Genomic DNA, 57,671 nt, shown 5'->3' with positions numbered 1-57,671 from the left:
TCCCCCGTTCCGGGGAAGCGCCGGGCCCGTCGGCACCGGCTCCGGGCCCGGCCTGGGACGCTGCCCCCATGGGGCAATCGGCACAACTCACCCCCCGCCTGGACACAGTGGACGCGGCCCTCGCCCGGATGCGGGAGCTGGACGCGGCACTGCCGGAGCGGGACGGGATCGCGGTGTTCAACCGGGTCTACCTCGCCGTCACCGAGGCGGTCGACCGGCGTCTGGCGGCCGGGCGGTTCGCGGACCCGAGGGCCGCGGCCACACTGGACGTGCGGTTCGCCGAGCGGTATCTGGCGGCCGTGGACACGGCGACGGAAGGCCGGCGCGCGCCGGCCTGCTGGCGGCCGCTGCTCCAGTTCCGCCGCCATCCCGGCGTGCGCCCGCTGCAGTTCGCGCTCGCGGGCATCAACGCGCACATCGGGCACGACCTGGCGCTGGCCGTCGTCGACGCGTGCGCCGCGCTGGGGTGCGAGCCCGCCGATCTGGAGGGCGACTTCGACCGTGTGGGCGACCTGCTCGTCGCACTGGAGGAGCGGGTCAGGGAAGACCTGATGCCCGGTCCGGACCTGCTCCAGATCGCCGACCCGCTCACCCATCTGCTGGGCGCGTGGAGCCTGGAACGGGCCCGGGACGCCGCCTGGTCGGCCGCGCGGGCACTGTGGGCGCTGCGCCGACTGCCCGACGTGGCCGAGGAGTTCGCCCAGCGGCTGGACGCGGCGGTCGGCTTCGCCGGACGCATGATGCTCACTCCGCTGCCGGACTGACACCCGACCGGAGCACCGGGACCGGACGGGGTCACGCCGGCCGAAGACCTGCGGAGGAATGGGCCGGGGAACTCCCGCGTGATCACTGTACGTTGACCGAGGGACACGGAAGATCACGAAGGAGCACACCGCCATGGCGATCCGTCTGGGACTCGGCCTTCCCCAGAACCGGCAGTACCACCTCGGCAAAGACGTGCCCGACGTGGCGCGCGCCGCGGAACACATCGGCTACGAGAGCCTCTGGGTGTACGAGCGGGCCCTGTTCCCGGAGCCCGCCACCCAGGGGCTGTACGGCATCGAGGGCATGCCCTGGCCCGACTCCTACCGTCATGTGGCGGACCCGCTGATCACGCTCACCCTGGCCGCGGCGGCCACCGAGCGGGCGCGGCTGGGCACCAGCGTGCTGGTCGCGCCGCTGCACGCGCCCTTCCAGCTCGCCAAGGCCCTCGCCTCGCTGGACGCGGCCGGCGGCGGCCGGGTGATCGCCGGCTTCGGCACCGGCTGGTCCCTCGACGAGTACGCGGCCACGGGCATCCGGCCGATCAAGGAGCGCGGCCGGGTGCTGGACGAGGTGATCGACGTCTGCCGGGCGGTGTGGGGGCCCGACCCCGTGCGCCACCACGGCCGGATCACGGAGATCGACTCGGCCGCGGTCGGCCCCAAGCCCGCCCGGCCCATCCCGATCCTGCTGGCCGCGAGCACCCGCAAGGCGCGGGAGCGGCTGGTCGAGCACGCCGACGGCTGGCTGCCGACCGCCATGGGCGTCGAGCAGGTCGCCGGCCAGTGGCACGCGCTGCAGGACCTGGCCGCCGAGCGCGGCCGGCAGCAGCCGATCCAGACGGTGCTCCGGGTGAACGCGCGCTACTCGGCCAAGGCGCACGAGGGCGCGGACCGGCGCCCGTTCCACGGCAGCCCGGACCAGCTCGTCGAGGACCTCTTCCCGTACGCGGAGATCGGCCTGGAGGAGGTCCTGGTCGACCTGCAGAGCAGCGTGCGGGACGCCGAGGAGCTCAAGGACGTGGCCGCGGAGGTGTACGAGAAGGCCCGGGCGGCCGGGCTGTGATCCGGGCCGCCCGGGGATTCGGAGGCTGGTCGGCCGAGGGGTTGCGTACAGCCGGTGCTCGTCCCCCGGGGTGCCGGTCAGTGCGTGAAGCGCCGCCCGGGGCCGGCTGGGCCGAACGACCGGTTCAGTCCTCGGGGAGTTCCACGGGCGCGATCTCCTCGTAGACGTCGCCGGGGCCGGGGTTGGCCGCGTCGGTCGCCCCGCCCAGGTGGTGCATGACGCCCCAGACCGCGTTGAGCGCGGTCTGGACGGCGCCCTCGGCCCAGCCGGCGGTCCAGGAGATGTCGTCGCCGGCGAGGAAGATGCCGCGCTTGTCCTCCGGCAGCCGGTCCTGCACGAAGTGGGTGAACAGACGCCGCTGGTAGCGGTAGTGGCCGGGCAGGTTGGCCTTGAACGCGCCCATGAAGTAGGGCTCGTTCTCCCAGGAGACCGTCACCGGGTTGCCGATGATGTGCTTCCGGATGTCGACCTTCGGGTAGATCTCGCCCAGCGACTTCAGCATGACCTCCATCCGCTCGTTCGCGGACAGCGGCAGCCACTTCAGGCTGTCGTCGCACCAGGTGTAGGACAGGCAGATGACGGCGGGCCGGTCCGGGCCGTCGTCGAGGAGGTACGTGCCGCGGGTCATGCGGTCGGTCAGCGTCATCGACATGACGTCCCGGCCCGTCGGATTTCCCCTGTCGTCGACGGCCTTGTCCAGCCAGAACGGCCGGTCGACGGGCACGAAGAGCTTGCTGGACTCCATGTAGTGGGTGCGCTCGATGGCGGTCCAGTGGTCGATCGGGAACAGCTCGTCGTCGCACTGGATCTTGGAGAGCAGCATCCAGGACTGGGCGGTGAAGATCGCCGCCCGGTAGGTGCGGATGTCGCCGTCGGCGTCGGTCACGGTGATCTGGTTGCCCGCGGTGCGGTGCAGCCGGGTCACGGCGGGGCGCGGCTCGCCGTTCACGTGCAGGGCCTTCAGCGAGGTGCCGTACGGCCAGTGCACGATCTTCTCCGGCTCGCGCTCCCAGAGCCTGAGAGGCAGCTGCTGCGAACCGCCGACGATGCCGCGGTGGTGGTCGTCGGCCTCGGTGTAGACGACGCGCAGGATCTCCAGGATGGAGTTGGGGAAGTCGGTGTCCCAGCCGCCGGTGCCGAAGCCGACCTGGCCGAAGATCTCCCGGTGCCGGAAGGACTTGAATGCCTCGGAGTCGCACAGGAAGCCGTAGAAGGTCTGGTTGTCGAGCTTCTCGACGAGCTGCGACCAGATCTCGCGGATGCGCTTGACGTCCCGCTCCCGCATGGCGCGGTTCATGTCGGAGAAGTCGGCCCCCTCTTCGAGGCACCTGTTCCAGGCGTCGGCCACGTCCCGGTAGACCTGCGGCAGGTCGTCGATGGTCTCGGCGTAGTGCGACTCGCCCTTGAGGTCGACGACGGTCGACGGCGTCGCCTCCGCGAGCGGGTTCGGGAAGGGCCTGGTCTCCAGGCCGACCAGGTCGATGTAGTGCTGGAGCGCCGTGGAGGACGGCGGGAAGCGCATCGCGCCCATCTCGGCGGTCAGGGACTCGTCGCAGCCCTCGAAACCGACGGTGCGCAGCCGGCCGCCGATCCGGTCGGCCTCGTAGACGACGGGCTTGAGGCCCATCTTCATCAGCTCGTAGGCGGCCACGATGCCGGACAGGCCGCCGCCGATGACCGCGACCTCCGTGCCGTGCTCGGTGGCGGGTATCTGGCCGAGGCCCGCCGGGTGGGCGAGGAAGTCGTCGTACGCGTACGGGAAGTCCGGGCCGAACATGGTGATCGGCGGCTGCTGCTCGTCTGCGTGCTCGACGGCGTTGGGCACCGTGGACGTCATGGGGTGCGGACTCCTTGCGCGGGGAAGAGCGGGAGGAACTGCGGGGGGTGGATGCCGGGACGGGTCAGGAGAGGGCCCCGTAGAGGGCGGGGCGCCGGTCCCGGAGATACGGGTTCGCCTCGCGGGAGGCGGCGAGCAGGGACGGGTCCACGTCGGCGAGGACCAGTTCCTCGCTCTGCCCGGCCCGGGTGCGGGCGACTCCGTCGGGGCCGGCGAGGGTGGAGAGCCCGGCGAACTCGAATTCGCCCTCGCGGCCGGCCCGGTTGGCGTACGCGACGTACATCTGGTTCTCGAAGGCGCGCACGGGCACCAGGGACTCCGCGACGAACTGGAACGGGTGCATCAACGCCGTCGGGACGAGCAGAAGGTCGGTGCCGGCCAGGGCGTGGCCGCGGGTGTTCTCCGGGAACTCCACGTCGTAGCAGATCAGCAGGCCGACGGTCAGGCCGTTCAGCCGGGCCTGGACGACCGGCCGCTCGCCCGGGGCGAAGTGGTCGCGTTCGAAGCCGCCGAAGAGGTGGGTCTTGCGGTAGTTGGCCAGGCGCACGCCGTCGGCGGAGATCAGCTGGGCGGAGTTGAAGACGGCCTCGCCGTCCCGCTCGGGGTAGCCGTAGGCGATCGCCAGACCGTGCCGGCCGGCCAGCTCCGCGATCGCGTCGGCGGACTCGCCGTCGGCGGACTCGGCCAGTCGGCCGATGTCGTCGCCGATCGCGTACCCGGTCAGGAACATCTCCGGGGCGAGGAGCAGCGCGGCGCCCGCGGCGGCGGCGCGGCCCGCGGCCGCGTCGAGAACTCTCAGGTTCTCGGCGACGGCGCCGGGGTGGCCGGAGCTCTGGAGCAGGGCGGTGCGCATGCGGGATCCTCGCCGGTCAAGGGGGATGTCGGGGGTCGGTTAGACGGTACGGCCGCTCGGCTCCGGCGGACAAGCGGGAGCCGTTGCGCGCCGACGGCCGGATCGTTGCGTGGAGGGCGGGGTGGGCGGTGATTCGTTGCGCGACTCCGCCGGGACCCGGGGTTCGTCCACCCGGCCGCTCGACGCGGTCATCGCGGAGAGGAGCCGTCCGGGCAGCTGGGCCGGCTACGTCGGCGAGCCCGAGGAGAAGCGGCGGAGCAGTGGCGACAGGACCAGGACGGACTTGGTGCGTTCCACGAAGGGCTCGCCGGCGATGCGCTCCAGGACGCGTTCGAAGTGGCGCATGTCGGCGGCGAAGACCTGGGCGATCGCGTCCGCGTCACCGGTGACGGTGGACGCGGACACGACCTCCTGGTAGCGCTCCAGGCCACGCTGGATGGTCTCCGGCGAGGTGTTGCGCCGGCAGTAGATCTCGACGTACCCCTCGGTCTTCCAGCCGAGGGCGGCCGGGTCGACGCGGACGGTGAAGCCGGTGATGGCTCCGGTGGCGCGCAGCCTGTCCACGCGCCGCTTCACCGCGGGCGCGGACAGGCCGACGAGCTGCCCGATGTCCGCGTAGGAGCGGCGGGCGTCCTCGGCGAGGGCGTGCACGATGCGTTCGTCGAGATCGTTCAGCACGGGGTGTGGGTCACTTCTTCGGGATCGGGCTCTCGGTCACTTCTTCGCCGTCGCGGGGCTCGGCTCGGCCGCGAGACGGGAACGGCGGTAGCCGTACACGAAGTAGAACACGAGCCCGACCGCCATCCAGACTCCGAAGACCACCCAGGTGACGGCGGACAGGCTGCCCGTCATCCACACGCAGAAGGCGAAGCCCACCGCGGGCAGCAGCGGCGACAGCGGCACCCGGAAGGTGCGGTGCATGGTGGGACGGGTCCGGCGCAGCACCACCACGGCCACGTTGACCAGGGCGAACGCGAAGAGGGTGCCGATGCTGGTGGCGTCGGCGAGCTGACCCAGCGGGACGGCCGCCGCCAGAACGCCGCAGAACAGGGAGACGATCACCGTGTTGGCGCGGGGCGCCCCGGACCTCGGGTGGACCCGGGAGAACACCTTGGGCACGAGGCCGTCGCGGGACATCGCGAACAGGATGCGGGTCTGGCCGTACAGCACGGTCAGGACCACACTGGCGATGGCGATGACCGCGCAGAACGCCAGCAGGGTGCCCCAGGGCGGCGTCAGCGCCGCGGGCGCGGTCGAGCACGCGCGGCTCCTTCGTCGCTGCGGGGTCTTCGAGCGGCCGGGACCGGCGGCCCCGTCCCGCGGGGACCCACCGAGCGGGGTCCTGGCCACGCCGACGTACAGCGCAGAACCTTACGAGCCGGGGCGTTGCCCCTGTAATGCAGCAACCTTGCGCATCGCCGCAAGATCGTTGCGTTCGCGGGGGGCCGTGCGGGCGTTCGTTGCGCAGGGGCTTTCGTCCGTTGCGCACGAGACGGGTGGGAGTGTCCGGGGTTTTCGGGCACGCCGGGCGCGCCGGACCCGCCAAGGCGTCCCGAACCCGCCGAGGCGCCCAGACCCACTGGACACCCGGACCCGCTGGAGACGCCGACGGCCCCCGCTGTCCCGGCGAGGGAGAGCGGGGGCCGTGAGGAGACGGGAGAGCGGGCCGTGGGCCGGGACCGGTCCACGGCCGTACGGGCGCGGCCCTGCTCAGGTCCAGCTGGCGTGCAGCGGCTGGCCCTCGGCGTAGCCTGCCGCGCTCTGGATGCCGACGATGGCCTTGTCGGCGAACTCCTCCAGGGAGGCGGCGCCGGCGTAGGTGCAGGAGGAGCGGACGCCCGCGATGATCGAGTCGATCAGGTCCTCGACGCCCGGGCGGGCCGGGTCGAGGAACATGCGGGAGGTGGAGATCCCCTCCTCGAACAGCGCCTTGCGGGCGCGGTCGTACGCCGACTCCTCCGAGGTCCGGTTGCGCACCGCGCGCGCGGAGGCCATGCCGAACGACTCCTTGTAGGCGCGCCCGCTCGCGTCGTGCTGGAGGTCGCCCGGAGACTCGTAGGTGCCCGCGAACCAGGAGCCGATCATCACGTTGGACGCGCCGGCCGCGAGGGCCATGGCCACGTCGCGGGGGTGGCGGACACCGCCGTCGGCCCACACGTGCTTGCCGTACTTCTTCGCCTCGGCGGCGCACTCCAGGACCGCGGAGAACTGCGGCCGGCCCACGCCGGTCATCATGCGGGTGGTGCACATGGCGCCGGGGCCCACACCGACCTTGATGATGTCCGCGCCCGCGTCGACGAGGTCCTTGACGCCCTCGGCGGAGACGATGTTGCCCGCGACGATCGGCACCTGCGGGTCGAGGGCGCGCACCAGCTTGATCGCGGAGATCATCGACTCCTGGTGACCGTGCGCGGTGTCGATGACGAGCGTGTCCACGCCCGCGTCGAGCAGTTGCTTGGCCTTGCCCGCCACGTCGCCGTTGATGCCGACGGCCGCGGCGATGCGCAGCCTGCCGTTCCTGTCGACGGCCGGCGTGTACAGCGTGGCGCGCAGCGCGCCCTTGCGGGTGAGGATGCCGGCCAGCCTGCCGTCCTTGTCGACGGCGGGGACGTAGCGCCGGTTGTGCGCGTCCAGCGTGTTGAAGGCCTCGCGCGGGTCGATGTCGGCGTCGAGCAGGAGCAGGTCCTTGGACATGACCACTTCGAGTTGGGTGAAGCGGTCCACTCCGGTCAGGTCGGCGTCGGTGACGACGCCGACGGGCCGCCGCTGCTCGTCGACGACCACGCCCGCGTTGTGCGACCGCTTGGGCAGCAGGGCGATGGCGTCGGCGACGGTCTGGTGCGGGGCCAGCACGATCGGGGTGTCCAGCACCAGGTGGCGGCTCTTCACCCAGGAGACGACCTCGGTGACCACGTCGATCGGGATGTCCTGCGGGATGATCACCAGACCACCGCGCCTGGCCACGGTCTCGGCCATGCGGCGGCCGGCGATGGCGGTCATGTTGGCGACGACGAGCGGGATGGTGGTGCCCGTGCCGTCCGGCGAGCTGAGGTCCACGCCCTGACGCGAACCGACCGCGGAGCGGCTCGGCACCATGAACACGTCGTCGTACGTCAGGTCGTACGCGGGCTGGATGTCATTGAGGAAACGCACGTGCTGCACATCCCAGTCGATCAGAGGTGACCCCCGGACAGGTGTGCCAGGGGGAAAAGAGCACGTACTTCATTGTCCCATGGCGCAAGCGTTCTCAGGGCCTGTCACAACGCCCAGGCTCCCGCGCGGGCGTTAGGAGGATCCTCCAGGAGCGGGCGGTCCTGTGGGAGCCGGCGAACCTTGGAGGGTGACGGCGACGGTGAGCGTGGGAGTGCGGTCCACCGCCTCGGCGAACACCTCCCGCGCCGTGTGCCACTCGTCCGGGTCCGCCTCCGCGTACGCACGCCGGCCCCGTACGACGAGCCGCAGCCCCCGCCGGAGGCCAGACGGTGCGGTCGGGGAGGGAGTCGGCGAGCGCGTCCCGGTTGCGGCCGAACCAGTCGGGCAGCGCCAGGGCGCGGGCGGCGCGGTCCATCAGGGCCGCCTTGTCCGTGACACCGTCGAGGTCCAGGGTGACCAGGTGCCGGGCCGCCAGGTCTTCGCTCACCCGGTGTCAGCTCCCGTCCGGGTCCGCGCGGTTCAGGGCGGGCTTCGGGGCGGGGCCGGCCGTCATCAGGCTGTCGGCGGCCGAGGTGTCCGTGACCAGACTGGTCACCAGGCCGGAGCGCAGCACCGCGTCGATCGCCGGCGCCTTGCGCTGCCCGCCGGCGATCGCGACGACCTCGGGGATACGGCGGAGCTGCTCGGCCTTGACGGTGATGCACCGCTCCCCCAGGTCCCGGCCGATCCGGCGGCCCTGGGCGTCGAAGAGGTGCGCGGACATCTCGGCGGCGACGCCGAGCGAGGCGTAGTGGGCGCGCTCCTCGTCGCTGAGCATGTCGTGCACCGTGGAGATGCCCGGCTCCCAGGAGCCGATGGACACGCAGGCCACCGTGACCTTGTCGAAGTACTCGAAGGCACGGGCGATCCCGGTCTGGTTGCGCAGCGCCGCCGCGGTCGCCGCGTCGGGCAGCAGCATCGGCGCGTAGATCGGGTGGGCGTCTCCGCCGGAGACCTGGGCGGCGCGGCGGACGGCCTCCACCGAGCCGCGCTCGGCGGTCCCGGCGTCGTACACGCCGGTCAGCTGCACCACCGTGCACGGGGGCAGCCGGTCGAGCGCCGCCGCCATGTGGATGGTGGACCGGCCCCAGGCCAGGCCCAGCACATCGCCCTCGTTGACCAGCTCGCCGAGCAGGTCCGCGGCGACTTCGCCGAGGTTCTCCGGGTCGGGGGTCTCCTCGGCGTCCGCCGGGGACTCGACCACGACGGCGTGCCTGAGGCCGTAGCGGGCGCGGAGCGCGTCGGAGCGCTCGGCGTCCAGCTCGGCCGGGACGCGGATCTCGATGCGCACGAGATCCCGTTCGAGGGCGGTCTCCAGGACCCGGGCCACCTTGAAGCGGCTGACGCCGAACTCCTCGGCGATCTGGATCTTGGACTTGCCCTCGAGGTAGAAACGGCGGGCCATGGCCGCCGCCTGCACCAGCTCAGCGGGTCCCATCCGCACTGATGACCGGCCCGCCGACATACCCGACACGGCGATCTCCTCACTGCTGTTCACACTCTGGATTCGCCGTTCATCCTTGCAGATCCGGCGCTCTTGATCAGCCCTGCTGAGAGCCGTTCACGTACCTGATGCCCAGTGGTTGCACGCCCTCGACATGCGCGGGCCTCCATTCCATGATGGCCTCGGTGGGCGCACCCGTGTGCCCGGTGGCCGTGAATTCAGTGGCTGCACGCCCACGAGGCGCCGGAGGTGGCCGCCTCCGCCTGCGCCCGCAGTGCGCGCACGGCGTCCGCCGGGTCCTGCGCCCCGTAGACGGCCGAGCCGGCGACGAAGACGTCGGCGCCTGCCTCCGCGCAGCGCTCGATCGTGGCGGCCGACACCCCGCCGTCGACCTGGAGCCACAGCTGGAGGCCGTGCTTGCTGATCAGCTCCCGGGTGCGGCGGATCTTGGGCAGCATGATGTCGAGGAACGCCTGGCCGCCGAAGCCCGGCTCCACCGTCATGATCAGCAGCATGTCGAGCTCGGGGAGCAGGTCCTCGTAGGGCTCGACGGGTGTGGCGGGCTTGAGCGCCATCGAGGCCCTGGCGCCCATGGCGCGGATCTCGCGGGCCAGCCGCACCGGGGCGCCGGCCGCCTCGACGTGGAAGGTGACCGAGGAGGCGCCCGCCTCGACGTACTGCGGGGCCCACCGGTCGGCGTCCTCGATCATCAGATGGCAGTCCAGCGGGGTGTCCGTCGCCCGCGCCAGGGATTCCACGACCGGAACGCCGAGCGTGAGATTCGGGACGAAGTGGTTGTCCATCACGTCGACGTGGAGCCAGTCGGCCCCCTCGACCGCCTTCGCCTCCTCGGCGAGGCGCGCGAAGTCGGCGGACAGGATGCTGGGGTTGATCTGCACGGCCATGACCCAAGCCTGCCATGCCGACGCGCCCCGCCGTGACGGCGGTCCTCCGGGCTCCTGTTCTGTCCGCGGGCCGGCGGGGACCGCTCGCGCCCGCACGGCCGAGCCGCGTGCGCACACGCCTCCGCTTCGCCGCGGGCGGCGCCCCGCCGGTGCTCAGCCGGTTCTGCGGATCAGGGCGAGGTACATGGCGTCGGTGCCGTGCAGGTGGGGCCAGAGTTGGACGTCGGGGCCGTCGCCGAGCGCCGGCACGCCGGAAAGGAGGGGGCGTGCGTCGATCAGGTCCGCCTCGGGGAACTGCTTGAGCACGTCGACGACGACCGCGCGGGTCTCGGCGAGGTGGGGCGAGCAGGTGGCGTAACCGACGATTCCGCCGACGCGCACGGACTGAAGAGCCGTGCGCAGCAGGCCGCGCTGGAGCGGCGCGAAGCCGTCCAGGTCCGCGGGGCGACGGCGCCACCGTGCCTCGGGGCGGCGCCGCAGGGCGCCCAGGCCGGTGCACGGCACGTCGACGAGGACCCGGTCGAAGCTGCCGGGACGCCAGGCGGGGCGTGTTCCGTCGGCGGCGACGACCTGGTACGGGCCCGGGTTCCCGGCGAGCGCCCTGGCGACCAGTCCGGCCCGGTGCGGCTGCTTCTCGGAGGCGAGCAGCACGGCTCCGCGCTCGGCGGCGAGGGCGGCGAGCAGCGCCGCCTTGCCGCCGGGTCCGGCGCAGCCGTCGAGCCATCGCGCGTCGGGACCGTCGAGGGGCGCGTTCGCCAGGGCGAGCGCCACGAGCTGGCTGCCCTCGTCCTGAACGCCCGCGCGGCCTTCCCGTACGGCGTCCACGGCGCCCGGCTCGCCGCCCTCGGTGAGCCGCACGGCGTACGGCGACCAGCGGCCCGGCACCGCGGCCTCCTCACGCAGCAGTTCCTCGGTGGTGGCGCGTCCCGGCCGGGCGACGAGGGTCACCTCGGGCCGCTCGTTGTCCGCGTCGAGGAGGTCCTCGATGCCGGCCCGGGGTCCGCCGAGGGAGTCCCACAGGGCGGAGACGACCCAGCGGGGGTGGGAGTGGACGACGGCGAGGTGGTCCTCGGGGTCGTCCTCGTAGGGCGGGGCGACCTTCTCCAGCCACCCGTCGAGGTCGTCCCGGGCGACCTTGCGCAGCACGGCGTTGACGAACTTGGCCCGCCCGTCGCCGAGCACCACCCGGGCCAGCTCGACCGTGGCGGACACGGCGGCGTGGCTCGGGATGCGGGTGCCGAGCAGCTGGTGGACGCCGAGACCGAGCACGTCCAGGACGGGCGGGTCGACCTCCCTGAGCGGCCGGTCCACGCAGGCGGCGAGGATCGCGTCGTAGGTCCCCTGCCGGCGCAGCGTGCCGTACACCAGCTCGGTGGCGAGCGCGGCGTCCCGCCCGTCGAACTTCTCGGGTCCCTCCTTCTCCCGCGCCTTGCGCAGCAGGGGCGGCAGAACGAGGTTGGCGTAGGCGTCCCGCTCGTCCACGGCGCGCAGCGCCTCGAAGGCGAGGATGCGGACGGGGTCCTTCTGCGGCCTGCGGTAGGGCTTGGCGGGCCTGCGGGGCCGACGGGGGGTGTCACTCACGGAAAAGGTGCTCCGGATGTCTGGGGCGCCGCGCACGGATGCGCTGCGCACGAATGTGCTGGGCGTGGGTGCGCGTGGCCCGGGTGTGCTCTTCGACCAGGCTACGTCCGGCGGCGGACGGCTGGTCCGCGGCGGCCCATGGGGCGGCGCCGTCACGGGCAGCCGACGATCCCGGCCCGGGCCGCGGCCGGCACGGCCGCATGGCCTACGGCCGGCGAGCTCGTCCGGCGGGCTGCCGCCCGAGAAGCCGGGCCCGGGCGGACGGGACTCGCCGGGACCTGCCCGGGCCGCGGCCCGCGAGGCGGTCGGCGGTCAGTTCCCGAGGGTCTCGCCCTCGGCGATGCGCACGCCGCGTGCCCAGTCCGCCGCGCGCATCGGTTTCTTGCCCTGGGCCTGCACCCACAGCAGCTCGACGGCGTGTGAGCCGGTGCCGACGTGAACGCTGTTCTTGCCGACGGCGAGCGCGCCCGGGGTGAGGTCGGTCCGCTGCGGCGCGAGGGCGACCTGGATCAGCTTCAGCCGCTCGCCGCGGAACGTGGTCCAGGCGCCGGGGGCCGGCGTGCAACCACGCACCACCCGGTCGACGCGCAGGGCGGGGGCGCTCCAGTCGATCCTGGCGTCCTCGACGGTGATCTTCGGCGCGAGGGTGACGCCCTCGGCCGGCTGCGGTACGGCCTTCAGGGTGCCGTCCTCGATGCCGTCCATGGTCGCGACGAGCAGTCCGGCACCGGCGAAGGCCAGCCGGGTGAGCAGGTCGCCGCTGGTGTCGGTGGGCCGGATCCGCTCCGTGACGGTGCCGTAGACCGGGCCCGAGTCCAGGCCCTCCTCGATGAGGAAGGTGGAGGCGCCGGTGATCTCGTCGCCCGCCATGAGGCTGTGCTGCACGGGCGCCGCGCCGCGCCAGGCGGGCAGCAGGGAGAAGTGCAGATTGACCCAGCCGTGCGCGGGAATGTCCAGGGCGGCCCGGGGCAGCAGGGCGCCGTAGGCGACGACGGGGCAGCAGTCCGGGGCGATCCGCGTCAGCCGCTCCAGGAACTCGGGGTCACGCGGCCGCTCCGGCTTGAGCACCTCGACGCCGGCCTCCTCGGCCCGCTCGGCGACCGGGCTCGCGACCAGCCGGCGCCCACGTCCGGCCGGTGCGTCGGGGCGGGTGACGACGGCGGCCACCTCGTGCCGCCCGGAGGCGAGCAGAGCGTCCAGAGCGGGAACGGCGACCTCGGGGGTACCGGCGAAGACGAGCTTCATGGGCGGGTGCGGCCTCTCGGTCGGGGGCTGGGCGGGCAGCACACCAGTCTATGACCATGCACGGACAGCCGAGGCCGACGAGCGGCGCGGCGCACGCCCGTGGGGGGCGTACGCATATGCCCTTACGCCCCCACACCGTGACCAGCGGAGCGAAAGCGCGTTGGTCAAGACAGAGTTGACCGCCAGGGGCCGCGCTCGCGCGGCTCGATTCCTTTCAACGCCGGTTCGAGAGGCTTGTTCATGGCCGACCACGCAACCCACGACGCCCAGGCCCGGGCGAGCCTGCACTTGCTGGTGCGGGACATCGAGCGGGTCCGTCGGCAGGTGGACGCGCTGCGCACGCTCACCGCCCAGTTGGGCAACGTCTACCGTCCGCGCCGCTCCGGTCCCTCCACGGGCTTCGTCGTCTACGGACGCGCCCCGGCCCCTACCGTCCGCCTCGCGCAGGAGTTGCGGGACAGCGTCGAGACGCTGGTCACGGCCGCCGTGGACTTCGACCGTTCGCTCGGCTTCTCGTGGGACGCCGTGGGTTCGGCGCTCGGCGTCACCAAGCAGGCGGTCCACCGTCGTTACGGCGCGCGCCGTGCCGCCGCGCAGGCGGCCGCGGAGACCGAGCGGGGCGCGGAGCCCTCGGGCACCCGCACGGTCAACGTCGGCACCGGTCTCTCCGCGATGCCGACGGTGCCCGCGGCCCGCTCCATGCCGACCCAGCCGACGGCGGGCAGCCCGTCGCTGCGCGAGGACGCGCGGCCCACGGCGTTTCCCGTGCCGCGCAACGGCTGAGGGCGGGGCAGGACCCGCCCGCTGACGATCCTTCACCGATGCCCTCCCCGGAGTTCCGGGAGGGCATCGCGCATCCGCGACACCCCTGGCCGTTCGTGACGACCTGTCACCGCCCGCCGGTCCCGGACCGTCGTCGCCTCCCGTCGGTCACGTCTCCCGGACATGCGTCACCTCACCGCTCGTCGGTCACGTCCCCCGGTCCTCCGTCGCCTCACCCGATGTCCGGCGGGTCGATCCGCACCCACACCGGCTCACCGCTCCCCCGGGCCGTGCGCGCCGCCTGGGCGGCCTTCAGGGCGGCGGCGAGCGCCGCTCCGCTGCCGGGCGGGACACGGATCAGCGCCCGGTCCCACTGCTCGCCGGGCGGCGGCGCGCCCGACCGCCGGGGCCGTCCGGGCGGGGTGACGGAAAGCGGCACCGGGCCCAGGATCTCCGCGTCGGGCGGCAGTTCGACCGCGCGGAGGAAGTCGGCCACCGTCTCCGGCGGACCCGATACGGCGGCCATCCGGGAGACCGGCGGGAATCCCAGTTCGGCCCGCTCGGCGCGCTCCCGGACCGCGTGCCCGACGGGGTCCCAGCGCACCAGTGCCTGCACGGGCCGCAGGGTCGGCTCGGCGACGACGACCACCGTGCCGCCCGCCTCCTGCGGCCGGACGAGCGCGGCGGCCCCGATCCACCGGCGCAGCGCGTCCTCGCCCGCCCGCAGGTCGGGGCGGCTCAGCATGGCCCAGCCGTCCAGCAGCAGCGCCGCCGCGTATCCGCCCTCGGCGACCGGCTCGGCGCCCGGTGTGCTCACGACCAGCGCGGGCGCCGCAGGGACCGTGTCCAGCACGTGCTCGCGCCCCGAGGTGCGCACCGGCACGGCGGGGAAGGCCCGCCCGAGCTCCTCGGCGGTCCGGCGGGCCCCGACGACCTGGGCCCGCAGCCGGAGGGATCCGCACTCCGGGCAGTGCCAGGAGGTCTCCTCGCGCCCGCACCAGCCGCAGCGGAGCGAGTCCGCGTCCTGCCCCTGGAGGGGGCCGGCGCAGTGCCGGCAACGGGCGGGCGCCCGGCACTGGGCGCAGGCCATCCGTGGGACGTACCCCCGCCGGGGCACCTGCACCAGAACCGGACCGTGTCGCAGGCCCTCACGGGCGGCCTGCCAGGCGAGCGTGGGCAGCCGCGCGGCCCGGGCCGCCTCGTCCCGCGCGAGGTCGTCGTCGCCCACGGTGCGCACGAGCGGGGCCGCCCGGCGCACCTGTTCGCGCGCCGCGACCAGGGGCCGCGCCCAGCCGCTCTCGACGAGCTGGGCGGCCTCGACGGTGCAGTTCCAGCCGCCGAGCAGAAAGCCGCACCGGTCGAGTGCGGCGCGCAGCAGCAGCACCTCGCGCGCGTGCGGCTGCGGTGCGTGCTGCTCGCTCAGGCTGTCGTCGCCGTCGTCCCAGAGGGCGACCAGTCCCAGGTCGCGCACCGGCGCGAACATGGCGGCTCGGGTCCCGACGACGGCCCGTACGGAGCCCCTGCTGACCGCCAGCCACTGCCGGTACCGCTGCTCGGGGCCGGCGTCGGCGGTGAGCAGGGCGTGCCGCCCCCCGCCGAGGAGGGAGGTCAGCGCGGCGTCCACCCGGGCGGCGACCCGGCCGTCCGGTACGACGACGAGCGCGCCCCGTCCCGAGGCGAGCGTCGCGGCGACCGCGCGGGCCAGTTCCTCGCTCCACTCCGGCCCCGGCAGGGCGTTCCAGACGGCCCTGGGGCCGCCGCCGGAGGCCAGTGCGGCGAGGAAGGCGCCCCCGTGCTCGTACCGGGCCCACGAGCCGGCGTCCGGGACGGGAGGCGGGGGCAGCGCGGGAGGCGAGGGCTGCCGCTCGGCGCGGGCACTGCGCGGCGGCACGGCGAGTTGCAGCACGTCGGCGACGCTGCCCGCGTACCGGTCGGCGACGGCTCTGGCCAGCCCGAGCAGTTCTTCGCTCAGCACGGGTTCGGGCGACACGACCTGGGCGAGCGCGGCCAGCGGCCCCGCGTAGTCGGACTCGGCCCGGCGCTCGATCAGGAACCCGTCGATGAGCCCGCCGCCCTCGCGCCGGCCCTCCCGGACCCGGTGCCGTCCGGCACCGAACCGCACCCGTACCCGCACGCCCGGCTGGGCGTCGGCGTCCAGCTCGGCGGGCACGGCGTAGTCGAAGTACCGGTCGAGGTGGAGCACGCCCTTGTCGACGAGCACCCGCGCGACGGGCAGTCGCTCCGCGAGCGCCGCCCCCCGCCAGGTGCGCGGCTTGGCACGTGGCTCCTTCGCCTTGCGTACGGTCTCCCGGATGAGCGCGAGCTGCTCCGGCGGCGCCCCCTCGGCTCCGCCTTCGTCCGGTCCGTTCTCGCTGCTCACGCTTGCATTCTTACCAAACGACACCGACAACGGCGCCGGCCCGAGATCCTGCACGGCACCGACACGGATTCAGCTTCACGGGGCGGCGCGGCCGGGCCGGTCCGGGAACCACCCGGCCACGCCCGCCGTCCGGCCCGGCAACCGGGCGGTGGAGCGGGTCAGGATCTGCGAGATCGACCGCCCGCGGCGGCGGACCCGCCCCGTGCCCGGCCGCTGAGCGACGACGGGTACGCGTCGAGGCCCGGCTCCCGTGACCGGGAACCGGGCCTCGACGAACGGACGGCTCGCGGGCCGAAGGGCCGCTTACAGGCCCGCGGCCTGGCGCAGGGCGTCCACGCGGTCGGTGCGCTCCCACGTGAAGTCGGCCAGCTCGCGGCCGAAGTGGCCGTAGGCGGCGGTCTGGGCGTAGATCGGGCGCAGCAGGTCGAGGTCGCGGATGATCGCGGCCGGACGCAGGTCGAAGACCTGGTCGATGGCCTTCTCGATCTTCTCCGGGTCGATCTTGTGGGTGCCGAAGGTCTCCACGAACAGACCGACCGGCTCGGCCTTGCCGATCGCGTAGGCGATCTGCACCTCGCAGCGGGAGGCGAGGCCCGCGGCCACCACGTTCTTCGCCACCCAGCGCATGGCGTACGCGGCCGAGCGGTCCACCTTGGACGGGTCCTTGCCGGAGAACGCGCCGCCGCCGTGGCGGGCCATGCCGCCGTAGGTGTCGATGATGATCTTCCGGCCGGTCAGGCCCGCGTCACCCATCGGGCCGCCGATCTCGAACCGGCCGGTGGGGTTGACCAGCAGGCGGTAGCCCTCGGTGTCCAGCTTGATGCCGTCGTCCAGCAGAGCCTTCAGCTCGGGCTCGACGACGAACTCGCGGATGTCGGGGGCCAGCAGGGACTCCAGGTCGATGTCGCTGGCGTGCTGCGAGGAGACCACGACGGTGTCCAGGCGGACCGCCTTGTCGCCGTCGTACTCGATGGTGACCTGGGTCTTGCCGTCCGGGCGCAGGTAGGGGATCGTCCCGTTCTTGCGCACGTCCGACAGGCGCTTGGACAGCCGGTGGGCCAGAAAGATCGGCAGCGGCATCAGCGTCGGCGTCTCGTCCGAGGCGTAGCCGAACATCAGGCCCTGGTCGCCGGCGCCCTGCCGGTCCAGTTCGTCGTCGTCGCCCTCGACCCGGGTCTCGTACGCCGCGTCGACGCCCTGCGCGATGTCCGGGGACTGCGCGCCGATCGACACGGACACGCCGCAGGAAGCGCCGTCGAAGCCCTTCTTCGAGGAGTCGTAACCGATCTCGAGGATCTTGCTGCGGACCAGGGTCGCGATGTCCGCGTAGGCCTTGGTGGTGACCTCACCGGCCACGTGGACCAGGCCGGTGGTGATCAAGGTCTCCACCGCGACCCGGGAGGTCGGGTCCTCGCGCAGCAGTGCGTCGAGAATGGTGTCGCTGATCTGATCAGCGATCTTGTCGGGGTGACCCTCGGTCACGGACTCCGAGGTGAACAGGCGACGGGACACAACGCTCCCTGGGGTTGCAGCGGCTGCTGGCTGATCATTGGTGGACGGCACGGGGGCTGCGCCCTGCGCCGTCCGGAAGACAGTTTATCGGTCGCACTCGGCCACGGGCCCACCCGTCTCGCCTCTCGGGCCCACTGCGACCTGCGGCACGGGCATTGTGCCCAATGCCCGGCGACCTTGGCCAGGGTGCCGCCGCCCCCGTACGGGATCCGGGTGAACCGGCCGGGGACGGGTTTCAACGCAGCCGGGCGGCCACGAGGTCCCACACGGTGTCGGCCAGGGCCTCCTTCGGGCCGTGCGGTACGGGGGTCTCGCCGCCGTCGGCGGCCAGCACCACGGCCTCGTTCTCCTCCGCGCCGAAGGTCTTGCGCTCCCCCACCTCGTTGACCACGAGGAGGTCGCAGCCCTTGCGCGCCAGCTTCTTGCGGCCGTTGGCGAGGACGTCGTCGGTCTCGGCGGCGAAGCCCACGATCACCTGTCCGGGGCGCGCCCGGTCGGCCGAAATCTCCGCGAGGACGTCCGGATTGCGGACCAGGGCGAGAGCCTCCGGTTCCTGGTCGTCCTTCTTCTTGATCTTCCCGGTCGCGTAGGCCGCGGGCCGGAAGTCGGCGACGGCGGCGGCCATGACCACCGCGTCGGCGTCCCTGCTCGCCTTGAGCACCGCCTCACGCAGCTCCACGGCCGTCCCCACCGGGACGACGTCCACGCCCGCCGGGTCGGGCAGGCCGGTGGTGTTGGCTGCGACCAGGGTCACCCGGGCGCCCCTGGCCGCGGCCGTACGGGCCAGGGCGTAGCCCTGCTTGCCGGAGGAGCGGTTGCCGAGGAAGCGAACCGGGTCCAGAGGTTCCCGGGTGCCGCCGGCGCTGATGACGACGTGCCGGCCGGCCAGGTCCGGCTCGGTCACGCCGCGGGCCAGGACGCGACGGCAGACCTCGAAGATCTCCGCCGGGTCGGGCAGCCGGCCCTTGCCGGTGTCGACGCCGGTGAGCCGGCCGACGGCCGGTTCGACGACGACGCAGCCGCGCCGGCGCAGCGTCGCCACGTTCTCCCGCGTGGCCGGGTGCTCCCACATCTCGGTGTGCATGGCCGGGGCGAAGACCACCGGGCAGTGGGCGGTGAGCAGGGTGTTGGTCAGCAGGTCGTCGGCGAGGCCGTGAGCGGCCTTGGCGAGCATGTCCGCCGTGGCGGGGGCCACGACGACCAGGTCGGCGTGCCGGCCGATGCGGACGTGCGGCACCTCGTGCACGTCGTCCCAGACCTCGGTGGCGACGGGGTGGCCGGACAGGGCGGACCAGGTCGCGGCGCCGACGAAGTGCAGCGCGGAGGCGGTGGGCACGACACGGACGTCGTGTCCGGACTCGGTCAGCCGGCGCAGCAGTTCGCACGCCTTGTAGGCGGCGATGCCGCCGCTGACCCCCAGAACGACCTTGGGCTTGCTCACCGGGCCTCCCGCACTCGGCACACACGACACGCACGCCTCGGCTCATCGGCGTACGCGTCCATGCTGCATCATCGCCGTTCGAGCGCGGGACGAACCCCGCGTTCCCGGGCACACCACAGGCCCGACAGCCGCGCTGCCGGGCCTGTGGGAAAAAACACCTACTGCCCCGGGCCCTCGACGGCCTCGGAGGTCAGCAACCCCGCGTTGATCTCGCGCAGGGCGATGGAGAGCGGCTTCTCGTGGACGTGGGTGTCGACGAGCGGACCGACGTACTCCAGGAGACCCTCGCCGAGCTGCGAGTAGTACGCGTTGATCTGGCGGGCCCGCTTGGCCGCGTAGATCACGAGGCTGTACTTCGAGTCGGTGGCCTCGAGGAGCTCGTCGATCGGCGGGTTGATGATGCCCTCGGGCGCGGAGATGGAAGAGGACACGCTCTACCTTCCGATGGATGGGAAAGATTCAGTCGTGTGGATCACCCGGTGCGACCACCGCGGTGACCGTCACGATCACACAACGTCCATCAAGGCTAGCAGCTCCCGCGCCACGTCCTCGACGGAGGTGTTGACCAGGGTCGTATCGAACTCCGGCTCGGCCGCCAGCTCGACCTTCGCCGCCCGCAGCCGGCGCTCGATCACCTCGGGCGGTTCGGTCCCCCGGCCGGCGAGGCGGCGCACCAGCTCCTCCCAGGAGGGCGGAGCGAGAAACACCAACTGGGCCTCGGGCATGGACTCGCGGACCTGCCGGGCGCCCTGGAGGTCGATCTCCAGCAGGACCGGCTCGCCCGCCTCCAGGCGGTCCAGCACGGCGGCGCGCGGCGTGCCGTAGCGGTTGCCGGCGAACTCGGCCCACTCCAGCAGCTCGCCGTTGGCGATCAGCTTGTCCATCTCGTCGTCGGTGACGAAGAAATAGTGGACCCCGTGCTGTTCGCCGGGGCGGGGCTTCCGGGTCGTCGCCGACACCGAGAGCCAGACCTCGGGGTGCTTCTTGCGCATATGGGCGACGACCGTGCTCTTGCCGACCCCGGAGGGGCCGGAGAGCACGGTCAGCCGCGGACGTGCGTCCGGGGGGACGGGGGACGTCCCCCGGGGTGTTACAGCCATGCAGCGATTATTCCAGCAATCCCGGAGTGCCCGGGACTCCCTTCCCGACGAGCCGGGGTTCAGGAGCCGGTGCTGCCGAACTCACGCTCCAGGGAAGCGATCTGGTTGGAGCCGAGGCCGCGGACCCGACGGCTCTCGGAGATGCCGAGTCGCTCCATGATCTGCTTGGCGCGGACCTTGCCCACGCCCGGCAGGGACTCAAGAAGGGCGGACACCTTCATCTTGCCGATGACGTCGTTCTCCTGGCCCTGCTTGATGACCTCGTGCAGGGAGGCGCCTGAGTGCTTGAGTCGATTCTTGACCTCGGCCCGCTCCCGGCGAGCCGCGGCGGCCTTTTCGAGCGCGGCTGCGCGCTGTTCAGGGGTAAGGGGCGGAAGAGCCACGCCTACGTCACCTCGGATGTCGAACTGTCGGATACGGACCGGTGAGGAACCTAGTCGCCCCACACCTGGGGAGCCACGAGCAACACGCTTGCCCGTTCTCCCCCACTGCCTCGAGGGCGTGGGAGGTGGCCCCACTCGACGGAGACTAGCGGTCAAGGACGCCAGAGTCAGCGAGAACAGCGGAAAAGTCCTGGTCAGCCTCAGTGAGGGCAGACATTTAAGACATATTGCCTCTGATTTGAGAATGTATCCAGCCTCGCGCGCCGCCGGATCACGCCCGCGACCTCAGCCGACGGCCACCGCGACCCGGATCTCGTCGGCGAAGCGTCCCGCCGCGTCACGCAGCGCGACGACGTCGGGACCGTGACGAAGAACACCCCGGCTGACGTTCGGGACGACCGTGCGCACCGCGGGACCGAAGACCGCGGGGAGATCGGCCGGGGTCGCCCCCTGGGCCCCGATCCCGGGCGCCAGCAGCGGTCCGTTGATGTCCAGGTCGTACGACGACAGGTCGCCGAGCGTGGCCCCCACCACCGCGCCGAAGGAGCCCATCGGGCTCTCTCCGGCGTTCTCCCGCGCCAGGTGCGCGAGCATCGTCGCACCGACGTTCCGGCCGTCGGGCCGAACGGCGTGCTGCACCTCGCCGCCCTCCGGGTTGGAGGTCAGCGCCAGCACGAACAGGCCGGCGCCGCTCTCCCGCGCCAGTTCGACCGCGGGCTCGAGCGAGCCGTACCCGAGGTACGGCGAGACGGTCAGCGCGTCCGAGAACAGCGGCGCGTCCTTGTGCAGGAAGGACTCGGCGTAGGCGGCCATGGTGGAGCCGATGTCTCCGCGCTTGGCGTCCATGACGACCAGTGCCCCGGCCGCCCGCGCCTCCTGGACCGTCTTCTCCAGCACGGCCACGCCCCGGGAGCCGAAGCGTTCGAAGAAGGCGCTCTGCGGCTTCAGGACGGCCACCCGGCCGGCCACCGCCTCGACGACCGTGCGGCTGAACCGCTCCAGGCCGGCCACGTCGTCGTTCAGGCCCCACTCGGCGAGCAGGGACGCGTGCGGGTCGATGCCGACGCACAGCGGGCCTCGCTCGTCCATGGCGCGGCGCAGTCGGGCGCCGAAGGGTTCCATCAGGCTCATGCGGTCTTCCCTGCCTTCCTCACATCGGCGTTCTTCGCATCGGCCGGCGTCACGCCGGCCTTCTTCACATCGGCGCCGACCGCGTCGGCGAGGGTGGCGTACGGGCTGGCGCGCAGGCGCGCGGCGAGCCCCTTGTGGATCGCGCGGGCCCAGAACGGCCCCTGGTAGATGAACGCGCTGTAGCCCTGGACCAGCGTGGCGCCGGCCAGGACGCGCTGCCAGGCGTCCTCGGCGTTCTCGACGCCGCCCACGCCGACGAGGGTGATGCGGTCGCCCACGCGCGCGTAGAGGCGGCGCAGCACCTGCAGGGAGCGTTCCTTGAGCGGGGCGCCGGACAGCCCGCCGGTCTCGGCGACCAGGGCCGGGTCGGAGCGCAGCCCGAGTCCCTCGCGGGCGATCGTGGTGTTCGTGGCGATGATGCCGTCCAGGCCGAGTTCCGCGGCGAGGTCGGCGACGGCGTCGACGTCCTCGTCGGCGAGGTCGGGGGCGATCTTCACCAGCAGCGGCACCCGGCGCCCCGGCACGACGCGGTCGGCGGTCTCGCGCACGGCGCTCAGCAGCGGGCGCAGCGCCTCCGTGGCCTGGAGGTTGCGCAGGCCGGGCGTGTTCGGCGAGGAGACGTTGACGACCAGGTAGTCGGCGTGGGGGGCGAGGCGCTCGGCGGACTTCACGTAGTCACCGACGGCCTCCTCCTCGGGGACGACCTTGGTCTTGCCGATGTTGACGCCCACGACCGTCCTGAAGACGGGGGTGCGCGAGGCCAGGCGCGCGGCCACGGCCAGCGAGCCGTCGTTGTTGAAGCCCATGCGGTTGATGAGCGCGCGGTCCGCGACGAGCCGGAACAGCCGCTTCCTGGGGTTCCCGGGCTGCGGTTCGCCGGTGACGGTGCCGATCTCGACGTGGTCGAAGCCCAGCATGGTCATCCCGTCGATGGCGACGGCGTTCTTGTCGAAGCCGGCCGCGAGCCCGAAGGGGCCGTGCATGCGCAGCCCCAGGGCCTCGGTGCGCAGCTCCTCGTGGCGGGGAGCCAGGGCGGCGGCGAGGAACGTGCGCAGCACGGGAATGCGCACGGCCAGACGGATCCAGCGGAAGGCCAGGTGGTGGGCCTGCTCGGGATCCATGCGCCGGAAGACCAGATTGAAGAAGATCTTGTACATGGTGTCCTCATGAAGAGGGGGACACCGTTTCCGGTGTCCCCCTCGGGGCTGCTAGTCGCGGGCCGCGGTCAGGAATTCGGCGTGTTCCTGGAGGGAACGCACGCCCACGTCGCCGTGGTTGAGGGCGTCGATGCCCTGGACCGCCGCGGCGAGGGCCTGGACCGTCGTCAGGCACGGCACGGACCGTGCCACGGCCGCCGTACGGATGTCGTAGCCGTCGAGACGGCCGCCGGTGCCGTACGGGGTGTTGACGATGAGGTCGACCTCGCCGTCGTGGATGAGCTGGACGATGGTCCGCTCGCCGTTCGGGCCGGTGCCCTCGGACTGCTTGCGCACGACGGTGGCGTTGATGCCGTTGCGCTTGAGCACCTCGGCGGTGCCGGAGGTGGCGAGCAGCTCGAAGCCGTGGGCGACCAGCTCCCGGGCCGGGAAGATCATCGAGCGCTTGTCCCGGTTGGCGACCGAGATGAACGCGCGGCCCTTGGTGGGCAGCGGACCGTAGGCGCCCGACTGCGACTTGGCGTAGGCCGTGCCGAAGACGGAGTCGATGCCCATGACCTCCCCGGTGGAGCGCATCTCCGGGCCGAGGACGGTGTCGACGCCGCGGCCCTGGATGTCGCGGAACCGCGTCCACGGCATGACCGCCTCCTTGACGGAGATCGGCGCGTCCAGCGGCATGGTGCCGCCGTCGCCGTTCTTCGGCAGCAGGCCCTCCGCGCGCAGCTCGGCGACGGTCGCGCCCAGGGAGATGCGGGCGGCGGCCTTGGCCAGCGGCACGGCGGTCGCCTTGGAGGTGAAGGGGACCGTGCGGGAGGCGCGCGGGTTGGCCTCCAGGACATAGAGGATGTCGCCGGCCAGCGCGAACTGGATGTTGATCAGTCCGCGCACACCGACACCGCGCGCGATGGCCTCCGTGGAGGCGCGCAGGCGCTTGATGTCGAAGCCGCCGAGCGTGATCGGCGGCAGGGCGCACGCCGAGTCGCCGGAGTGGATGCCGGCCTCCTCGATGTGCTCCATGACGCCGCCCAGGTACAGCTCCTCGCCGTCGTAGAGGGCGTCGACGTCGATCTCTATGGCGTCGTCCAGGAAGCGGTCGACCAGGACCGGCCGGGAGGGGCTGATCTCGGTGGACTCGGCGATGTACGCCTCCAGGCGCGCCTCGTCGTAGACGATCTCCATGCCGCGTCCGCCGAGGACGTAGGACGGCCTCACGAGGACCGGGTAGCCGATCTCGTCGGCGATCGTCTTGGCCTGGGCGAAGGTGGTGGCGGTGCCGTGCTTGGGGGCGGGCAGGCCCGCCTCGGCCAGGACCCGCCCGAAGGCGCCCCGGTCCTCGGCGGCGTGGATCGCCTCGGGGGACGTGCCCACGATCGGCACGCCGTTGTCCTTGAGCGCCTGGGCGAGGCCCAGCGGGGTCTGGCCGCCGAGCTGGACGACGACACCGGCGACCGGGCCGGCCTGCCGCTCCGCGTGGACGATCTCCAGGACGTCCTCCAGGGTGAGCGGCTCGAAGTACAGCCGGTCGGAGGTGTCGTAGTCGGTGGAGACGGTCTCCGGGTTGCAGTTGACCATCACGGTCTCGTACCCGGCGTCGGACAGCGCGAAGGAGGCGTGGACGCAGGAGTAGTCGAACTCGATGCCCTGGCCGATGCGGTTGGGCCCGGAGCCCAGGATGATCACCGCGGGCTTCTCGCGCGGGGCGACCTCGCTCTCCTCGTCGTAGGAGGAGTAGAAGTACGGCGTCCGCGCGGCGAACTCGGCGGCGCAGGTGTCGACCGTCTTGTAGACCGGGCGGATGCCGAGCGCGTGCCGTACCTCGCGGACGACGTCCTCGCGCAGGCCGCGGATCTCGGCGATCTGCTGGTCGGAGAAGCCGTGCCGCTTCGCCTCGGCCAGCAGGCCGGGGGTGAGCTCGGGGGCCTCGGTCAGCTCGTCCGCGGTCTCCTTGATCAGGAAGAGCTGGTCGACGAACCAGGGGTCGATCTTCGTGTGCTCGAAGACCTCCTCGGGGGTGGCGCCCGCCCGGATGGCCTGCATGACCGTGTTGATCCGGCCGTCGGTGGGGCGTACGGCCTCGCGCAGCAGCGCGTCCTTGTCGCCGGTCTCGCCGACGAACGTGAACTGGCTGCCCTTCTTCTCCAGCGAGCGCAGCGCCTTCTGGAAGGCCTCGGTGAAGTTGCGGCCGATGGCCATGGCCTCGCCGACCGACTTCATGGTGGTGGTCAGCGTGGAGTCGGCCTGCGGGAACTTCTCGAAGGCGAACCGGGGCGCCTTGACGACGACGTAGTCCAGGGTCGGCTCGAAGGAGGCCGGGGTCTCCTGGGTGATGTCGTTGGGGATCTCGTCGAGGGTGTAGCCGACGGCGAGCTTGGCGGCGATCTTGGCGATCGGGAAGCCGGTCGCCTTGGAGGCCAGGGCCGAGGAGCGGGAGACGCGCGGGTTCATCTCGATGACGATCACGCGACCGTCCTCGGGGTTCACCGCGAACTGGATGTTGCAGCCGCCGGTGTCGACGCCGACCTCGCGGATGACGGCGATGCCGATGTCGCGCAGGACCTGGTACTCGCGGTCGGTGAGCGTCATCGCCGGGGCGACGGTGATCGAGTCGCCGGTGTGCACGCCCATCGGGTCGAAGTTCTCGATGGAGCAGACGACCACGACGTTGTCGTGCTTGTCGCGCATCAGCTCCAGCTCGTACTCCTTCCAGCCGAGGATGGACTCCTCCAGGAGCACCTCGGTGGTCGGGGAGAGCGCGAGGCCGGTGCCGGCGATGCGGCGCAGTTCGTCCTCGTCGTGGGCGAAGCCGGAGCCGGCGCCGCCCATGGTGAAGGAGGGGCGGACGACGACCGGGTAGCCGCCGAGCTCGTCGACGCCGGCGAGCACCTCGTCCATGGTGTGGCAGATCACCGAGCGGGCGGACTCGCCGTGGCCGGTCCTGCGGCGGACGGCCTCCACGACGTCCTTGAACTGGTCGCGGTCCTCGCCCTTGTGGATGGCCTCGACGTTGGCGCCGATCAGCTCGACGCCGTACTTGTCCAGGACGCCGTTCTCGTGCAGCTTGATGGCCGTGTTGAGGGCCGTCTGGCCGCCCAGGGTGGGCAGCAGCGCGTCGGGGCGCTCCTTGGCGATGATCTTCTCGACGAACTCGGGGGTGATCGGCTCGACGTAGGTGGCGTCGGCGATCTCCGGGTCGGTCATGATCGTCGCCGGGTTGGAGTTCACCAGGACGACCCGCAGGCCCTCGGACCTCAGGACGCGGCACGCCTGGGTGCCGGAGTAGTCGAACTCGGCGGCCTGGCCGATGACGATCGGGCCGGAGCCGATGACCAGGACGGACTGGATATCGGTGCGCTTAGGCACGCTGGCCCTCCATCAGGGAGACGAAGCGGTCGAACAGGTAGGCGGCGTCGTGCGGGCCCGCTGCCGCTTCGGGGTGGTACTGGACGGAGAAGGCCGGCTGGTCGAGCAGCCGCAGCCCCTCCACGACGTCGTCGTTCAGACAGACGTGGGAGACCTCGGCGCGCCCGAACTTCGTGTCGCTGACCTTGTCGAGCGGCGCGTCCACGGCGAAGCCGTGGTTGTGCGCGGTGACCTCGACCTTGCCGGTCGTACGGTCCTGGACCGGCTGGTTGATGCCCCGGTGGCCGTACTTGAGCTTGTAGGTGCCGAAGCCGAGGGCGCGGCCGAGGATCTGGTTGCCGAAGCAGATGCCGAACAGGGGCGTCCTCCGCTCCAGAACGGCGGTCATCAGCGCCACCGGGCCGTCGGCGGTGGCCGGGTCGCCGGGGCCGTTGGAGAAGAACACCCCGTCGGGGTTGACGGCGTAGACGTCGTCGGCCGTCGCGGTCGCGGGCAGCACGTGCACCTCGATGCCGCGCTCGGCCATGCGGTTCGGGGTCATGCCCTTGATGCCGAGGTCGATGGCGGCGACGGTGAAGCGCTTCTCGCCGATCGCGGGGACGACGTACGCCTCCCGCGTCGCGACCTCCTCGTACAGGCTCGCGCCCTTCATGTGGGGCTGGGCCTGCACCCGCGCGAGGAGTTCGGAGTCGGCGGCGACGGCCTCTCCCGAGAAGATCCCGGCGCGCATGGCGCCGCGCTCGCGCAGGTGGCGGGTGAGGGCGCGGGTGTCGATGCCGGAGATGCCGACCACGCCCTGCCGCTCCAGCTCGTCGTCCAGGGAGCGCTTGGCGCGCCAGTTGGACGGCACGCGCGCGGGGTCGCGCACGACGTAGCCGGAGACCCAGATCCGCGCCGACTCGTCGTCCTCGTCGTTCCAGCCGGTGTTGCCGATCTGCGGGGCGGTCGCGACGACGATCTGGCGGTCGTACGACGGATCGGTGAGGGTCTCCTGGTAGCCGGTCATACCGGTGGAGAACACGGCTTCGCCGAAGGTCTCCCCCACGGCCCCGAAGGCGCGGCCGCGGAAGGTGCGGCCGTCCTCCAGGACGAGTACGGCGGGAAGCGCCTTGTTCCTCGGTGAGGAGCTTCCCCTTGTGGAGGTCGTCATCGTGCGCCTTCCGTGTCGTTGATCATCTGGTTCAGGGTGTCGACCCACTCGGTGTGTTCGGCCGCGTGCTCGGAGCGGAAGCCGGAGTCGATCAGCTTGTCGCCGTGTGCCCAGGTCACCACCAGCAGTCCGCCCTCGGTGAGGACCTTGCCGGCGATGCCCTTGTCGAGCCGGGCGCCGCGCAGCGCGTCGGCGGGGATGAAGAAGTCGGCCGCCCCGGGGCGTACGACGTCCAGGCCCGCGTCGGTCAGGGTGAGCTCGGCCAGGCTGCGGGTGCCCAGGCCGTGGGCCACGATCCGGTCCAGCCACTGCCCGGCGGTGGTGGAGCCGTGGTAGCGGCCGCTCATCGTCAGTCTCGCCTCGCCGGTCTCCTCGGGCACGCCGGGCAGCGGGGGCAGGTCGCTCTGGAGCGTGCCGCGCCACTTCCAGCCCTCGCGCATCAGCCAGTAGACGAGCGCGATGAAGAGCAGGAGTCCGACGAGCCAGCCGATGCGGGCCGGCCAGTCGGTGACGTCGGCCGACTTCTGGGCCTCGGCCAGCAGGATTACAGGTGTCACGTGAGCTTCCCGTCGACGAGCGTGGCCTTGCCCCGGAGCCAGGTGTGGGTGACACGGCCCGGCAGCTCACGTCCCTCGTACGGGGTGTTGCGGCTGCGCGAGGCGAAGCCCGCGGGGTCCACCTGCCCACGGTATGCCGTGTCGACGAGGGTGAGGTTGGCGGGCTCACCAGCCGAGACGGGGCGGCCGTGGCCGCCGGCCCGCCCGATCCGGGCCGGCGTGAAGGACATGCGGTCGGCGACGCCCGCCCAGTCCAGCAGCCCGGTGTCGACCATGGTCTCCTGGACCACCGACAGGGCGGTCTCCAGGCCGACCATGCCCATGGCGGCCGCGGCCCACTCGCAGTCCTTGTCCTCGTGCGGGTGCGGGGCGTGGTCGGTGGCGACGATGTCGATGGTCCCGTCGGCGAGGGCCTCGCGCAGGGCCATGACGTCGCGCTCGGTGCGCAGCGGCGGGTTGACCTTGTAGACCGGGTTGTAGGTGCGCACCAGCTCGTCGGTGAGCAGGAGGTGGTGCGGGGTGACCTCGGCGGTGACGTCGATGCCGCGGGACTTGGCCCAGCGCACGATCTCGACGCTGCCGGAGGTCGACAGGTGGCAGATGTGCACACGGGAGCCGACGTGCTCGGCGAGCAGGACGTCCCGGGCGATGATCGACTCCTCGGCGACCGCGGGCCAGCCGCCCAGGCCCAGTTCGGCGGAGACGACGCCCTCGTTCATCTGGGCGCCCTCGGTCAGCCGCGGCTCCTGCGCGTGCTGGGCGACGACCCCGCCGAAGGCCTTCACGTACTCCAGCGCCCGGCGCATGATCACGGCGTCGTCGACACACTTGCCGTCGTCGGAGAAGACGGTGACCCCGGCGGCCGACTCGTGCATCGCGCCCAGTTCGGCCAGCTTCCTGCCCTCCAGGCCCACGGTGACGGCGCCGATGGGCCGCACGTCGCAGTAGCCGTGTTCCCGGCCGAGCCGCCAGACCTGCTCGACGACGCCGGCGGTGTCGGCGACGGGGAAGGTGTTGGCCATGGCGAACACGGCCGTGTAGCCGCCGGAGGCGGCGGCCCGGGTGCCGGTGAGGACCGTCTCGGAGTCCTCGCGGCCCGGCTCGCGCAGATGGGTGTGGAGGTCGACCAGGCCCGGCAGGAGCACCTTGCCGTCGGCCTCGACGACCTCGGCGCCCTCCGCGCTCAGGCCGGTGCCCACCTCGGCGATGGTCTCGCCCTCGATCAGCACGTCCTGCGGCTCGCCGCCGAGCACCTTCGCACCACGGATCAGGATCTTGCTCATCAGGGTTACTTCTCCTCGGTGGTCCGGGTGGGGGTGACGGCGGGCTCGTTGCCGCCGAGCAGCAGGTACAGGACGGCCATCCGGATGGACACGCCGTTGGCGACCTGCTCGACGACGGTGCAGCGCTCGGAGTCGGCGACCTCGGCGGTGATCTCCATGCCGCGGACCATGGGCCCGGGGTGCATCACGATGGCGTGCTCCGGCATCCGCGCCATGCGGTCGGCGTCCAGGCCGTAGCGCCGGGAGTACTCGCGCTCGGTCGGGAAGAAGGCGGCGTTCATGCGCTCGCGCTGGACGCGGAGCATCATCACCGCGTCCGACTTGGGCAGGGTCGCGTCGAGGTCGTAGGAGACCTCGCAGGGCCAGGACTCGACGCCGACCGGCAGCAGGGTGGGCGGGGCGACGAGGGTGACCTCGGCGCCGAGGGTGTGCAGCAGGTCGACGTTGGAGCGGGCGACCCGGCTGTGCAGGACGTCGCCGACCACGGTGATCCGCCGACCGCCCAGGTCCTTGCCGAGGCCGGCGTCCCGGCCGATCAGCCGGCGGCGCATCGTGAAGGCGTCGAGCAGCGCCTGCGTGGGGTGCTGGTGGGTGCCGTCACCGGCGTTGATGACCACGGCGTCGATCCAGCCGGAGGTGGCCAGGCGGTACGGCGCCCCCGACGCGCTGTGCCGGATGACCACCGCGTCGACGCCCATGGCCTCCAGGGTCTGGGCGGTGTCCTTCAGGGACTCGCCCTTGGACACCGACGATCCCTTGGCGCTGAAGTTGATGACGTCCGCGGACAGGCGCTTCTCGGCGGCCTCGAAGGAGATCCGGGTGCGCGTGGAGTCCTCGAAGAAGAGGTTGACGACGGTACGGCCGCGCAGGGTCGGCAGTTTCTTGATCGGCCGGTCGGCGACCCGGGCCATCTCCTCGGCGGTGTCGAGGATCAGGACGGCGTCGTCGCGGGTGAGGTCGGCGGCCGAGATGAGATGACGCTGCATCTGTCAGGCTCCGTAAGGCAGTTCAGGAAAGGGAGATTCCGGGCAGGCGTGGGCGCGACGCACCGGCGCGAGGGCGCACGGCGGGCCGTACGCGCACGTGCGCTAGTGCTGCTGCCGGCCCTGGGCGGTCGGCTGGGCGCCGAGCAGCACGGTGTCGCGTCCGTCCTCCTCGGCGAGGTGGACCTTGACCGTCTCCCGCAGCGACGTGGGGAGGTTCTTGCCGACGTAGTCGGCGCGGATGGGCAGTTCGCGGTGGCCCCGGTCGACGAGGACGGCGAGCTGCACGGCGCGGGGGCGCCCGATGTCGTTCAGGGCGTCGAGGGCGGCGCGGATGGTGCGGCCGGAGAAGAGCACGTCGTCCACGAGGACGACCAGCTTGCCGTCGATGCCGTCACCGGGGATCTCGGTGCGGGCCAGCGCCCGCGGCGGCTGCATGCGCAGGTCGTCGCGGTACATGGTGATGTCGAGCGAGCCGTGGGGGACCCCGCGCTCGGTGATCTGCTCCAGCTTGGCGGCGAGCCGCTGGGCGAGGAAGACGCCCCGGGTGGGGATGCCGAGGAGCACCACGTCGTCGGCGCCCTTGGCGCGCTCGACGATCTCGTGGGCGATGCGGGTCAGCACCCGCGCGATGTCGGGACCTTCCAGCACGGGCCGCGCGGCGGACGCCTGCGCGTTCGCATGCGTGTCCTGCTTGTCCATACGAAACGGACCTCCTTCTCCGCCTCACGGGACGGACCTTAAAGGACGTCGGATTTGCGCCATCAACGGTAGCAGGTGCCGCGGACCGCCCCGCTCGCGCCCCCCGTGCCGCCCCCCCCCCCCCCACCGCCCCGCTCGCCCCCCGTCCGTCACCCCTGTGTTCCCCGCACATCACCCCTTCGGAGTAATCGAGTGCCGGTACCACGGAAGCGGTGCGGCGGACCATTCGGCTTGACGCGGCAGAGTAACGCTGCGTAACCTCACAGTGAGTTACCAGCCGCGCGGACGGAACCACTGCCGGCCGCGTCGACACAGTGTCCGGGGAGCCATATGTCCAGCGAATACGCCAAACAGCTCGGGGCCAAGCTCCGGGCGATCCGCACCCAGCAGGGCCTTTCCCTCCACGGTGTCGAGGAGAAGAGCCAGGGACGCTGGAAGGCGGTCGTGGTCGGCTCGTACGAGCGCGGCGACCGTGCCGTGACCGTGCAGCGCCTCGCCGAGCTGGCGGATTTCTACGGGGTCCCCGTGCAGGAACTGCTGCCGGGCACCACCCCCGGCGGTGCCGCCGAGCCCCCACCGAAGCTGGTTCTGGACCTGGAGCGGCTGGCCACGGTGCCGGCCGAGAAGGCGGGCCCGCTCCAGCGGTACGCCGCCACGATCCAGTCGCAGCGCGGTGACTACAACGGCAAGGTGCTCTCGATCCGCCAGGACGACCTGCGCACACTCGCCGTCATCTACGACCAGTCGCCCTCCGTCCTCACCGAGCAGCTGATCAGCTGGGGTGTGCTGGACGCGGACGCCCGCCGCGCGGTCGCGTCCCACGAGGAGGCCTGAGCCCCGCCGGTCTCGGCAGGCTCGGGGACTTCAGCAGAAACGTACCGTCGGGGTGGCCGGAACAGCTTCGTTCCGGCCACCCCGGCGGCGTTCTGCGGGCCTGGAGGGGCTCAGGACGACCGGAGTGCCACGCACACGCCGGAGGGCCCGCAGCGGTGTCGCTGCGGGCCCTCCGGCGTGTCTGCGCCTGTCGCGCTCGTCCCCGGCTACGCCTCGCTGCTCGTGTCGCGGCGCAGCGAGGGTTTGAGGTCCTTCAGCCGGCCGAGCAGGCCGTTGACGAACGAGGGCGACTCGTCCGTGGAGAACTCCTTCGCCAGCTGCACCATCTCGTCCAGCACGACGGCGTCCGGGGTCTCGTCGACCCAGATCAGCTCGTAGGCGCCGAGTCGCAGGATGTTGCGGTCGACGACCGGCATGCGGTCCAGCGTCCAGCCGACCGCGTACTGCGCGATCAGCTCGTCGATGCGGGTCGCGTGCGCGGAGTAGCCTTCGACCAGCTGCATCGTGTACTCGCTCACCGGCGGCTGCCGGGTGTCGCTGCGGGCGTGCCGTATCCAGTCCGCGAGCACGGTCAGAACGTCGGCGCCGCGCTGGTCGCCCTCGAAGAGGATCTGGAAGGCACGCTTGCGGGCCGTGTTGCGGGCAGCCACGGTTAGCTGTTCACCCGGCCGAGGTAGTCGCTCGTACGGGTGTCGACCTTGATCTTCTCGCCGGTCGTGATGAAGAGCGGGACCTGGATCTGGTGGCCGGTCTCCAGCGTGGCGGGCTTGGTGCCGCCGGTGGAGCGGTCGCCCTGGACGCCCGGCTCGGTCTCGGCGACGGTCAGCTCGACGGCCGCGGGCAGCTCGACGAAGAGCACCTCGCCCTCGTGCTGGGCGACGGTGGCCTCGAAGCCCTCGACCAGGAAGTTGGCGGCGTCGCCGACGACCTTGCGGTCGATGTGCAGCTGGTCGTAGGTCTCCATGTCCATGAAGACGAAGTAGTCGCCGTCCATGTAGGAGAACTGCATGTCGCGCTTGTCGACGGTGGCCGTCTCGACCTTGACGCCGGCGTTGAAGGTCTTGTCGACGACCTTGCCGGAGAGCACGTTCTTGAGCTTGGTGCGCACGAAGGCAGGGCCCTTGCCGGGCTTGACGTGCTGGAACTCGACGACGGACCACAGCTGGCCGCCATCGAGCTTGAGCACCATGCCGTTCTTGAGGTCGTTCGTGGAAGCCACGGTTGCTTCAATCTCCTGGACTTACGTGGACGACCCCGGGGCACGCACCTACAGCGCGAGCAGCTCCTTGGTCGTGATGGTGAGTAGCTCGGGTCCGCCGTCCGCCTCGGGGCGTACGACGAGCGTGTCATCGATCCGGACACCGCCCCGGCCCGGGAGGTGGACCCCCGGTTCGACGGTGACCGGCACGCAAGCGTCCAGTTTACCCATGACCGCGGGGGCCAACTGCGGGTCCTCGTCGATTTCGAGTCCGACACCGTGCCCGGTGAGCGGCTGAAGACCCTCCGCGTACCCGGCGGAGTCCAGGACCTGACGTGCCGCGCGGTCCACGTCCCGGTAGGCGGCGCCCGGTGCCAGCGCCTCCCGGCCGGCCCGCTGAGCGGCGAAGACCAGGTCGTACAGCTGGATCTGCCAGTCCGCCGGGGAGGTGCCGATCACGAACGTACGGCCGATCTCGCAGCGGTAGCCCCGGTAGGCCGCACCCAGGCACACGGAGAGGAAGTCGCCCTCCTCCACCCGGCGGTCCGTGGGACGGTGACCGCGGCGGCCCGAGTTCGGTCCCGTGGCCACGGACGTGGGGAAGGCCGGGCCGTCAGCACCGTGGTCGACCAGCCGCCGCTCCAGCTCCAGTGCGAGATGCCGCTCCGTGCGGCCCACGAGGATGGACTCCAGCAGTTCACCGAGGGCCTGGTCGGCGATCTCGGCTCCGATTCTCAGACAGGAGATCTCCTCCTCGTCCTTGACGACTCTGAGCTGCTCCACCGCGCTGCCCAGGTCGGCGAGGCGGATCCGGGGGGCCACCGAGGCGAGGGCCCGGTGGCGGGCCACCGTGAGGTGGTGCTCCTCGACGGCGAGCGACTCGGCGCCCTGGGACTGGGCGACGTCGGCGGCGGCGACGGCCGGGTCGCCGCCGGGCTGGGGCAGGACCTGGACGCCCAGCGCCTCGTCGGGACGTCCCTCGTGGGGCCGGTCGTCGGGTGGGGTCTGGCACAGCAGGAGGTCCTCGCGCTTTCCGAGGAGCAGGACGGCACCGTGCGGGGCCGCGCCCGCGAGGTACCGCACATTGGCGGGTCGAGTCACCAGCGCCGCCGCGCTGCCGCCCGCGTTGCAGCGCTCCCGTAGCCGGGTTCGGCGGGCCGCGTACACCTCTGACATGAACCGAGCGTAAGAGTCGTGGCCGGATATCGCCGTTCGAGAGGGGCCGAGTGGGGGTGCGCGTACTCCGGGGCGCCGCTCGGATGCGGAGCGCACCCGCGCTCGAGGCGCTGCCGTGCCGGCCAGCCGCCCGCCGCGACGACGGCCCGGCTACCAGGCCGGGGGGCTCGCTATGGCTCTGGCCAGGACCTCGTCCAGGAGGTGGGCGGTGGTCGGGATGTCGAGCTGGGAGTTGTCGATGATGGGGAGGCCGGAGCCGTACCAGCCGGCCATGCGGCCGTGGATGCGGGCGACCTCCTCGTCGGTGAGGCGGCGGTTGCCGGAGCGCTCGGCGTTGCGCTCCAGGACGACGTCGAGGCCGGGCAGCAGGACGACCGGGAGCAGACCGGGCCCGACATGCCGCTTCCAGCCGCCGAGGCCGACGACCGGGCGGTCGGGGAACACGGCGTCGTCGAGAATGCACGAGATGCCGTTGGCGAGGAAGTTGCGCGCGGCGAACCCGCACGTACGGCGGGCGAGACGATACTGCGCCTCGGAGTTGTCGTTCCACCCCGACTGCGGGTTGGCGAAGCCGGAGCGGACCCACTCGCGGACGTCGTCGAGGCTGATGTGCGCGGTGGGGACCCGGCGGTGCTCGGCCCAGTGCTTGGCGACGCTCGTCTTGCCGGCGCCGGCGGGTCCGATCAGCAGCACCGCGAGGGTGGTGGTGGTCGGGTCGGGCGCGGTGTGGGCGGGTGGCGCGGGAGGGAAGGCGACCGGGCCGCCGGGCGGCAGCCGGACGTGGCCGGTGGCGTCCGGTGAGGGTGGCGCGGCCTGGGTCGGTGGCCCGGGCGGAACCGGTGGCTGCGGTGCCGTCTGCGCTCCGGGGCGCCCCGGAGCCGACGGCGGCGGAACGGGGGCCGAGCCCTGGGGCGGGCCCGGAAGGTGCGCACCGGTGTGGTACGGACCCGGGAGGTGTGCGGCCGGCGGCCGGCCCGCGGCCGACCCCTGCCCCGGCTGATGGGGCGGCGGCAGCGGCGAACCCACTGCGTGCTGCATCCGGTGCCACTCCGTCTCGTACAAGGCAATGGGCGCTGGCAGCGGGCCCGTCCCGCTTCCCTACCGAACGGTACCGTCCCCGGCCGCCGTTTGGTGAACGGCCGGGGACGGCCCGAAGTGCCCGCCGGGGCACGGCGTATCGGACGGACCGCCCTTCGGGGGACCTACTCCCCCACCTCGCCGTAGGCGGCGAGCAGCACGGCCGGGTCCGGGCCCTCCAGGACGGTGGGCTTGGCAAGGCCGTCCAGGACGATGAAGCGCAGCAGGTCGCCCCGCGACTTCTTGTCGACCTTCATCGTCTCCACCAGCTTGGGCCACTGGTCGTAGCGGTAGTGCAGGGGCAGGCCGACGGACTCGAGGACCGTACGGTGACGGTCCGCCGTCGCGTCGTCCAACCGGCCCGCCAGGCGGCCGAGTTCGGCGGCGAAGTGCATGCCCACCGACACCGCCGCGCCGTGCCGCCACGTGTACCGCTCGTTCTTCTCGATGGCGTGGCCGAGGGTGTGGCCGTAGTTGAGGATCTCCCGCAGACCCGATTCCTTCAGGTCGCTCGACACGACGTCGGCCTTCACCCGGATGGAGCGCTCGATCAGCTCGGCGGTGTGCGGGCCGGCCGGGGTGCGGGCGGCCTCCGGGTCGGACTCCACGAGGTCCAGGATCACCGGGTCGGCGATGAAGCCGGCCTTGATGACCTCGGCCAGCCCGGACACGTAGTCGTTGACCGGGAGGGAGTCCAGCGCCGCCAGGTCACACAGCACGCCCGCGGGCGGGTGGAACGCGCCGACGAGGTTCTTGCCCTCGGCGGTGTTGATGCCGGTCTTGCCGCCGACGGCCGCGTCGACCATGGCGAGCACGGTGGTCGGGACGGCGATCCAGCGCACTCCGCGCAGCCAAGTGGCGGCCACGAAGCCGGCGAGGTCCGTGGTGGCGCCGCCGCCGACGCCCACGATGACGTCGGAGCGGGTGAACCCGGACTGGCCGAGCGCCTTCCAGCAGTAGGCGGCGACCTCGGCGGTCTTGGCCTCCTCCGCGTTCGGCACCTGGATGGCGACGGCCTCGAAGCCCTGCTCGGCCAGGTCGGCGCGGAGCGCGTCACCGGTCTCGGCGAGCGCCTCGGGGTGGATCACGGCGACCCGCTTGGCCTTTTCGCCGATCAGAGCGGCCAGTTCGCCGAGGAGTTGACGTCCGACGAGGACGTCGTAGGGGTCGGTGCCCGCGGTACCGCCGACGTGGATCCGGGTGACTGCCTCGCTCATGCCTGCTTCAACTCCACTGCGTCCAGGACGGCTTGGGTGACTTCCTCGGGCGTCCGGCCGTCGGTGGCCACCACGGCCGTGGCGACCTCCTCGTACAGGTGCCGGCGGGCCTGCATCAGCTCGCGCCACTGCTTGCGCGGATTGACCGCGAGCAGCGGGCGGGCCACGTTCAGCCCGGTGCGCCTGACCGCCTCCTCGACGTCCATCGACAGGTAGACCACGCGCACTTGGGCGAGCAGCGCGCGCGTGTCCGGGTCGAGGATCGCGCCGCCGCCCAGCGCCAGCACACCGTCGTGCTCGGCCAGCGCCCGGCGCACCGCCTCCTTCTCGATCGCCCGGAAGGCGGGCTCGCCGTCGTCGACGAAGATCTCGGCGATGGTCCGGCCCTGCTCGGTCACAATGTCGTCGTCGGTGTCCCGGTAGCGGAGCCCGAGCCGGCCGGCCAGCAGATGTCCGACGGTGGACTTGCCCACGCCCATCGGGCCGACCAGGACGACGACCGGCATCGCGCTCATCGGACGGACAGGTGGTCGAGGTACGACCGGACGTTGCGGCGGGTCTCGGCCACGCTGTCGCCGCCGAACTTCTCCGCCACCGCGTCCGCCAGGACCAGGGCGACCATCGCCTCGGCGACGATGCCGGCCGCCGGGACCGCGCACACGTCGGAGCGCTGGTGGTGGGCCTGGGCCGGCTCGCCGGTGGCGACGTCGACGGTCCGCAGCGCCCGTGGCACGGTCGCGATCGGCTTCATGGCGGCCCGCACCCGCAGCAGCTCACCGGTGGTCAGCCCGCCCTCGGTGCCGCCGGAGCGGCCGGTGGCACGCTGGATGCCGTCGGCGGTGGTGAGGATCTCGTCGTGGGCCTGGGAGCCCGGGACGCGGGCGAGGCCGAAGCCGTCGCCGACCTCGACACCCTTGATCGCCTGGATGCCCATCAGGGCCGCCGCGAGCCGGGCGTCCAGCCGCCGGTCCCAGTGCACGTGCGAGCCGAGGCCCACCGGCACCCCGTAGGCCAGCACCTCGACGACACCGCCGAGGGTGTCGCCGTCCTTGTGGGCCTGGTCGATCTCGGCGACCATCGCCTTCGACGCGTCCTCGTCCAGGCAGCGCACGGGGTCCGCGTCCAGCTTCTCGACGTCCGCCGGTGTCGGGTACACGCCGTAGGGCGCCTTGGCCGCCGCCAGTTCCACGACGTGGCTGACGATCTCGATGCCGGCCGTCTCCTTCAGGTACGACCGGGCCACCGCGCCCAGCGCCACCCGGGCGGCGGTCTCCCGCGCGGAGGCCCGCTCCAGGATGGGCCGCGCCTCGTCGAAGCCGTACTTCTGCATGCCCGCCAGGTCGGCGTGGCCGGGGCGGGGGCGGGTCAGCGGGGCGTTGCGCGCCAGTTCGGCCAGCTCCGCCGGGTCGACCGGGTCGGCGGCCATGACCTTCTCCCACTTCGGCCACTCGGTGTTGCCGACCATGATCGCCACCGGTGAGCCGAGGGTGAGGCCGTGCCGGACGCCGCCGAGGAAGGTGACCTCGTCACGCTCGAACTTCATCCGGGCGCCGCGTCCATAGCCCAGGCGCCGCCGTGCGAGGTGGTCCGCCACCATGTCCGTGGTGATCGGCACGCCGGCGGGTAGGCCCTCCAGCGTCGCCACGAGTGCGGGTCCGTGGGACTCGCCCGCGGTCAGCCAACGCAACCTGCTCAACGGTGCTCCTCATGCTCGCGCCTGGAACTGCGACGGCGCGACCGGGTGCGCGGCCCGGGCCCGCCACCTACGATCCTCCCACGTCCGGGCCCCGGGACCCGCCGCCGGTCCAGCAGGCGGACGGCCCTCGGACGGCCCCGTCGGCGCACCGCCGTGCGGCTCCGCGCCTCCGGCGGTCGTGGCCGGCGGCGGGTCAGCGTTCCGAAAGCGCCTTCTCGCCCGCCCGCCGCATGGCATCCAGCGGGGCCGGTGAGCGGCCCGTCATCTGCTCCACCTGGAGGACCGCCTGGTGGACCAGCAGGTCCAGGCCGCCGACGACGGCGCCGCCGGCCATGGACCAGCGGGCCGCGAGGGCGGTGGGCCAGGGGTCGTACAGGACGTCGAAGAGGGTGGCGGGCCGCTCGGGCACGGACGCGGCGAGGGCGTCGGTCGCACCGGCCGGGGTGGTGGCGATCACCAGAGGAGCGCGCAGGGCGTGCTCGGCATCCGACCAGCGCGCCGCGCGGACCGCCACACCCAGCCGCTCACCCCACTGGCGCATCTCGGCCGCGCGGGCCTCGCTGCGCACATAGGCGACGACCTCGCCGGTGCAGACCCGGGCGAGCGCGGCCAGCGCGGAGGAGGCGGTGGCGCCGGCCCCGAGGATCGCCGCCGATTCGACCTGCTCGATGCCGTGCTCGCGCAGGGCGGCGACCATGCCGGGAATGTCGGCGTTGTCCCCGGTGCGCCGCCCGTCCTCGGTGAGCACGACCGTGTTGACCGCCTCGACGGAGGCGGCCGTGTCACTGATCTCGTCCAGCAGCGGGATGACGGCCCGCTTCAGCGGCATGGTCAGCGACAGCCCCGCCCACTCGGGCCCTAGCCCCTCGACGAAGGCGGGCAGTCCTTCCTCGTCGATCTCGAACCGGTCGTACGACCAGTCGGTGAGCCCCAGGTTCTCGTAGGCCGCGCGGTGCAGCACCGGGGAGAGGGAGTGGGCGATGGGCGAACCGAGAACGGCGGCCCGGCGGGCGTCAGTTGCCCGAGCTGGCATCGAACTTGTCCTTGAGCTTCAGGAATTCGGCGTACGTCTTGGCGAACTCGGTCTTGTTCGTACCGTCGGTCGCCACGAAGTAGATCCAGCCGTCGTCGGTCGGGTTCAGCGCCGCCCTCATGGCGTCGTCGCCGGGGTTTCCGATCGGTCCGGGCGGCAGGCCCTTGTGGGTGTAGGTGTTGTACGGGCTCTGGTTGCTGTTGATCTCTTTTTCGCTGATGTGGATGTTGCTCTCGCCCTTCAGGTAGTTGAAGGTCGAGTCGAACTGAAGCAGCTGGTTGGTCTGGGTGTTCGTCGACTTGAGGCGGTTGTAGACCACCTCGGCCATCATGCGGAAGTCGTCGTGCGTCTTGCCCTCGGCCTGGACCAGGCTCGCGACCGTGACCAGTTCCAGCGGGTCGGACAGGCCGAGGGTCTTGGCCTTCGCGGTCAGGTTGTAGCGCTTGTAGGCCTGGTCGGCCCGTTCGACCATGCTCCGCAGGACCGCTTCGGGCTTCATGCCCTTGGCCGCGGGATAGGTGCCCGGGCAGAGGAAGCCCTCCAGCGGATCCATGATCTGGCTGCTGTCGTTCGCCCAGCCGGGCAGGCCCAGGGACTTGTACTGCTTCTGGGCGATCTTCTTGGTGGTGCCGTCCTCCAGGTTCAGCTGCTTGTCGATCGCCTCGTAGACCTGGGCGTTGCGTTCGCCGGGCTTGACCAGGATGTTGCTCTGGCTGCTGGGGTCCAGCATCAGCGCCACGGCGCTCGCCGCCGACATCTGCTTCTTCATCTGGTAGGCGCCTGCCTGGATCTGCTTCCCCTTGGGGTTCTGGGACTGGGCGGCCACGAACGCGTCGACGCTCTTGACGACGCCGGCCTTCTTCAGCGCCCGGCCGATGTCGTAGCCCCCGGCGCCCTGGGGGATCTCGACGGTCACCATCTCGCCGGTGCCGTTGCCCGCGTAGTCCGGCGCCGAGCCGAAACGCGACTGGTAGAACTGGTATCCGTAGTACCCGGCGCCGGCCACGCCGCCGGTGAGCACCAGCGCGACGACCAGGCAGGCGCATCCACCGCGGCGCTTCTTGCCGCCCGTCCCCTTGGCCCCGCGCCCCGCGCGGTCGCCGCGGTCCCGGCCCTGGTTCGGGTCGTCGCCGTCGGGCTCGTCCTCGTCCCCGCCGCCCGTGAAGAAGGCGTGGTCCTCCTGGCCCGGATCTGGTTCCGGGTCCCAGTCGGGTCGCTGCTCGGGCTCGGGGTCCCTGCGGTTCGGCGGCTGCGGCGGCGGATAGGCGTCGGGGGTGCCGTAGAGGTCGGGCCGCTCGGCGCCGTAGGCCATGGCCTGCTGGGCGTACGGGTCCGACGGGTCGGCGGCGTACGGCAGCTGCGGCTGGGCTCCGGTGCCGTCCCAGCCGCCCTGGTGCTGCTGGTAGTGCTGCTGTTCCTGGGCTTGGGCCGCGTACTGCTGGTCGTACTGCGGGTAGCCCTGCTGTCCGTAGTGCGGGGGCTGCTGGGCGCCCTGCCCGTGGTACTGCTGGTGCTGCCCGCCGTAGCCGGCCTGCTCCTGTTCCCACTCTCCGTAGTACGGCTGCTGCGGATGGTGCTGTCGGCCGCCGTAGGGGGGCTGCGGGCCGGTGTGGTCCTGCTGCCCTCCCCATCCGCCGTCCCCGTACAACGGGTCCTCCGGATGCCACGGTTCGGAGCCTGGGCCCCGGCCATACTCAGTCATCGATCCCCTAGAGCCGCGAGGCGGCGGCCACACGGCCCTTCGTCCCGGCTGCCGTGCCGCCTCTTGCTGTGCGCCGGCTGTTCGAACACCGGCGCATCGCGCGGAACGTTACCGTATCGCGATCAGATGACCACTTCGACGCCCTCGCCGGGTGGATTGCCTGACACTCGTTCGGATTCCAGGGCCTGCTGGAGGATGATCACTGCCGCGGCCTGGTCGATCACGGAGCGTCCCTTCTTGGACTTCACCCCGGAGGCCCGCAGTCCCTGCCCGGCTGTCACGGTGGTCATCCGCTCGTCCACCAGGCGCACCGGCACCGGGGCGATCCGCTGGGCCAGCTCCCCCGCGAAGGCCCGGACCTTGACCGCGGCCGGGCCCTCGCCTCCCTTGAGGGAGCGGGGGAGGCCGACGACCACCTCGATCGGCTCGTACTCCTCGACGAGCTGCCCCAGGCGGCGGTGGGCCGCCGGGACGTCCCGGCCGGGCACCGTCTCCACCGGGGTGGCGAGGATCCCGTCGGGGTCGCACGAGGCGACCCCGATCCGCGCGTCCCCGACGTCGACGGCGAGCCGGCGGCCTCTCCTCATCACTTGGCCGTTTCCGCCACGAGGCGCTCGACGGCGTCCACGGCCTCGCCGATGGCGGCCGGGTTCTGGCCGCCGCCCTGGGCGACGTCCGGCTTGCCGCCACCGCCGCCGCCGAGGGCCTTGGCGGCGGTGCGGACCAGGTCACCGGCGCTCAGGCCGCGCTCGCGGGCGGCCTCGTTGGTGGCGATGACCGTCAGCGGCTTGCCACCCGTGACCGTGAAGAGGGCGACGACCGCGGCCCGGCCGCCCCGGATGCGGCCGCGCACGTCGAGGACCAGCTTGCGCAGGTCGTCGGAGGTCGTGCCGTCGGGCACCTGACCGGTGACCACGGCCACGCCCCGCACGTCCTTGGCGGACTCGGCCAGACCGGCGGCGGCCTGGAGGACCTTCTCGGCGCGGAACTTCTCGATCTCCTTCTCGGCGTCCTTCAGCTTGCCGAGCATGGCGGAGACCTTCTCCGGGAGCTCCTCCGGGCGGCCCTTGATCAGCTCCTGGAGCTGGGCGACGACCGTGTGCTCGCGGGCGAGGAAGTTGTAGGCGTCCACGCCGACCAGGGCCTCGATACGGCGCACACCGGAGCCGATCGAGGACTCGCCGAGCAGCTTCACCAGGCCCAGCTGGGCGGTGTTGTGCACGTGCGTGCCGCCGCAGAGCTCCTTGGAGAAGTCGCCGATGGTCACCACGCGGACCCGCTCGCCGTACTTCTCACCGAACTCGGCGATGGCGCCCTGCTTCTTGGCCTCGTCGATGCCCATGACCTCGGCGTGGACGTCGAGGTCGCGGGCGAGCACCTCGTTGATCTTCTGCTCGACGTCGGTCATCACGGCCGTCGGGACGGCGGCCGGAGAGCCGAAGTCGAAGCGGAAGCGGCCCGGCTGGTTCTCCGAGCCGGCCTGGGCGGCCGTCGGGCCGAGGGCGTCGCGCAGGGACTGGTGGGTGAGGTGGGTGGCCGAGTGGGCGCGGGCGATGGCCTTGCGGCGGCGGGCGTCGATGGAGGCGTGGGCCTTGGCGCCGACGGTCACCTCGCCGACCTGGACCACGCCCTTGTGGACGTACACCCCCGGCACCGGCTTCTGGCAGTCGCGGACCTCGATGACGGCACCGGAATCGACCTTGATCCGGCCGGTGTCGCCGATCTGGCCGCCGCCCTCGGCGTAGAACGGGGTGCGGTCCAGGACGACCTCGACCTCGTCGCCCTCGGTGGCGGCCGGGGAGGAGACGCCGTCGACGAGGATGCCGACGATCGTGGACTCGCCCTCGGTGTCGGCGTAGCCGATGAAGTCGGTCTCGCCGGCGGTGTCGGCGATCTCGCGGTAGGCGCCCAGGTCGGCGTGGCCGGTCTTCTTGGCCTGGGCATCGGCCTTGGCGCGCTCCCGCTGCTCCTTCATCAGCCGGCGGAAGCCCTCCTCGTCCACGGACAGCCCCTGCTCGGCGGCCATCTCCAGGGTGAGGTCGATCGGGAAGCCCCAGGTGTCGTGGAGCAGGAAGGCCTTGTCGCCGGAGAGGACGGTGCCGCCGGCCTGCTTGGTCTCGGTGACGGCGGTGTCGAGGATGTTGGTACCGGCCTTCAGCGTCTTGAGGAAGGCGTTCTCCTCGGCGACGGCGACCTTCTCGATGCGCTCGCGGTCGGTGACCAGCTCGGGGTACTGCTGACCCATCATCTCGATCACGGTGTCGAGGAGGTCCTTGACGACCGGGCCGGTGGCGCCGAGCAGGCGCATGGTGCGGATGGCGCGGCGCATGATGCGGCGCAGGACGTAGCCGCGGCCCTCGTTGCCGGGGGTGACGCCGTCGCCGATGAGCATGGTGGCGGTGCGCATGTGGTCGGTCACGACACGCAGGGAGACGTCCGAGTCGTGGGCGTCGCCGTAGCGGACGCCGGTCAGCTCGGTGGCCTTCTCGATGACGGCCATGGAGGTGTCGATCTCGTACATGTTCTGCACGCCCTGCAGAATCATGGCGAGCCGCTCCAGGCCGAGGCCCGTGTCGATGTTCTTGCTCGGCAGGTCCCCGAGGATCTCGAAGTTGTCCTTGCCGGTGCCCTCGCCCCGCTCGTACTGCATGAAGACGAGGTTCCAGATCTCCACGTACCGCTCGTCGTTGACGGCGGGGCCGCCCTCGACGCCGAACTCCGGGCCGCGGTCGTAGTTGATCTCGGAGCAGGGGCCGCACGGGCCGGGCACGCCCATGGACCAGAAGTTGTCCTTCATGCCCAGGCGCTGGATGCGCTCCTTGGGCACGCCGACGACCTCGTGCCAGATGCGCTCGGCCTCGTCGTCGTCCAGGTAGACGGTGACCCACAGGCGCTCGGGGTCGAGGCCGTAACCGCCCTTGTCCTGGGGGCTGGTCAGCAGCTCCCAGGCCAGCTTGATGGCGCCTTCCTTGAAGTAGTCGCCGAAGGAGAAGTTGCCGCACATCTGGAAGAACGTGCCGTGGCGGGTGGTCTTGCCGACCTCTTCGATGTCGGGCGTGCGCACGCACTTCTGCACGCTGGTGGCGCGCGGGAAGGGCGGCTTGACCTCACCCAGGAAGTAGGGCTTGAAGGGCACCATGCCGGCCGGGACGAGGAGCAGAGTCGGGTCGTCCGCGATGAGCGACGCCGAAGGGACGACGGTGTGCCCGCGCTCCTCGAAGAAGCTCAGCCAGCGGCGGCGGATCTCAGCCGACTCCATCAGTGGTCCTCATTCCGGTTGTACGAGTACGTCGGGTACGTCGAGCCGTCGACGTACTTCGGGCTGTGGTGGTTCTCGATGGCGGCATGCCGCCGGGGTACGGGGAGTTCGGGGGCGGCGGGCGTGTCGATGCCGAGCGCCTCGCCGAGTTCGGCCTCCCGCTGAGCCATGTTGGCGCGGACGTCGAGCGCGAAGCCCACGGCGCGGTCCTTGAGCCGGTGCCCCGCCTCGAGCGCCTTGTTCGCCGCGGTCGCGGCGACGCTCTCGGGAGTCAGCTGCCTCAGCTTGCGGTTGACCTTGGTGGTCGCCCACACACCGGCGGCGACACCGGTGGTGAACCAGAACGTACGGCGGAACATCGTCAGTCCTTACTTCTCCCGGTTGTTCCGCTTCCCCCGCCGCGCGGCCGGGACGGTGCGGCCCACGATCACGGTACGCCTCGACGCCTTGGCGGGCACGTCCTCCCTGCGGCCGCCCAGGGCCCGGCGCACGCCGTACCCGAAGGCCGCCACCTTGACGAGCGGGCCGCCGAAGGTGGAGGCGACGGTGGTCGACAGCGCGGACGCGTTCGAGGTGACCTCCTGGACGTCGGAGGCGATCGCGTCGACGCGGTCGATCTGGGTCTGCGCGGAACGCACCGCCCGGGACGCGTCGGCCAGCAGCGGAACGGCCTGGTCGGTCACGTCCGCCACGAGCTTGGTGGTCGCCCTGAGCGTCTGGGCCAGCCTCGCCAGCGCCACCGCGAGGAAGGAGACCAGGATCGCCCAGAACACGGCCACCAGGATCCCGGCCACCTCTCCACCGGACACTGTGCGCACCCGCTCCCTGAAACGTGCCTGAACAACGAGCCTGAACATCGAGAAACATCGAGAAAATCGTGCACCGAGCCTATCGCGCCAGGGGTGAAGCTCCGTACCGGATTACCGCGTGTGCGCGCCACGGAGGAGAGCCGGGGGGCGGCCCGGTGGGCGATCCGCCCGTGGAGATCGTCGCGTTCGGGGGCCGCTCGGCCGAACTCGGCGCTCCGGCACGGGCGCTCGGCTGCGCCCGGCCGATGACGGTGACGGGCGCCGGCGGCTCGGCGCGGCCCGCGGGCCCATGGACGGGCGGATATGCGTCAGCCCGCCGCCTCGCCCGCCCGGAAGGGCGGGGAGACGGCGGGCCGAGCCGCTGGGTGCTACGTCCGGCTGGTGATCAGCGGGCGTAGTACTCGACGACGAGCTGCTCGTCGCAGACCACCGGGATCTCCTTGCGGTTCGGCTCACGGTCCAGGCGGAACGCCAGCGCCTTGAGGTTCACCTGCAGGTAGCGCGGGGTCTCGCCCTCGGGGGCGAAGCCGCCCTCACGAGCGATCTGGAAGAGCGTCTTGTCCTTGGAGCGGTCGCGGACCTGGACCACGTCGTCGGGACGGACACGGAAGGACGGCTTGTCCACCTTCTGGCCGTTGACCTGGATGTGGCCGTGGACGACCATCTGGCGGGCCTGGTAGATCGTGCGGGCGATGCCCGAACGCAGGACCAGCGCGTCGAGACGGCGCTCGAGCTCGACGATCAGGGCCTCACCGGTCTTGCCCTGGACCTTGGAGGCACGCTCGTAGGCGCGGACGAGCTGGCGCTCGGACACGTCGTACTGCGCGCGCAGGCGCTGCTTCTCGAGCAGACGGACCTTGTAGTCCGAGTTCTGCTTGCGGCCGCGGCCGTGCTCACCCGGCGGGTAGGGGCGGGCCTCGAAGTACTTGACGGCCTTCGGGGTCAGCGCGATGCCGAGGGCACGCGACTTCTTGACCTTGGGGCGGGACTGGTTCGCCACTGTCTTTCGTCTCTTTTCGTAGTGTTCCGGCTCGTCAGGGTTGAGGGAGGTCGCATCCGCAGCCGGGGAATCCCACCGGGTCCGCTCGGGACCTGGAGGGCAGCCGCTCCCCTGGTCTGGGCACATACGTGCAGCACGCGAGTGGCCCACCTCCCGCTCCCAGGGCTCTGGGCGGTGGTGGGCTGCCCGCGACACCGTTCATCGGTGCGCGACGCTCCTGGAGTCCGTTCCCGGGGCCGGCCCCGGGACTGGATCTCCGGCTGGGTGTCCCGCTCTGACTGCGCGGGACTCAGCACTTCGGGCCAGTCTACAGGGCGCTCAGGGCCGCCTTCGACCGAGGTGCTTGCGCGTCCACTCCACCGCGTCGGCGTAGCGGGCCTCGGCGCCGTGTCTGCCCGGGGAGTAGTACTCGCGGTCCTTCAGGGCGTCGGGGGCGTACTGCTGGGAGGCGATGCCCTCGGGCAGGTCGTGCGGGTAGACGTACCCCTTGCCGTGCCCGAGCTTGGTCGCGCCCTTGTAGTGGCTGTCGCGCAGGTGCGCCGGGACCGGTCCGGCCAGGCCCTTGCGCACGTCGTCCAGTGCTGCGCCGATCGCGGTGGTCGCGGAGTTCGACTTGGGGGCGAGGGCCAGGGCGATGGTGGCGTGGCTGAGGGTGAGCGCGGCCTCGGGGAAGCCGATCATGGCGACGGCCTGGGCGGCGGCCACCGCGATCGGCAGCGCGTGGGGATCGGCGAGGCCGATGTCCTCGCTGGCGGAGATCATCAGGCGGCGGGCGATGAACCGGGGGTCCTCGCCGGCCTCGATCATCCGGGCCAGGTAGTGCAGGGCGGCGTCGACGTCGGAGCCGCGGATGGACTTGATCAGGGCGCTGGCCACGTCGTAGTGCTGGTCGCCGTCGCGGTCGTACGTCACCGCGGCCCGGTCGACGGTCTCCTCCAGGGTGGTCAGACCGATCTCGCTCTCGCCCTTGTCCAGGGCGGCCCCCGCGGCGGCCTCCAGGGCGGTCAGGGCCCGGCGGGCGTCGCCGCCGGCGATGCGCAGCAGGTGGTCCTCGGTGTCGGCGGGGAGGGTGACGGCGTCCTTCAGGCCCCGCTCGTCGGTGAGCGCCCGGCGCAGCAGACCGCGGATGTCCTCGTCGGTGAGCGGTTCGAGGGTGAGCAGCAGGGAGCGGGACAGCAGCGGGGAGATCACCGAGAAGTACGGGTTCTCCGTGGTGGCCGCGATCAGGGTCACCCAGCGGTTCTCCACCGCCGGGAGCAGAGAGTCCTGCTGGGCCTTGCTGAAGCGGTGGATCTCGTCGAGGAAGAGGACGGTCTCCTGGCCGTACCCGCCGGAGGCGCGGCGGGCGCCGTCGATGACCGCGCGGACCTCCTTGACGCCCGCGGTGATCGCCGAGAGCTCCACGAAGCGCTTGTTGGTGGCCTTGGAGACGACGTACGCCAGCGTGGTCTTGCCGGTGCCGGGCGGGCCCCACAGGAACACCGAGGAGGGTCCGGCCGGGCCGCCCGCGCCCTCGCCGACCAGCCGGCGCAGCGGCGAGCCGGGCTTGAGCAGGTGCCGCTGGCCCACCACCTCGTCGAGGGTGCGCGGGCGCATTCGGACCGCGAGGGGGCTGGCGGCCGGGTCCTTCTCCTGGCGTTCTTCTGCTGCGGCGGTGAACAGGTCGGGCTCCACGCTGAAACCCTATGGCACCGCACCGACAACGCCGTCGGCGCCGGGTGCGGTCCCGCCGGTCACGCCCAGAGGCTGCTGCCCCAGCGGGTCAGGATCAGCATGGCGATGACGCCGCTGTGGGTGACCGGGAGCACCCAGGTGAACTCGCCGAGGAAGTTCTTCACGGCGCGCGGGGCGGGCAGGAAGTCGTTGCGGATGTTGAACGAGGTCACGTACCAGAACATGGTGAGCGTGGCGACCCAGGCCAGCGAGCACCACAGGCACAGCGCGTTGATCCGGTACAGCGATTCGAACTGCAGCCAGGTGACGAAGCAGACCCCGAACAGCGTGCCGAAGTTGAAGGTCAGCCAGTACCAGCGCGGGAAGGTGGCGCGAGCCAGCAGGCTCATGCCCACGCAGATCACGATGCCGTAGCAGACCAGGCCGAGCAGCGGGTTGGGGAACCCGAACACGGCGGCCTGCTTGCTCTCCATGACGCTGCCGCAGGACACGATCGGGTTGAGGCTGCAGCTGGGGGTGAAGGTCTTGCCGCTCAGCTTGCCTTCGAGGATCTTCTGCTTGTCGATCGTGATGACCCACGCGGCGAGCAGCCCGGCCGCGCCGGTGATCACCAGCAGCAGCGCGAAGGCCCGGCTGCCGCCGACCCTGCGCGGCACGGCTGTCCCGGCGTCTTGCGATGCGGGGTCGGTGGAGACGTCCTTCACTGTCGTCTTGCTCATTCCGCCGGTTCCGTCACTCGAGAGTTGGACCTTCTTCGGGCAGGGGCCATTGTGCCGCACACGACGCCCTGTCCACCGTTCGATGGGCATAAGGACGTACGCACGGTGGGCCATGAATGTTCGATTCCGGTCGATGATCGGGACATGACCACAACCACCATGGACGCGCCCGCCGTGAGCGTGCGGGGGCTGCGCAAACGGTACGGCGACGTCACCGCGGTCGACGGCATCGACCTGCGGATTCACCCCGGTGAGGTGTTCGGGCTGCTCGGCCCGAACGGGGCCGGCAAGTCCACGACGGTGGAGATCCTCCAGGGCAACCGGGGCCGGGACGCGGGCGAGGTCAGGGTGCTCGGGGCGGACCCGGCGACGGCCACGCGCGCGTGGCGATCGCGCGTCGGAATCGTCTGGCAGGACGAATCCGCGCCCGCCGAGTTGACGGTCCGCGAGACCGTCCGGCACTTCGCCCGGTACTACCCGAGGCCCCGGGACCCCGAGGAGGTCGTCACGCTGGTGGGCCTCGCCGAGAAGGCGGACAGTCGGATCAAGGCACTCTCCGGCGGACAGCGGCGCCGCCTGGACGTGGCCCTGGGCGTGATCGGCGGCCCCGAGCTGCTCCTGCTGGACGAGCCGACCACCGGTTTCGACCCGGCGGCGCGCCGGCAGTTCTGGGACCTGATCCGGCTGCTCGCGGCGGAGGGCACGACGATCCTGCTCACCACGCACTATCTGGAGGAGGCCGAGGCGCTCGCCGACCGCCTCGCCGTGGTCGTCCGCGGCCGGATCGTCGCTGAGGGCGAGCCGGCCGCGCTGCGCGAACTGCACGGCCCCGAGGCCACGGTCGGCTGGACGGACCGGGACGGCAGCGCGCGCACCGAGCGCACCGTCACCCCGACCCGCACGGTCGCCGAGCTGGCACGCCGCTTCGACGGCGAGATTCCCGGCCTGACCGTGCACCGCCCCACGCTGGAGGACGTCTACCTCCGGCTCACCGGTCAGGAGGACGCATGACCACGACCGCGCGGACGCCCGGCGTCGCACGGGGGCAGGACCTACGGCTGCCCGGTGCCTGGAGTCTCGGTCTGCACCGGGGCGGGCTGGAGATCCGGCAGTTCTTCCGGCAGCGCGAGCAGGTGGTGTTCACCTTCGCCTTCCCCGTGGTGCTCCTGTTCCTGTTCGCGTCGATCTTCCACGACGACGTCGACGGGCTCGGCATCACGGCCTCCCAGCTGTACGTGCCCGCGATGGCGGCCTCCGGGATCATGTCGACGTCCTTCCAGTCCCTGGGCATCTCCATCGCGGTGGAGCGGGACGAGAAGGTGCTGCGCCGGCTGCGCGGCACGCCGATGCCGCCGGCGGCGTACTTCCTGGGGAAGGTCTGGCTGGTGCTGTTCACCGGCGCCGCGGAGACGGCGCTGCTGCTGCTGATCGGCACCACGCTGTACGGCGTGGACCTGCCCACCGCCCCGGACCGCTGGTTCGCCTTCGGCTGGATCTTCGTGCTGGGCCTGACCGGCTGCGCGCTGCTCGGCATCGCGATCAGCTCGGTGCCCCGCTCCGGGAAGAGCGCGAGCTCGGTGGTCATCCTGCCGTTCCTGGTGCTCCAGTTCGTCTCAGGGGTGTACATCTCGGTGGATACGATCCCCGACTGGATGCTGAACGCGGGCGCCCTGTTCCCCCTGAAATGGCTGTGCCAGGGGCTGCGGGGCGTGTTCCTGCCGGACTCGGCACGGGTGCTGGAGCAGACGGGCGACTGGGAGTTCGGACGGATCGCTCTGGTGCTGGCAGCCTGGTGCGCTGGGGGGTTGGTGCTGTGTCTGCTGACGTTCCGGTGGAAGGACCGGCGCGCGGGGTGAGCGGGACGGCAGGTACCCGCGCGGCACACGCCTGGGACCGCTCGGTGGGGCTGTGGGACGCCTACTTCGCCGTCCCCTGCGGGACCACCCTGGCCCTGGTCCTGGCCACCTCCGGGCACGGGTGACCGGTACGGTCCGTAGCGGCCGAGCCGCTGGAACCGTGAACGTCTAGTGCTGCCGGAAAGGTGAGCCGGTGAACCTTTCCGGTCACAGCACTAGGGACGCCGGGGAGGTCCCCCGGCGGCCGTGGACCGCCGGGCTCCCGGTGCCTCCGGTCAGCCGAGCCGCGACTCCAGTTCGGCCACGATCTCGTTGACGCCGATCGGGGTCTGCTCGCCGGACTCCATGTCCTTGAGCTGGACGACGCCCTCGACGAGGTCGCGTTCGCCGGCGACGAGGGTGTAGCGGGCGCCGCTGCGGTTGGCGTTCTTCATGGCGCCCTTCAGGCTCTTGTCGCCGAAGGCGAAGTCGGCGGCGATGCCCACCTTGCGCAACTCGGTGACCTTGGCGAACAGCACCCGGCGGGCCTCCTCGCCGAGCGGGACCGCGAAAACGCTGGTGGCGGCGGGAATCTGGAGTTCGACACCCTCCGCCTCCAGGGCGAGGACCGTGCGGTCCACGCCCAGGGCCCAGCCCACCGAGGGCAGCGCGGGGCCGCCGATCATCTCCGACAGGCCGTCGTAGCGGCCGCCGCCGCCCACCGCGGACTGCGAGCCCAGGCCGTCGTGGACGAACTCGAAGGTGGTGCGGGTGTAGTAGTCCAGGCCGCGGACCAGCTTGGGGTCGTCCTCGAAGGCCACGCCCTGGGCCACCAGCAGGGACCGCACCTCCTCGTGGTACGCCTTGCAGGCGTCGCACAGGTAGTCGCGCAGCAGCGGGGCGCCGGTGAGCTGCTTCTGGACCGACTCCCGCTTGTCGTCGAGCACCCGCAGCGGGTTGATCTCGACGCGGCGGCGGGTGTCCTCGTCCAGGTCCAGGCCGCGCAGGAAGTCCTGGAGCGCGGCCCGGTAGACCGGGCGGCACTCCTTGTCGCCCAGGCTGTTGAGCAGGATGCGGAAGTTCCTCAGGCCCAGCGAGCGGTACGCCTGGTCGGCCAGGACGATCAGCTCGGCGTCCAGCACCGGGTCCTCCGCGCCGATCGCCTCCGCGCCGACCTGCGAGAAGTGGCGGTAACGGCCCTTCTGGGGGCGCTCGTAGCGGTAGTAGGAGCCGGAGTACCAGAGCTTGACCGGCAGGTTGCCCGCCTTGTGGAGGTTGGCCTCCAGCGCGGCGCGCAGCACGGAGGCGGTGCCCTCGGGCCGCAGGGCGAGCCTGTCGCCGCCCTTGGTCTCGAAGGCGTACATCTCCTTGGTCACGATGTCGGTGGACTCGCCGACACCGCGGGCGAACAGTTCGACGTTCTCGAAGCCGGGGGTCTCGATGTAGCCGTAGCCGGAGTTGCGCAGCGGGGCGGCGATCGCCTCGCGCACCGCCAGGTACGTGGCGGAGTCGGGCGGGATCAGGTCGTACGTGCCCTTGGGGGCCTTGAAGGTGCTCACGAAGCCTCTCGTCACATTCCTCGTCGGGGAGCGTCGACGTGCGCTCCCGGGCCGGCGGCCACCTGCCGCAGATAGGGATTGGTGGCGCGCTCCTGGCCGATGGTCGTCTGGGGGCCGTGACCGGACAGCACCACGGTCGAGTCGTCGAGCGGCAGGCACACGCGGGCCAGCGACTCGAGCATCTCGGCCATGTCACCGCCGGGCAGGTCGGTGCGTCCGATGGAGCCGGCGAACAGCAGATCCCCGGAGAAGAAGACCGGCGGCACGTCCGCGGTCTCGGGCATCCGGAAGGTCACCGACCCCTTGGTATGGCCAGGCGCGTGCGCGACGGAGAACGTGAGGCCGGCCAGGTCCAGGCGGGCGCCGTCGGCGAGTTCCTCGACGTCGTCCGGCTCCCCCACGGTCAGCTCGCCCATCAGCGGCATCCCGATGGAACGGCCGAGGGCCTTCTCGGGGTCGCTCATCATGTACCGGTCGGCCGGGTGGATCCAGGCCGGTACGCCGTGCGCGCCGCACACCGGGACGACCGAGGCGACATGGTCGATGTGGCCATGGGTCAGGACGACGGCGACGGGCTTGAGCCGATGCTTCTTCAGTGCTTCCTCGACGCCTTGGGCGGCCTGGTGGCCGGGGTCGATGATCACGCACTCCTCACCGGCGGCGGGGGCGACGAGGTAGCAGTTCGTCCCCCAGGCCCCGGCGGGGAACCCGGCAATGAGCACGATCGTCCTTCGTTTGTGTCGATACGGGCGGCTACAGGTGTGGTCAGAGCCTACCGGCGCTGCCGGATCCTCAGCGAACCCATATACGGTACGGGGCACACGCAGGCGTTCGACTCACAGGACGCACGAGTACCGGTCGACACACGAGACGCATGAGGAGAGAACCCGGTGGTCAGCCAGGAGCAGCGGCGGCGTCAGCTCGCCCGGGAGAAGTTCTTGCGGCAGCAGCAGCGGCGTACCGCCGCGCGGCGCAAGTCACGCGCGCGCAACTCGGTGATCGCGTCGGTGCTCGGCGTGGTGGTGATCGGCAGCGTCGCGCTGTACACGACCGGCGTCATGAAGGACGACAAGAAGGACGACAAGGCCAACGCGAGCGCCGAGGTGACCCCGAGCGCCTCGGCCACCAGCAAGGCCCCGGACCCGTGCGACAAGCCGGCCGAGGGCTCGGTGAAGAAGCTGAGCTGGAAGAAGGAGCCGGCGATGACGATCGACACGTCGGCGAAGTACACCATGAAGCTCGCGACGACGTGCGGCGACATCGACGTGGCCCTGAAGACGGCCGCCGCCCCCCACACCGTGAACTCGTTCGACTTCCTGGCGGGCAAGGGCTACTTCGACCACACCAAGTGCCACCGGCTGACCACGAACGGCATCTACGTGCTGCAGTGCGGCGACCCGACGGGCACCGGCTCCGGCGGCCCCGGCTACACGATCCCGGACGAGAATCTCAAGGACAAGAGCCTCAAGGGCAACGTGTACCCGGCGGGCACGGTGGCGATGGCGAACACCGGGCAGAAGCACAGCGGAGGCAGCCAGTTCTTCCTGGTCTACCAGGACAGTCAGCTGCCGCCCAGCTACACCCCGTTCGGTACGGTTTCCGAGGCCGGGCTGAAGGTGCTGAAGAAGATCGCCGCCGCGGGTGAGAACACGGGCGCCGGCGACGGGGCGCCGAACGCGACGGTCGTGATCAACAAGGCCACGGTCACCAAATCCTGAGCGTCAACTGCGTAATTTCGGTCGCGCTGGATGCGGACAGGCAAGGCGCCGTTCGCCTATGTTGGCCGTGACGAAACTGTGGACGATGCCCGGGGGAGCTTCGAGGCCCCCTCGCAGGCATCATGTGGAGGAGGCGCTGTGAGCAGCGACCCGTGGGGCCGCGTCGACGAGACGGGGACCGTGTACGTGCGGACGGCCGACGGCGAGCAGGTCGTCGGTTCCTGGCAGGCCGGCTCCCCCGAGGAGGCGCTGGCCTACTTCGAGCGCAAGTACGAGGGCCTGGTTGTCGAGATCGGCCTCCTCGAGAAGCGGGTGCGGACCACCGACCTGTCGGCCAAGGACGCCCAGGCGGCGATCGACCACCTGCGCGAGCAGATCGACGCGCACCACGCGGTCGGTGACCTGGACGCGCTGCGTGCCCGTCTGGACAAGCTGGTCGCGACCGTCGAGGCCCGGCGCGAGGAGCGCAAGGCGCAGCGTGCCCGACAGACGGACGAGGCCCGGCACGCCAAGGAGGCGCTGGTCGCCGAGGCGGAGGAGCTGGCCCGGTCGGATCAGTGGCGGGCGGCCGGTGAGCGGCTGCGCGCGCTGGTGGACACGTGGAAGGGGCTGCCGCGCCTGGACCGCAAGTCCGACGACGAGCTGTGGCACCGCTTCTCCCACGCACGGTCGGCGTTCTCCAAGCGGCGCAAGGCGCACTTCGCGCAGCTGGACGCGCAGCGCGAGGAGGCGCGCAAGACCAAGGAGCGGCTGGTCGCCGAGGCCGAGGCCCTGTCGGACTCGACGGACTGGGGTCCGACGGCGGCCCGCTACCGCGAGCTGATGGCGGAGTGGAAGGCCGCGGGCCGCGCCCAGCGGGAGCACGAGGACGACCTGTGGAACCGCTTCCGCGGTGCCCAGGACGTCTTCTTCGCCGCCCGCAGCTCGGTGTTCGCCGAGCGCGACGCCGAGCAGGCGGAGAACCTGAAGCTGAAGGAGGAGCTGGCCGAGGAAGCCGAGAAGCTCCTTCCGATCACCGACCTGAAGGCCGCGCGGGCCGCCTTCCGCTCGATCAACGAGCGCTGGGAGGGCATCGGTCATGTGCCGCGCGACGCCCGGCCGCGCGTCGAGGGCCGGATGCACACGGTCGAGCGGGCCCTCCAGGAGGCCGAGGAGGCCGAGTGGCGCCGGACGAACCCGGAGGCACGCGCGCGTGCCGAGGGTCTGACCGGTCAGCTCCAGGCCGCGGTGGACAAGCTGAAGGGCCAGATCGAGCAGGCCCGGGCCCAGGGCAACACCGCCAGGGCGGACAAGCTGGAGAAGGAGCTGGAGGGCCGCCAGGCACTCCTGGATCAGGCGCTCAAGGGCCTCCAGGAGTTCGGCGGCTGAGGTTCCGGGCGCTGGCCGCCCGCCGCGTCGCGAGAGGGCCTCGTACGGTGCGTACGGGGCCCTCTCCGCGTGCCGGGTGCGGCGGTCACGCCCGGCTGCGCGCCGACGTCACCCGGTACACGTCGTAGACGCCCTCCACGCCGCGCACCGCCCGCAGGACGTGGCCCAGGTGCTTGGGGTCGCCCATCTCGAAGGTGAAGCGGGAGGTGGCGACGCGGTCGCGGGAGGTCTGGACGGCCGCCGAGAGGATGTTGACGTGCTGGTCGGACAGGACGCGGGTGACGTCCGAGAGCAGCCGGGAGCGGTCCAGGGCCTCCACCTGGATGGCCACCAGGAACACCGAGGACTGGGTGGGCGCCCACTCGACGTCCAGGATCCGCTCGGGCTCGCGGGACAGCGAATCCACGTTGACACAGTCGCTGCGGTGGACGGACACACCGCTGCCGCGGGTGACGAAACCGATGATCGGGTCGCCGGGCACCGGCGTGCAGCAGCGGGCCAGTTTGACCCAGACGTCGTCGACGCCCTTGACCACCACGCCGGGGTCGGCGCTGGAGCGGCGCTTGCGGCCACGCCCGCGCGCGGGCGGCACGCTCTCGTCGATCTCCTCGGTGGCCGCCTCCTCGCCGCCGAGGGCCTGGACGAGCTTCTGCACAATGTTCTGCGCGGAGACATGGCCCTCGCCGATCGCCGCGTACAGCGCGGAGATGTCGGAGTAGCGCATCTCGTGCGCGAGCGTGACCAGCGAGTCCCCGGTCAGGATGCGCTGGATCGGCAGGTTCTGCTTGCGCATGGCGCGGACGATGGCGTCCTTGCCCTGCTCGATCGCCTCGTCGCGGCGTTCCTTGGAGAACCACGCCCGGATCTTGTTGCGTGCCCGGGGGGACTTGACGAAGCCGAGCCAGTCGCGGGACGGACCGGCGCCGGTCGCCTTGGAGGTGAAGACCTCCACCAGGTCGCCGTTGTCCAGGGTGGACTCCAGCGGGACCAGGCGGCCGTTGACGCGGGCTCCTATGGTGCGGTGGCCGACCTCCGTGTGCACGGCGTAGGCGAAGTCCACCGGGGTGGCGCCGGCCGGGAGCGCTATGACGTCGCCCTTCGGCGTGAAGACGAAGACCTCGTTGCGGGAGAGGTCGAAGCGCAGCGACTCCAGGAACTCGCCGGGGTCCTCGGTCTCCTTCTGCCAGTCCAGCAGCTGCCGCAGCCACGCCATGTCGTTGATGGCGTCCTTGTCCTTGGCGGACGACTTGGGCGCGTCGGTACGGACCTTGGAGGCGCCGGCGACGGCCTCCTGCTTGTACTTCCAGTGCGCCGCGATGCCGTACTCGGCGCGGCGGTGCATGTCGAAGGTGCGGATCTGTAGTTCGACCGGCTTGCCGTTGGGTCCGATGACCGTCGTGTGCAGCGACTGGTACATGTTGAACTTGGGCATCGCGATGTAGTCCTTGAACCGGCCGGGGACCGGGTTCCATCGCGCGTGCACGGTGCCGAGGGCCGCGTAGCAGTCGCGGACGGTGTCGACCAGGACGCGGATGCCCACCAGGTCGTAGATCTCCGCGAAGTCACGGCCGCGGACGATCATCTTCTGGTAGACGCTGTAGTAGTGCTTCGGGCGGCCGGTGACGGTCGCCTTGATGCGGGCGGCGCGCAGGTCGGCCTGGACCTCGTCGGTGACGATCGCCAGGTACTCGTCGCGCTTGGGGGCGCGCTCGGCGACCAGGCGGACGATCTCGTCGTACATCTTGGGGTAGAGGATCGCGAAGGCGAGGTCCTCCAGTTCCCACTTGATGGTGTTCATGCCCAGCCGGTGGGCGAGCGGCGCGTAGATCTCCAGGGTCTCGCGCGCCTTCTTCTCCTGCTTCTCGCGCTTGAGGTAGCGCATGGTGCGCATGTTGTGCAGGCGGTCGGCGAGCTTGATGACCAGGACGCGAGGGTCCTTGGCCATGGCGACGACCATCTTGCGCACGGTCTCCGCCTGCGCGGCCTCGCCGAACTTGACCTTGTCCAGCTTGGTGACGCCGTCGACGAGCAGGGCGACGGTGTCGCCGAAGTCGCGGCGCAGCTGGTCCAGGCCGTACTCGGTGTCCTCGACCGTGTCGTGCAGCAGGCCGGCCATCAGGGTGGCCGGGTCCATGCCCAGCTCGGCGAGGATGGTGGTGACGGCGAGCGGGTGCGTGATGTACGGGTCGCCGCTCTTGCGCTTCTGGCCGCGGTGCCAGCGCTCGGCGACCTGGTAGGCCTTCTCGATCTGGCGGAGCGTGGAGTTCTCGATCTTGGGGTCGTTGCTGCGCACTATCCGCAGCAGCGGTTCCAGGACCGGGTTGTAGGGGTTGGCGCGCTGGACGCCGAGGCGGGCGAGGCGGGCGCGGACGCGGTTGGAGGAACCGGAGCGGGCCGGCTGGCCCGAGGCGGCGCGGACGGCCGGGGGCTGGACGGGCTTGGGGCGCGCGAGTTCGGCGGGCTTGTCGACGGGGGCGGTCTGGGCGTGCCCGGGCGTCCCACGGACGTCGTTCTTCGTGTGCGACGCGTTCGGCGCGGGCTTCGCCGCGGACGCCGAGGCGGACTCGGGCTTGGCGGCGGTCAGTGGCTGGGCCTCGTCTGGCAAGAGGGCTCCTCGTGCGCGATCCGGGTCCCCCGGTCAGGCTCCGGAGATCCCATGGTAGCGATCGGGCCCACCGGCTTCAGCCGCAGGGTAAATCGCTCTGCCTGGTCTGTGGTGGTTTCCGTTCGCCCCGCAGGGGATCGGTTCGGGCTGGACCGCAACCTTTGGGTTGGAAGCCCCCTCCGGGGGAGCGGAGTCACAGTAGCGATCCCGGGCTGCTGCCCGCGGGCTCGCCTTCAGGCCGCTGAGACGGCCTTCTGCAGGAAGAAACGCAGGAGGCGGGGGGCGGGGTGGTCCGGGGGCCCCCCCGCCGGGGGCTGCGGGTCTCAATGGGGTTTTGGGGGTGCGTGCCGCCGCCGCGCGGCGATTTTGGGGCGGGGCAACACCCGGGGGGGCCCCCGGGGGCGGTG

At 71.8% G+C, this 57,671-nt stretch carries 50 protein-coding genes and 2 pseudogenes; 9 read left to right on the top strand and 43 right to left on the bottom strand.

Annotated elements, in window-relative coordinates:
* Positions 1–68: 68 nt before the first annotated feature.
* Complete coding sequence (locus ACWDUZ_RS31090; protein ID WP_451635141.1) at positions 69–764, top strand: DUF5995 family protein; 696 nt, start codon at positions 69–71, stop codon at positions 762–764.
* A gap of 133 nt (positions 765–897) precedes the next feature.
* Complete coding sequence (locus ACWDUZ_RS31085; RefSeq protein ID WP_451635140.1) at positions 898–1,827, top strand: LLM class F420-dependent oxidoreductase; 930 nt, start codon at positions 898–900, stop codon at positions 1,825–1,827.
* 124 nt (positions 1,828–1,951) lie between these two features.
* Here ACWDUZ_RS31085 and ACWDUZ_RS31080 read toward each other — a convergent pair whose 3' ends face one another.
* The 10 genes and pseudogenes from ACWDUZ_RS31080 to fmt all read right to left on the bottom strand — a co-directional run bounded on the left by ACWDUZ_RS31080 (position 1,952) and on the right by fmt (position 12,884).
* Positions 1,952–3,664, bottom strand: a complete 1,713-nt coding sequence (locus tag ACWDUZ_RS31080; RefSeq protein WP_451635139.1) for a flavin monoamine oxidase family protein — start codon at positions 3,662–3,664, stop codon at positions 1,952–1,954.
* Positions 3,665–3,728: 64 nt separating this feature from the next.
* The gene (locus ACWDUZ_RS31075; RefSeq protein WP_451635138.1) at positions 3,729–4,517 is read right to left on the bottom strand and encodes a carbon-nitrogen hydrolase family protein; all 789 of its coding nucleotides are present in this window, start codon (positions 4,515–4,517) and stop codon (positions 3,729–3,731) included.
* A 225-nt stretch (positions 4,518–4,742) separates the two neighbouring features.
* On the bottom strand, positions 4,743–5,195 hold the full coding sequence (locus ACWDUZ_RS31070; RefSeq protein ID WP_451635137.1) for an Lrp/AsnC family transcriptional regulator: 453 nt from the start codon (positions 5,193–5,195) through the stop codon (positions 4,743–4,745).
* 36 nt (positions 5,196–5,231) lie between these two features.
* A pseudogene (locus ACWDUZ_RS31065) lies at positions 5,232–5,744 on the bottom strand (amino acid permease); the annotation flags it as partial.
* A 483-nt stretch (positions 5,745–6,227) separates the two neighbouring features.
* Positions 6,228–7,670: a GuaB1 family IMP dehydrogenase-related protein gene (locus tag ACWDUZ_RS31060; protein WP_451635136.1), complete on the bottom strand. Its 1,443-nt coding sequence runs from the start codon at positions 7,668–7,670 to the stop codon at positions 6,228–6,230.
* A gap of 132 nt (positions 7,671–7,802) precedes the next feature.
* Positions 7,803–8,157 (bottom strand): annotated as a pseudogene (locus ACWDUZ_RS31055) (barstar family protein).
* Between the two features lie 6 nt (positions 8,158–8,163).
* Positions 8,164–9,207, bottom strand: a complete 1,044-nt coding sequence (locus tag ACWDUZ_RS31050; protein ID WP_451635135.1) for a sugar-binding transcriptional regulator — start codon at positions 9,205–9,207, stop codon at positions 8,164–8,166.
* 164 nt (positions 9,208–9,371) lie between these two features.
* On the bottom strand, positions 9,372–10,058 hold the full coding sequence (gene rpe / locus ACWDUZ_RS31045; protein WP_451635134.1) for a ribulose-phosphate 3-epimerase: 687 nt from the start codon (positions 10,056–10,058) through the stop codon (positions 9,372–9,374).
* Positions 10,059–10,211: 153 nt separating this feature from the next.
* Positions 10,212–11,639, bottom strand: coding sequence for an RsmB/NOP family class I SAM-dependent RNA methyltransferase (locus ACWDUZ_RS31040; protein ID WP_451635133.1), 1,428 nt, complete (start codon positions 11,637–11,639; stop codon positions 10,212–10,214).
* Between the two features lie 312 nt (positions 11,640–11,951).
* Complete coding sequence (fmt, locus tag ACWDUZ_RS31035) at positions 11,952–12,884, bottom strand: methionyl-tRNA formyltransferase (protein WP_451635132.1); 933 nt, start codon at positions 12,882–12,884, stop codon at positions 11,952–11,954.
* A gap of 240 nt (positions 12,885–13,124) precedes the next feature.
* On the opposite strand from fmt, the gene ACWDUZ_RS31030 reads away from it, so the two are divergent.
* Positions 13,125–13,667, top strand: coding sequence for a hypothetical protein (locus ACWDUZ_RS31030; protein WP_451635131.1), 543 nt, complete (start codon positions 13,125–13,127; stop codon positions 13,665–13,667).
* A gap of 211 nt (positions 13,668–13,878) precedes the next feature.
* On the opposite strand, the gene ACWDUZ_RS31025 is transcribed toward ACWDUZ_RS31030, so the two are convergent.
* The 14 genes from ACWDUZ_RS31025 to pyrR form a co-directional block, all read right to left on the bottom strand.
* Entirely contained in the window at positions 13,879–16,026 is a 2,148-nt protein-coding gene (locus ACWDUZ_RS31025; RefSeq protein ID WP_451635130.1) for a primosomal protein N', read from the bottom strand.
* A 303-nt stretch (positions 16,027–16,329) separates the two neighbouring features.
* Entirely contained in the window at positions 16,330–17,538 is a 1,209-nt protein-coding gene (gene metK / locus ACWDUZ_RS31020; protein ID WP_451635129.1) for a methionine adenosyltransferase, read from the bottom strand.
* Between the two features lie 235 nt (positions 17,539–17,773).
* The gene (gene coaBC, locus ACWDUZ_RS31015; protein WP_451635128.1) at positions 17,774–18,979 is read right to left on the bottom strand and encodes a bifunctional phosphopantothenoylcysteine decarboxylase/phosphopantothenate--cysteine ligase CoaBC; all 1,206 of its coding nucleotides are present in this window, start codon (positions 18,977–18,979) and stop codon (positions 17,774–17,776) included.
* A gap of 158 nt (positions 18,980–19,137) precedes the next feature.
* Positions 19,138–19,410 carry a DNA-directed RNA polymerase subunit omega gene (rpoZ, locus tag ACWDUZ_RS31010; protein WP_004933985.1) on the bottom strand — a complete coding sequence of 91 codons (273 nt, stop codon included), beginning with the start codon at positions 19,408–19,410 and terminating at the stop codon, positions 19,138–19,140.
* Positions 19,411–19,485: 75 nt separating this feature from the next.
* Positions 19,486–20,079, bottom strand: coding sequence for a guanylate kinase (gene gmk / locus ACWDUZ_RS31005; protein WP_451635127.1), 594 nt, complete (start codon positions 20,077–20,079; stop codon positions 19,486–19,488).
* Positions 20,080–20,138: 59 nt separating this feature from the next.
* Complete coding sequence (locus ACWDUZ_RS31000) at positions 20,139–20,462, bottom strand: integration host factor (protein WP_003977346.1); 324 nt, start codon at positions 20,460–20,462, stop codon at positions 20,139–20,141.
* Positions 20,463–20,747: 285 nt separating this feature from the next.
* Positions 20,748–21,593, bottom strand: coding sequence for an orotidine-5'-phosphate decarboxylase (gene pyrF / locus ACWDUZ_RS30995; RefSeq protein WP_451635126.1), 846 nt, complete (start codon positions 21,591–21,593; stop codon positions 20,748–20,750).
* Positions 21,590–22,750, bottom strand: a complete 1,161-nt coding sequence (locus ACWDUZ_RS30990) for a quinone-dependent dihydroorotate dehydrogenase (RefSeq protein WP_451635125.1) — start codon at positions 22,748–22,750, stop codon at positions 21,590–21,592. Before ACWDUZ_RS30990 ends, pyrF begins: the two co-directional genes overlap by 4 nt.
* A gap of 51 nt (positions 22,751–22,801) precedes the next feature.
* Complete coding sequence (carB, locus tag ACWDUZ_RS30985) at positions 22,802–26,110, bottom strand: carbamoyl-phosphate synthase large subunit (RefSeq protein WP_451635124.1); 3,309 nt, start codon at positions 26,108–26,110, stop codon at positions 22,802–22,804.
* On the bottom strand, positions 26,103–27,260 hold the full coding sequence (gene carA, locus ACWDUZ_RS30980) for a glutamine-hydrolyzing carbamoyl-phosphate synthase small subunit (protein ID WP_451635123.1): 1,158 nt from the start codon (positions 27,258–27,260) through the stop codon (positions 26,103–26,105). The genes carB and carA overlap by 8 nt, the downstream gene beginning before the upstream one ends.
* Positions 27,257–27,817, bottom strand: a complete 561-nt coding sequence (locus ACWDUZ_RS30975; protein ID WP_451635122.1) for a PH-like domain-containing protein — start codon at positions 27,815–27,817, stop codon at positions 27,257–27,259. The genes carA and ACWDUZ_RS30975 overlap by 4 nt, the downstream gene beginning before the upstream one ends.
* The gene (locus tag ACWDUZ_RS30970; RefSeq protein ID WP_451635121.1) at positions 27,814–29,100 is read right to left on the bottom strand and encodes a dihydroorotase; all 1,287 of its coding nucleotides are present in this window, start codon (positions 29,098–29,100) and stop codon (positions 27,814–27,816) included. The genes ACWDUZ_RS30975 and ACWDUZ_RS30970 overlap by 4 nt, the downstream gene beginning before the upstream one ends.
* A gap of 5 nt (positions 29,101–29,105) precedes the next feature.
* Positions 29,106–30,086 (bottom strand): aspartate carbamoyltransferase catalytic subunit, encoded by a 981-nt coding sequence (locus ACWDUZ_RS30965; protein ID WP_451635120.1) that lies wholly within the window; start codon positions 30,084–30,086, stop codon positions 29,106–29,108.
* A gap of 102 nt (positions 30,087–30,188) precedes the next feature.
* Complete coding sequence (gene pyrR / locus ACWDUZ_RS30960) at positions 30,189–30,785, bottom strand: bifunctional pyr operon transcriptional regulator/uracil phosphoribosyltransferase PyrR (protein ID WP_451635119.1); 597 nt, start codon at positions 30,783–30,785, stop codon at positions 30,189–30,191.
* A gap of 330 nt (positions 30,786–31,115) precedes the next feature.
* On the opposite strand from pyrR, the gene bldD reads away from it, so the two are divergent.
* Positions 31,116–31,619 carry a transcriptional regulator BldD gene (gene bldD / locus ACWDUZ_RS30955; RefSeq protein WP_018570201.1) on the top strand — a complete coding sequence of 168 codons (504 nt, stop codon included), beginning with the start codon at positions 31,116–31,118 and terminating at the stop codon, positions 31,617–31,619.
* Between the two features lie 206 nt (positions 31,620–31,825).
* Here the strand turns inward: bldD and nusB are convergent, their stop codons facing one another.
* From nusB to ACWDUZ_RS30875, 16 genes are all read right to left on the bottom strand, one after another.
* Positions 31,826–32,269: a transcription antitermination factor NusB gene (gene nusB / locus ACWDUZ_RS30950; protein WP_451635118.1), complete on the bottom strand. Its 444-nt coding sequence runs from the start codon at positions 32,267–32,269 to the stop codon at positions 31,826–31,828.
* Positions 32,270–32,271: 2 nt separating this feature from the next.
* Positions 32,272–32,838 carry an elongation factor P gene (gene efp / locus ACWDUZ_RS30945; RefSeq protein ID WP_451635117.1) on the bottom strand — a complete coding sequence of 189 codons (567 nt, stop codon included), beginning with the start codon at positions 32,836–32,838 and terminating at the stop codon, positions 32,272–32,274.
* A 48-nt stretch (positions 32,839–32,886) separates the two neighbouring features.
* Positions 32,887–33,993: an aminopeptidase P family protein gene (locus tag ACWDUZ_RS30940; RefSeq protein WP_451635116.1), complete on the bottom strand. Its 1,107-nt coding sequence runs from the start codon at positions 33,991–33,993 to the stop codon at positions 32,887–32,889.
* 150 nt (positions 33,994–34,143) lie between these two features.
* Entirely contained in the window at positions 34,144–35,031 is an 888-nt protein-coding gene (locus tag ACWDUZ_RS30935; protein WP_451635115.1) for a Pro-rich N-terminal domain-containing protein, read from the bottom strand.
* A 164-nt stretch (positions 35,032–35,195) separates the two neighbouring features.
* Positions 35,196–36,287: a 3-dehydroquinate synthase gene (aroB, locus tag ACWDUZ_RS30930; protein ID WP_451635114.1), complete on the bottom strand. Its 1,092-nt coding sequence runs from the start codon at positions 36,285–36,287 to the stop codon at positions 35,196–35,198.
* Positions 36,284–36,802 carry a shikimate kinase gene (locus tag ACWDUZ_RS30925; RefSeq protein ID WP_451635113.1) on the bottom strand — a complete coding sequence of 173 codons (519 nt, stop codon included), beginning with the start codon at positions 36,800–36,802 and terminating at the stop codon, positions 36,284–36,286. Before ACWDUZ_RS30925 ends, aroB begins: the two co-directional genes overlap by 4 nt.
* Entirely contained in the window at positions 36,799–37,983 is a 1,185-nt protein-coding gene (gene aroC / locus ACWDUZ_RS30920; RefSeq protein WP_451635112.1) for a chorismate synthase, read from the bottom strand. The genes ACWDUZ_RS30925 and aroC overlap by 4 nt, the downstream gene beginning before the upstream one ends.
* Before the next feature lie 193 nt (positions 37,984–38,176).
* Positions 38,177–39,016, bottom strand: a complete 840-nt coding sequence (locus ACWDUZ_RS30915) for a shikimate dehydrogenase (protein WP_451635111.1) — start codon at positions 39,014–39,016, stop codon at positions 38,177–38,179.
* Complete coding sequence (mltG, locus tag ACWDUZ_RS30910) at positions 38,997–40,718, bottom strand: endolytic transglycosylase MltG (protein WP_451635110.1); 1,722 nt, start codon at positions 40,716–40,718, stop codon at positions 38,997–38,999. The genes ACWDUZ_RS30915 and mltG overlap by 20 nt, the downstream gene beginning before the upstream one ends.
* 122 nt (positions 40,719–40,840) lie before the next feature.
* Entirely contained in the window at positions 40,841–41,305 is a 465-nt protein-coding gene (ruvX, locus tag ACWDUZ_RS30905; RefSeq protein WP_451635109.1) for a Holliday junction resolvase RuvX, read from the bottom strand.
* Positions 41,305–43,977, bottom strand: a complete 2,673-nt coding sequence (gene alaS / locus ACWDUZ_RS30900) for an alanine--tRNA ligase (RefSeq protein WP_451635108.1) — start codon at positions 43,975–43,977, stop codon at positions 41,305–41,307. The genes ruvX and alaS overlap by 1 nt, the downstream gene beginning before the upstream one ends.
* Positions 43,977–44,336, bottom strand: coding sequence for a hypothetical protein (locus ACWDUZ_RS30895; protein WP_451635107.1), 360 nt, complete (start codon positions 44,334–44,336; stop codon positions 43,977–43,979). Before ACWDUZ_RS30895 ends, alaS begins: the two co-directional genes overlap by 1 nt.
* Before the next feature lie 9 nt (positions 44,337–44,345).
* A complete protein-coding gene (locus tag ACWDUZ_RS30890; protein ID WP_451635106.1) occupies positions 44,346–44,795 on the bottom strand; it encodes a DUF948 domain-containing protein in 450 nt (149 codons plus the stop codon).
* A 376-nt stretch (positions 44,796–45,171) separates the two neighbouring features.
* Positions 45,172–45,786 carry a 30S ribosomal protein S4 gene (rpsD, locus tag ACWDUZ_RS30885; protein ID WP_030166464.1) on the bottom strand — a complete coding sequence of 205 codons (615 nt, stop codon included), beginning with the start codon at positions 45,784–45,786 and terminating at the stop codon, positions 45,172–45,174.
* 318 nt (positions 45,787–46,104) lie between these two features.
* Complete coding sequence (locus tag ACWDUZ_RS30880) at positions 46,105–47,460, bottom strand: replication-associated recombination protein A (RefSeq protein ID WP_451635105.1); 1,356 nt, start codon at positions 47,458–47,460, stop codon at positions 46,105–46,107.
* Positions 47,461–47,519: 59 nt separating this feature from the next.
* Positions 47,520–48,179, bottom strand: coding sequence for a vitamin K epoxide reductase family protein (locus tag ACWDUZ_RS30875; RefSeq protein WP_451635104.1), 660 nt, complete (start codon positions 48,177–48,179; stop codon positions 47,520–47,522).
* Between the two features lie 144 nt (positions 48,180–48,323).
* Between ACWDUZ_RS30875 and ACWDUZ_RS30870 the strand changes: the two genes are divergently transcribed.
* The 3 genes from ACWDUZ_RS30870 to ACWDUZ_RS30860 are packed head-to-tail and all read left to right on the top strand — an operon-like array spanning position 48,324 to position 50,160.
* Positions 48,324–49,190 carry an ABC transporter ATP-binding protein gene (locus tag ACWDUZ_RS30870; protein WP_451635103.1) on the top strand — a complete coding sequence of 289 codons (867 nt, stop codon included), beginning with the start codon at positions 48,324–48,326 and terminating at the stop codon, positions 49,188–49,190.
* Positions 49,187–50,035, top strand: coding sequence for an ABC transporter permease (locus tag ACWDUZ_RS30865; RefSeq protein WP_451635102.1), 849 nt, complete (start codon positions 49,187–49,189; stop codon positions 50,033–50,035). The genes ACWDUZ_RS30870 and ACWDUZ_RS30865 overlap by 4 nt, the downstream gene beginning before the upstream one ends.
* A complete protein-coding gene (locus tag ACWDUZ_RS30860; protein ID WP_451635101.1) occupies positions 50,032–50,160 on the top strand; it encodes a hypothetical protein in 129 nt (42 codons plus the stop codon). The genes ACWDUZ_RS30865 and ACWDUZ_RS30860 overlap by 4 nt, the downstream gene beginning before the upstream one ends.
* 150 nt (positions 50,161–50,310) lie before the next feature.
* Here the strand turns inward: ACWDUZ_RS30860 and hisS are convergent, their stop codons facing one another.
* Entirely contained in the window at positions 50,311–51,573 is a 1,263-nt protein-coding gene (hisS, locus tag ACWDUZ_RS30855; RefSeq protein ID WP_451635100.1) for a histidine--tRNA ligase, read from the bottom strand.
* 11 nt (positions 51,574–51,584) lie between these two features.
* Entirely contained in the window at positions 51,585–52,295 is a 711-nt protein-coding gene (locus ACWDUZ_RS30850) for an MBL fold metallo-hydrolase (protein WP_451635099.1), read from the bottom strand.
* A gap of 168 nt (positions 52,296–52,463) precedes the next feature.
* Here ACWDUZ_RS30850 and ACWDUZ_RS30845 point away from each other — a divergent pair, with 168 nt between their 5' ends.
* Entirely contained in the window at positions 52,464–53,291 is an 828-nt protein-coding gene (locus ACWDUZ_RS30845) for a peptidylprolyl isomerase (RefSeq protein ID WP_451635098.1), read from the top strand.
* A gap of 138 nt (positions 53,292–53,429) precedes the next feature.
* Positions 53,430–54,659: a DUF349 domain-containing protein gene (locus ACWDUZ_RS30840; RefSeq protein WP_451635097.1), complete on the top strand. Its 1,230-nt coding sequence runs from the start codon at positions 53,430–53,432 to the stop codon at positions 54,657–54,659.
* A gap of 85 nt (positions 54,660–54,744) precedes the next feature.
* Here ACWDUZ_RS30840 and relA read toward each other — a convergent pair whose 3' ends face one another.
* Complete coding sequence (gene relA, locus ACWDUZ_RS30835) at positions 54,745–57,264, bottom strand: GTP pyrophosphokinase (RefSeq protein WP_451635096.1); 2,520 nt, start codon at positions 57,262–57,264, stop codon at positions 54,745–54,747.
* Positions 57,265–57,671: the final 407 nt, after the last annotated feature.

It is taken from the genome of Streptomyces sp. NPDC003393, assembly GCF_053589015.1.
Note: the sequence above shows the minus strand (reverse complement) of the source record. Positions and strands in the feature narration are given on the sequence as shown.

Coding starts and splice junctions, on each gene's coding strand:
- carA (WP_451635123.1), bottom strand. CDS start 27,260: ATGACGACCTCCACAAGGGGAAGCTCCTCACCGAGGAACAAGGCGCTT.
- ACWDUZ_RS30935 (WP_451635115.1), bottom strand. CDS start 35,031: ATGCAGCACGCAGTGGGTTCGCCGCTGCCGCCGCCCCATCAGCCGGGG.
- ACWDUZ_RS30925 (WP_451635113.1), bottom strand. CDS start 36,802: ATGAGCGCGATGCCGGTCGTCGTCCTGGTCGGCCCGATGGGCGTGGGC.
- ACWDUZ_RS31085 (WP_451635140.1), top strand. CDS start 898: ATGGCGATCCGTCTGGGACTCGGCCTTCCCCAGAACCGGCAGTACCAC.
- gmk (WP_451635127.1), bottom strand. CDS start 20,079: ATGGCTGTAACACCCCGGGGGACGTCCCCCGTCCCCCCGGACGCACGT.
- pyrF (WP_451635126.1), bottom strand. CDS start 21,593: ATGAGCCTGATGGAACCCTTCGGCGCCCGACTGCGCCGCGCCATGGAC.
- ACWDUZ_RS30990 (WP_451635125.1), bottom strand. CDS start 22,750: ATGTACAAGATCTTCTTCAATCTGGTCTTCCGGCGCATGGATCCCGAG.
- ACWDUZ_RS30970 (WP_451635121.1), bottom strand. CDS start 29,100: ATGAGCAAGATCCTGATCCGTGGTGCGAAGGTGCTCGGCGGCGAGCCG.
- ruvX (WP_451635109.1), bottom strand. CDS start 41,305: ATGAGGAGAGGCCGCCGGCTCGCCGTCGACGTCGGGGACGCGCGGATC.
- pyrR (WP_451635119.1), bottom strand. CDS start 30,785: ATGGACAAGCAGGACACGCATGCGAACGCGCAGGCGTCCGCCGCGCGG.
- ACWDUZ_RS31075 (WP_451635138.1), bottom strand. CDS start 4,517: ATGCGCACCGCCCTGCTCCAGAGCTCCGGCCACCCCGGCGCCGTCGCC.
- ACWDUZ_RS30870 (WP_451635103.1), top strand. CDS start 48,324: ATGACCACAACCACCATGGACGCGCCCGCCGTGAGCGTGCGGGGGCTG.
- ACWDUZ_RS30875 (WP_451635104.1), bottom strand. CDS start 48,179: ATGAGCAAGACGACAGTGAAGGACGTCTCCACCGACCCCGCATCGCAA.
- ACWDUZ_RS30915 (WP_451635111.1), bottom strand. CDS start 39,016: ATGCCAGCTCGGGCAACTGACGCCCGCCGGGCCGCCGTTCTCGGTTCG.
- ACWDUZ_RS30865 (WP_451635102.1), top strand. CDS start 49,187: ATGACCACGACCGCGCGGACGCCCGGCGTCGCACGGGGGCAGGACCTA.
- fmt (WP_451635132.1), bottom strand. CDS start 12,884: ATGAAGCTCGTCTTCGCCGGTACCCCCGAGGTCGCCGTTCCCGCTCTG.
- rpe (WP_451635134.1), bottom strand. CDS start 10,058: ATGGCCGTGCAGATCAACCCCAGCATCCTGTCCGCCGACTTCGCGCGC.
- aroB (WP_451635114.1), bottom strand. CDS start 36,287: ATGAGCGAGGCAGTCACCCGGATCCACGTCGGCGGTACCGCGGGCACC.
- mltG (WP_451635110.1), bottom strand. CDS start 40,718: ATGACTGAGTATGGCCGGGGCCCAGGCTCCGAACCGTGGCATCCGGAG.
- bldD (WP_018570201.1), top strand. CDS start 31,116: ATGTCCAGCGAATACGCCAAACAGCTCGGGGCCAAGCTCCGGGCGATC.
- ACWDUZ_RS30940 (WP_451635116.1), bottom strand. CDS start 33,993: ATGTCAGAGGTGTACGCGGCCCGCCGAACCCGGCTACGGGAGCGCTGC.
- ACWDUZ_RS31030 (WP_451635131.1), top strand. CDS start 13,125: ATGGCCGACCACGCAACCCACGACGCCCAGGCCCGGGCGAGCCTGCAC.
- ACWDUZ_RS31080 (WP_451635139.1), bottom strand. CDS start 3,664: ATGACGTCCACGGTGCCCAACGCCGTCGAGCACGCAGACGAGCAGCAG.
- ACWDUZ_RS31090 (WP_451635141.1), top strand. CDS start 69: ATGGGGCAATCGGCACAACTCACCCCCCGCCTGGACACAGTGGACGCG.
- ACWDUZ_RS30965 (WP_451635120.1), bottom strand. CDS start 30,086: ATGCAGCGTCATCTCATCTCGGCCGCCGACCTCACCCGCGACGACGCC.
- alaS (WP_451635108.1), bottom strand. CDS start 43,977: ATGGAGTCGGCTGAGATCCGCCGCCGCTGGCTGAGCTTCTTCGAGGAG.
- ACWDUZ_RS30895 (WP_451635107.1), bottom strand. CDS start 44,336: ATGTTCCGCCGTACGTTCTGGTTCACCACCGGTGTCGCCGCCGGTGTG.